This window comes from uncultured Methanobrevibacter sp., from assembly GCF_905235195.1.
GTDB lineage: Archaea > Methanobacteriota > Methanobacteria > Methanobacteriales > Methanobacteriaceae > Methanarmilla.
This window is the reverse complement of sequence record NZ_CAJOKH010000027.1, coordinates 1-54605: the sequence shown is the minus strand read 5'-3', so window position 1 is coordinate 54605 and position 54605 is coordinate 1. Positions and strand designations below refer to the sequence as shown.

Annotated in this window: 51 protein-coding genes, 6 tRNA genes and 1 pseudogene; 40 read left to right on the top strand and 18 right to left on the bottom strand. The window is 26.1% G+C overall.

Features of this window, described 5'->3' with window-relative positions:
* The 3 genes from dnaJ to grpE form a co-directional block, all read right to left on the bottom strand.
* A partial coding sequence (gene dnaJ / locus QZ146_RS04360; RefSeq protein ID WP_295722431.1) for a molecular chaperone DnaJ occupies positions 1 to 1095 on the bottom strand: 1095 nt, incomplete at its 3' end.
* 99 nt (positions 1096 to 1194) lie between these two features.
* Positions 1195 to 3072, bottom strand: a complete 1878-nt coding sequence (gene dnaK / locus QZ146_RS04355; RefSeq protein ID WP_295722430.1) for a molecular chaperone DnaK — start codon at positions 3070 to 3072, stop codon at positions 1195 to 1197.
* Positions 3073 to 3287: 215 nt separating this feature from the next.
* Positions 3288 to 3860 carry a nucleotide exchange factor GrpE gene (gene grpE, locus QZ146_RS04350; RefSeq protein ID WP_295722429.1) on the bottom strand — a complete coding sequence of 191 codons (573 nt, stop codon included), beginning with the start codon at positions 3858 to 3860 and terminating at the stop codon, positions 3288 to 3290.
* Between the two features lie 298 nt (positions 3861 to 4158).
* On the opposite strand from grpE, the gene QZ146_RS04345 reads away from it, so the two are divergent.
* Positions 4159 to 4698 (top strand): ArsR family transcriptional regulator, encoded by a 540-nt coding sequence (locus tag QZ146_RS04345; RefSeq protein ID WP_295722436.1) that lies wholly within the window; start codon positions 4159 to 4161, stop codon positions 4696 to 4698.
* A gap of 240 nt (positions 4699 to 4938) precedes the next feature.
* Here QZ146_RS04345 and hypF read toward each other — a convergent pair whose 3' ends face one another.
* On the bottom strand, positions 4939 to 7299 hold the full coding sequence (gene hypF, locus QZ146_RS04340; RefSeq protein WP_295722428.1) for a carbamoyltransferase HypF: 2361 nt from the start codon (positions 7297 to 7299) through the stop codon (positions 4939 to 4941).
* A gap of 348 nt (positions 7300 to 7647) precedes the next feature.
* Here hypF and larB point away from each other — a divergent pair, with 348 nt between their 5' ends.
* The gene (gene larB, locus QZ146_RS04335; protein ID WP_295722427.1) at positions 7648 to 8439 is read left to right on the top strand and encodes a nickel pincer cofactor biosynthesis protein LarB; all 792 of its coding nucleotides are present in this window, start codon (positions 7648 to 7650) and stop codon (positions 8437 to 8439) included.
* 454 nt (positions 8440 to 8893) lie between these two features.
* The gene (locus tag QZ146_RS04330; RefSeq protein WP_295722426.1) at positions 8894 to 9511 is read left to right on the top strand and encodes an N-acetyltransferase; all 618 of its coding nucleotides are present in this window, start codon (positions 8894 to 8896) and stop codon (positions 9509 to 9511) included.
* 61 nt (positions 9512 to 9572) lie between these two features.
* Here QZ146_RS04330 and hisE read toward each other — a convergent pair whose 3' ends face one another.
* From hisE to QZ146_RS04310, 4 genes are all read right to left on the bottom strand, one after another.
* Complete coding sequence (gene hisE / locus QZ146_RS04325) at positions 9573 to 9863, bottom strand: phosphoribosyl-ATP diphosphatase (protein WP_295722425.1); 291 nt, start codon at positions 9861 to 9863, stop codon at positions 9573 to 9575.
* A 9-nt stretch (positions 9864 to 9872) separates the two neighbouring features.
* Positions 9873 to 10694, bottom strand: a complete 822-nt coding sequence (locus QZ146_RS04320; protein WP_295722424.1) for a CBS domain-containing protein — start codon at positions 10692 to 10694, stop codon at positions 9873 to 9875.
* Positions 10695 to 10709: 15 nt separating this feature from the next.
* Positions 10710 to 12065 carry an Asp-tRNA(Asn)/Glu-tRNA(Gln) amidotransferase subunit GatB gene (gatB, locus tag QZ146_RS04315; protein ID WP_295722423.1) on the bottom strand — a complete coding sequence of 452 codons (1356 nt, stop codon included), beginning with the start codon at positions 12063 to 12065 and terminating at the stop codon, positions 10710 to 10712.
* Between the two features lie 342 nt (positions 12066 to 12407).
* Positions 12408 to 13409 carry a radical SAM protein gene (locus tag QZ146_RS04310; protein WP_295722422.1) on the bottom strand — a complete coding sequence of 334 codons (1002 nt, stop codon included), beginning with the start codon at positions 13407 to 13409 and terminating at the stop codon, positions 12408 to 12410.
* Between the two features lie 551 nt (positions 13410 to 13960).
* On the opposite strand from QZ146_RS04310, the gene QZ146_RS04305 reads away from it, so the two are divergent.
* The 7 genes from QZ146_RS04305 to QZ146_RS04275 all read left to right on the top strand — a co-directional run bounded on the left by QZ146_RS04305 (position 13961) and on the right by QZ146_RS04275 (position 15606).
* Positions 13961 to 14033: transfer RNA gene (locus QZ146_RS04305), tRNA-Asn, on the top strand.
* 4 nt (positions 14034 to 14037) lie between these two features.
* Positions 14038 to 14111 (top strand) — tRNA-Ile (locus tag QZ146_RS04300).
* 32 nt (positions 14112 to 14143) lie between these two features.
* Positions 14144 to 14218: transfer RNA gene (locus tag QZ146_RS04295), tRNA-Glu, on the top strand.
* Positions 14219 to 14266: 48 nt separating this feature from the next.
* Positions 14267 to 14349: transfer RNA gene (locus tag QZ146_RS04290), tRNA-Leu, on the top strand.
* Between the two features lie 32 nt (positions 14350 to 14381).
* Positions 14382 to 14457: transfer RNA gene (locus tag QZ146_RS04285), tRNA-His, on the top strand.
* A 407-nt stretch (positions 14458 to 14864) separates the two neighbouring features.
* Entirely contained in the window at positions 14865 to 15275 is a 411-nt protein-coding gene (hjc, locus tag QZ146_RS04280) for a Holliday junction resolvase Hjc (RefSeq protein WP_295722421.1), read from the top strand.
* A gap of 175 nt (positions 15276 to 15450) precedes the next feature.
* Positions 15451 to 15606 (top strand) — tRNA-Trp (locus QZ146_RS04275).
* 422 nt (positions 15607 to 16028) lie between these two features.
* On the opposite strand, the gene QZ146_RS04270 is transcribed toward QZ146_RS04275, so the two are convergent.
* Together QZ146_RS04270 and QZ146_RS04265 are read right to left on the bottom strand one after the other, a co-directional pair.
* A complete protein-coding gene (locus tag QZ146_RS04270) occupies positions 16029 to 16676 on the bottom strand; it encodes a TrkA family potassium uptake protein (protein ID WP_295722420.1) in 648 nt (215 codons plus the stop codon).
* A 188-nt stretch (positions 16677 to 16864) separates the two neighbouring features.
* Entirely contained in the window at positions 16865 to 18319 is a 1455-nt protein-coding gene (locus tag QZ146_RS04265) for a TrkH family potassium uptake protein (protein ID WP_295722419.1), read from the bottom strand.
* A 459-nt stretch (positions 18320 to 18778) separates the two neighbouring features.
* Here QZ146_RS04265 and QZ146_RS04260 point away from each other — a divergent pair, with 459 nt between their 5' ends.
* Together QZ146_RS04260 and fhcD are read left to right on the top strand one after the other, a co-directional pair.
* Positions 18779 to 19879 (top strand): UPF0104 family protein, encoded by a 1101-nt coding sequence (locus QZ146_RS04260; protein WP_295722418.1) that lies wholly within the window; start codon positions 18779 to 18781, stop codon positions 19877 to 19879.
* Between the two features lie 274 nt (positions 19880 to 20153).
* A complete protein-coding gene (gene fhcD, locus QZ146_RS04255; protein WP_295722417.1) occupies positions 20154 to 21035 on the top strand; it encodes a formylmethanofuran--tetrahydromethanopterin N-formyltransferase in 882 nt (293 codons plus the stop codon).
* Between the two features lie 134 nt (positions 21036 to 21169).
* On the opposite strand, the gene QZ146_RS04250 is transcribed toward fhcD, so the two are convergent.
* The gene (locus tag QZ146_RS04250; RefSeq protein WP_295722416.1) at positions 21170 to 21334 is read right to left on the bottom strand and encodes a hypothetical protein; all 165 of its coding nucleotides are present in this window, start codon (positions 21332 to 21334) and stop codon (positions 21170 to 21172) included.
* 374 nt (positions 21335 to 21708) lie between these two features.
* Positions 21709 to 21921: a potassium channel family protein gene (locus QZ146_RS04245; RefSeq protein ID WP_365316577.1), complete on the bottom strand. Its 213-nt coding sequence runs from the start codon at positions 21919 to 21921 to the stop codon at positions 21709 to 21711.
* A gap of 465 nt (positions 21922 to 22386) precedes the next feature.
* Here QZ146_RS04245 and QZ146_RS04240 point away from each other — a divergent pair, with 465 nt between their 5' ends.
* The gene (locus QZ146_RS04240; protein ID WP_295722415.1) at positions 22387 to 23946 is read left to right on the top strand and encodes an NAD(P)H-hydrate dehydratase; all 1560 of its coding nucleotides are present in this window, start codon (positions 22387 to 22389) and stop codon (positions 23944 to 23946) included.
* Positions 23947 to 23962: 16 nt separating this feature from the next.
* On the top strand, positions 23963 to 24667 hold the full coding sequence (gene sfsA / locus QZ146_RS04235; RefSeq protein ID WP_295722414.1) for a DNA/RNA nuclease SfsA: 705 nt from the start codon (positions 23963 to 23965) through the stop codon (positions 24665 to 24667).
* Positions 24668 to 24670: 3 nt separating this feature from the next.
* Here sfsA and QZ146_RS04230 read toward each other — a convergent pair whose 3' ends face one another.
* On the bottom strand, positions 24671 to 25408 hold the full coding sequence (locus QZ146_RS04230; protein WP_295722413.1) for an NAD-dependent protein deacylase: 738 nt from the start codon (positions 25406 to 25408) through the stop codon (positions 24671 to 24673).
* 155 nt (positions 25409 to 25563) lie between these two features.
* Complete coding sequence (locus QZ146_RS04225) at positions 25564 to 26739, bottom strand: argininosuccinate synthase (RefSeq protein WP_295722412.1); 1176 nt, start codon at positions 26737 to 26739, stop codon at positions 25564 to 25566.
* Positions 26740 to 27131: 392 nt separating this feature from the next.
* Here QZ146_RS04225 and QZ146_RS04220 point away from each other — a divergent pair, with 392 nt between their 5' ends.
* Together QZ146_RS04220 and QZ146_RS04215 are read left to right on the top strand one after the other, a co-directional pair.
* Positions 27132 to 27908: a succinylglutamate desuccinylase/aspartoacylase family protein gene (locus QZ146_RS04220; protein WP_295722411.1), complete on the top strand. Its 777-nt coding sequence runs from the start codon at positions 27132 to 27134 to the stop codon at positions 27906 to 27908.
* Between the two features lie 343 nt (positions 27909 to 28251).
* Entirely contained in the window at positions 28252 to 28968 is a 717-nt protein-coding gene (locus tag QZ146_RS04215; protein ID WP_295722410.1) for a metal-dependent hydrolase, read from the top strand.
* A 42-nt stretch (positions 28969 to 29010) separates the two neighbouring features.
* Here the strand turns inward: QZ146_RS04215 and QZ146_RS04210 are convergent, their stop codons facing one another.
* On the bottom strand, positions 29011 to 30813 hold the full coding sequence (locus QZ146_RS04210) for an MATE family efflux transporter (protein WP_295722409.1): 1803 nt from the start codon (positions 30811 to 30813) through the stop codon (positions 29011 to 29013).
* 707 nt (positions 30814 to 31520) lie between these two features.
* Between QZ146_RS04210 and QZ146_RS04205 the strand changes: the two genes are divergently transcribed.
* The 18 genes from QZ146_RS04205 to QZ146_RS04120 all read left to right on the top strand — a co-directional run bounded on the left by QZ146_RS04205 (position 31521) and on the right by QZ146_RS04120 (position 42749).
* Positions 31521 to 32162 (top strand): class I SAM-dependent methyltransferase, encoded by a 642-nt coding sequence (locus QZ146_RS04205; protein ID WP_295722408.1) that lies wholly within the window; start codon positions 31521 to 31523, stop codon positions 32160 to 32162.
* A gap of 584 nt (positions 32163 to 32746) precedes the next feature.
* Positions 32747 to 33061 carry a Na+/H+ antiporter subunit E gene (locus tag QZ146_RS04200; protein ID WP_295722407.1) on the top strand — a complete coding sequence of 105 codons (315 nt, stop codon included), beginning with the start codon at positions 32747 to 32749 and terminating at the stop codon, positions 33059 to 33061.
* Positions 33062 to 33097: 36 nt separating this feature from the next.
* Positions 33098 to 33358: a hypothetical protein gene (locus QZ146_RS04195; protein WP_295722406.1), complete on the top strand. Its 261-nt coding sequence runs from the start codon at positions 33098 to 33100 to the stop codon at positions 33356 to 33358.
* 1 nt (position 33359) lies between these two features.
* The gene (locus QZ146_RS04190; RefSeq protein WP_295722405.1) at positions 33360 to 33659 is read left to right on the top strand and encodes a cation:proton antiporter; all 300 of its coding nucleotides are present in this window, start codon (positions 33360 to 33362) and stop codon (positions 33657 to 33659) included.
* The gene (locus tag QZ146_RS04185) at positions 33643 to 33900 is read left to right on the top strand and encodes a hydrogenase subunit MbhD domain-containing protein (protein WP_295722434.1); all 258 of its coding nucleotides are present in this window, start codon (positions 33643 to 33645) and stop codon (positions 33898 to 33900) included. The genes QZ146_RS04190 and QZ146_RS04185 overlap by 17 nt, the downstream gene beginning before the upstream one ends.
* Positions 33897 to 34286: a cation:proton antiporter subunit C gene (locus tag QZ146_RS04180; protein ID WP_295722403.1), complete on the top strand. Its 390-nt coding sequence runs from the start codon at positions 33897 to 33899 to the stop codon at positions 34284 to 34286. Before QZ146_RS04185 ends, QZ146_RS04180 begins: the two co-directional genes overlap by 4 nt.
* Positions 34283 to 35773, top strand: coding sequence for an energy conserving hydrogenase EhbF (ehbF, locus tag QZ146_RS04175; RefSeq protein WP_295722402.1), 1491 nt, complete (start codon positions 34283 to 34285; stop codon positions 35771 to 35773). The genes QZ146_RS04180 and ehbF overlap by 4 nt, the downstream gene beginning before the upstream one ends.
* The gene (locus QZ146_RS04170; RefSeq protein WP_295722401.1) at positions 35770 to 36090 is read left to right on the top strand and encodes an energy-converting hydrogenase B subunit G EhbG; all 321 of its coding nucleotides are present in this window, start codon (positions 35770 to 35772) and stop codon (positions 36088 to 36090) included. Before ehbF ends, QZ146_RS04170 begins: the two co-directional genes overlap by 4 nt.
* Positions 36090 to 36374, top strand: coding sequence for an EhbH (locus QZ146_RS04165; protein WP_295722400.1), 285 nt, complete (start codon positions 36090 to 36092; stop codon positions 36372 to 36374). Before QZ146_RS04170 ends, QZ146_RS04165 begins: the two co-directional genes overlap by 1 nt.
* Complete coding sequence (locus QZ146_RS04160) at positions 36364 to 36855, top strand: MnhB domain-containing protein (RefSeq protein ID WP_295722399.1); 492 nt, start codon at positions 36364 to 36366, stop codon at positions 36853 to 36855. The genes QZ146_RS04165 and QZ146_RS04160 overlap by 11 nt, the downstream gene beginning before the upstream one ends.
* On the top strand, positions 36848 to 37105 hold the full coding sequence (locus tag QZ146_RS04155) for an energy-converting hydrogenase B subunit J (protein WP_295722398.1): 258 nt from the start codon (positions 36848 to 36850) through the stop codon (positions 37103 to 37105). Before QZ146_RS04160 ends, QZ146_RS04155 begins: the two co-directional genes overlap by 8 nt.
* Positions 37106 to 37122: 17 nt before the next feature.
* Complete coding sequence (locus QZ146_RS04150; protein WP_295722397.1) at positions 37123 to 38541, top strand: 4Fe-4S binding protein; 1419 nt, start codon at positions 37123 to 37125, stop codon at positions 38539 to 38541.
* The gene (locus tag QZ146_RS04145) at positions 38525 to 39010 is read left to right on the top strand and encodes a 4Fe-4S binding protein (protein ID WP_295722396.1); all 486 of its coding nucleotides are present in this window, start codon (positions 38525 to 38527) and stop codon (positions 39008 to 39010) included. Before QZ146_RS04150 ends, QZ146_RS04145 begins: the two co-directional genes overlap by 17 nt.
* A gap of 54 nt (positions 39011 to 39064) precedes the next feature.
* Positions 39065 to 39511, top strand: coding sequence for an NADH-quinone oxidoreductase subunit B family protein (locus tag QZ146_RS04140; protein WP_295722395.1), 447 nt, complete (start codon positions 39065 to 39067; stop codon positions 39509 to 39511).
* A 38-nt stretch (positions 39512 to 39549) separates the two neighbouring features.
* Positions 39550 to 40683 (top strand): nickel-dependent hydrogenase large subunit, encoded by a 1134-nt coding sequence (locus tag QZ146_RS04135; RefSeq protein ID WP_295722433.1) that lies wholly within the window; start codon positions 39550 to 39552, stop codon positions 40681 to 40683.
* Between the two features lie 17 nt (positions 40684 to 40700).
* Positions 40701 to 41702, top strand: a complete 1002-nt coding sequence (locus QZ146_RS04130; RefSeq protein WP_295722394.1) for a respiratory chain complex I subunit 1 family protein — start codon at positions 40701 to 40703, stop codon at positions 41700 to 41702.
* 10 nt (positions 41703 to 41712) lie between these two features.
* Positions 41713 to 41973 carry an energy-converting hydrogenase B subunit P gene (locus QZ146_RS04125; protein WP_295722393.1) on the top strand — a complete coding sequence of 87 codons (261 nt, stop codon included), beginning with the start codon at positions 41713 to 41715 and terminating at the stop codon, positions 41971 to 41973.
* Positions 41974 to 42086: 113 nt separating this feature from the next.
* Positions 42087 to 42749, top strand: coding sequence for a DUF5612 domain-containing protein (locus tag QZ146_RS04120; protein ID WP_295722392.1), 663 nt, complete (start codon positions 42087 to 42089; stop codon positions 42747 to 42749).
* Positions 42750 to 42773: 24 nt separating this feature from the next.
* Here QZ146_RS04120 and QZ146_RS04115 read toward each other — a convergent pair whose 3' ends face one another.
* The 3 genes and pseudogenes from QZ146_RS04115 to QZ146_RS04105 all read right to left on the bottom strand — a co-directional run bounded on the left by QZ146_RS04115 (position 42774) and on the right by QZ146_RS04105 (position 47941).
* On the bottom strand, positions 42774 to 43580 hold the full coding sequence (locus tag QZ146_RS04115; RefSeq protein WP_295722391.1) for a Dna2/Cas4 domain-containing protein: 807 nt from the start codon (positions 43578 to 43580) through the stop codon (positions 42774 to 42776).
* A gap of 580 nt (positions 43581 to 44160) precedes the next feature.
* A pseudogene (locus QZ146_RS04110) lies at positions 44161 to 45224 on the bottom strand (DNA polymerase subunit beta).
* Positions 45225 to 45595: 371 nt separating this feature from the next.
* Entirely contained in the window at positions 45596 to 47941 is a 2346-nt protein-coding gene (locus QZ146_RS04105) for an Ig-like domain-containing protein (RefSeq protein WP_295722390.1), read from the bottom strand.
* A gap of 1052 nt (positions 47942 to 48993) precedes the next feature.
* Here QZ146_RS04105 and QZ146_RS04100 point away from each other — a divergent pair.
* The 6 genes from QZ146_RS04100 (at position 48994) to pheA (ending at position 54168) form a co-directional block, all read left to right on the top strand.
* A complete protein-coding gene (locus QZ146_RS04100; protein WP_295722389.1) occupies positions 48994 to 49593 on the top strand; it encodes a DUF366 family protein in 600 nt (199 codons plus the stop codon).
* Between the two features lie 198 nt (positions 49594 to 49791).
* Positions 49792 to 50304, top strand: a complete 513-nt coding sequence (locus QZ146_RS04095; RefSeq protein WP_295722388.1) for a 6-carboxytetrahydropterin synthase — start codon at positions 49792 to 49794, stop codon at positions 50302 to 50304.
* 55 nt (positions 50305 to 50359) lie between these two features.
* A complete protein-coding gene (locus QZ146_RS04090; protein WP_295722387.1) occupies positions 50360 to 51061 on the top strand; it encodes a 7-carboxy-7-deazaguanine synthase QueE in 702 nt (233 codons plus the stop codon).
* Positions 51062 to 51393: 332 nt separating this feature from the next.
* Positions 51394 to 52341 carry a CBS domain-containing protein gene (locus QZ146_RS04085; protein ID WP_295722386.1) on the top strand — a complete coding sequence of 316 codons (948 nt, stop codon included), beginning with the start codon at positions 51394 to 51396 and terminating at the stop codon, positions 52339 to 52341.
* A 113-nt stretch (positions 52342 to 52454) separates the two neighbouring features.
* Positions 52455 to 53273, top strand: a complete 819-nt coding sequence (locus QZ146_RS04080; protein ID WP_295722385.1) for a CBS domain-containing protein — start codon at positions 52455 to 52457, stop codon at positions 53271 to 53273.
* 58 nt (positions 53274 to 53331) lie between these two features.
* Positions 53332 to 54168 (top strand): prephenate dehydratase, encoded by an 837-nt coding sequence (gene pheA, locus QZ146_RS04075; RefSeq protein ID WP_295722432.1) that lies wholly within the window; start codon positions 53332 to 53334, stop codon positions 54166 to 54168.
* The last annotated feature ends 437 nt before the right edge of the window (positions 54169 to 54605 follow it).

Genomic DNA, 54605 nt, shown 5'->3' with positions numbered 1-54605 from the left:
AATGTCTTCACCACTAACTTCAGCAAATTTTCTAAGTAATTTTTTTTGCTCTTTATTAAGATTTTGTGGTATTACAACAGTTATTTTCACAAACATATGACCTTTCATGTCACGGCCTCTTAAAGGCATACCCTGATTACGTACTTTAAATGTTGTTCCACCTTGAGTTCCAGGAGGTATGGTAAGAGAAATTTCATTTCCATAAATTGTTGGTATATCAATTTTGTCTCCTAAACTTGCTTGAACAATACTTACTTCTTGATTATAGTAAAGACTAGATCCTTCTCTTTCAAACTCTTTGTTTTTTCTTATATTTATTGAAATTAAAAGATCTCCTGAAGGAGCATTTCTATCTCCAGCATTACCTGCACCTGCGACTCTTAAACGGTCTCCATCATCAATACCTGGGGGAACATCAATTGTTATTGTTTGTTGTTCTCTTACAGTACCTTTTCCATGACATTTAGTACATGGGTCTGTAATAAGTTGACCAGTTCCTCCACATCTTCTACATGGTCTTACACTCATCATTTGACCAAGTAATGTATTAGTTACTTCTTTTACTTGCCCGGTTCCATTACATTCTGGACAAGTTTCAGGTTCAACTCCAGGTTTTGTTTTTTTACCATTACATTCGGGACAGGTTTCATCGTGGCGAATAGTCACGTCTTTTTTAATTCCAACTGCTGCTTCTTCAAGTGTAATCTCAATTTGGGTGTAAATATCTGAACCTCTTTGCGGACCTCTTTGTTGGGATCTATTTCTTCTTCCTCCACCAAATCCAAACATATCAAATATATTTCCTAAATCAAAGTCTTCAAAAATATCTTCAAAGTTTGCATTTTGGTATATGTCTTCAGCAGAAAATCCTTCCATGCCTGCATGTCCGAAACGATCATATTTGCTACGTTTTTCTGAATCAGATAGTACAGCATAAGCTTCACTTATTTCCTTGAATTTTTCAGTAGCATCTTCGCTATCACTTACATCTGGGTGGTATTTCATTGCTAATTTACGGTATGCTTTTTTAATTTCCTTCTCATCAGCATTCTTATCTACACCTAGAATATCATAATAATCTCGCTTATCTGCCATTTATTCACCTTAAATTCAAATAATTCTAAAAAAAAGTTGATTATAAATTAAATAGAAAAAATTGTTTTTTTTTTAAAAACAATTTTTCTAATAATTTAACTAATCTTTTACTTCATAATTTGCATCGATGGTATCATCGTCATCTGCAGAATCTGCACCAGCATCTTTTGCTTCGCCATTAGCTTTTTGTTGAGCTTGCTCTTGTGCAGCTGCTTCTTGATAGATTTTTGCACCAATTTCTTGAATTTCTTTAGTTAATTCATCGCTTTTTTCTTTAATAGCAGAAATGTCATCACCAGTTATTAATTCTCTTAGTTCTGCTACTAAACCTTCGATTTTCTCTTTAGCTTCAGCATCAATTTGGTCTTTTAAATCTTCAACAGTCTTTTCAGCTGTATAGATTATTGAGTCAGCATTGTTTCTAACTTCAATTTCCTCTTGTTTTTTCTGATCTTCTTCAGCATTCATTTCTGCTTCTTTGACTTTTCTTTCAATTTCTTCATCAGATAATTTTGTACTTGAAGTAATGGTTATGGATTGTTCTTTGCCAGTACCTTTATCTTTTGCAGATACATTAATTATACCATTTGCATCAATATCGAATGTAACTTCGATTTGAGGGACTCCTCTTGGTGCAGGTGGAATTCCAACTAATTGGAATCTACCAAGTGTAGTGTTATCATTTGCCATAGGTCTTTCACCTTGAACAACGTGAATATCTACAGAAGGTTGGTTGTCTGCTGCAGTAGAGAAGATTTGTGATTTTTTAGCAGGAATTGTCGTATTTCTATCAATAAGTTTAGTAGATACTCCTCCTAAAGTTTCAATACCTAATGATAATGGAGTAACATCAAGTAAAACTAAATCTTTAATTTCACCAGCTAATACTCCTCCTTGTATTGCTGCTCCCATAGATACACATTCCATAGGATCAATTCCTCTTTCTACTTTTTTACCTATGTATTTTTCAACAAATTCTTGTACACATGGCATTCTGGTAGGTCCACCAACAAGAATAATTTTATTAATGTCAGATTTTGACATTTTAGCATCTGATAATGCTTGTTCCATTGGTTTAGAACATTTTTTTACAATAGGATCAACTAATTGTTCAAGTTTTGCTCTGGAAATATCTTTAATTAAGTTTTTAGCTTCCCCATCTTTCATAGTAATGAATGGTAAGTTTACTTGACTGGTTAAGGTGGTTGAAAGTTCGATTTTTGCTTTTTCTGCAGCTTCTCTAAGTCTTTGCACTGCTTGATCATCTTCCATTAAGTCGATACCATTTTCATTTTTGAATTCGTCTGCAAGGAATTTCATAATTGCATTATCCATATCAGTTCCACCTAATTTGGTGTCTCCACTAGTGGATTTTACTTCAAATACTCCTCCTCCAAATTCCATAATGGTTACATCTAAGGTACCTCCACCTAAATCGAATACCATAATGTTTACTTCATCATCACTTTGTTTGTCAATACCATATGCTAAACTTGCTGCAGTAGGTTCATTTACAAGTCTTACTACATCTAATCCTGCAATGGTTCCTGCATCTTTAGTTGCAGTTCTTTGGTTATCATCAAAGTATGCTGGTACAGTAATAACTGCTTTTTCAATAGGTTCTCCTAAGAATGTTTCAGCATCTTTTTTAATTTTTTGTAAAATGAAAGCAGAGATTTCTTGTGGGCTGTATTCTTTTCCTTGAATATTTACTTTCCTATCAGTACCCATACTTCTTTTAATTGCACTAATAGTATTTTCAGGGTTAGTAATTGCTTGTCTTCTTGCCGGTTCACCGACTAATCTTTGTCCATCTTCAGTAAATGCTACATAACTTGGAAAAGCTTTACCGTATTGGCTTGCACCTTCTGCTGAAGGAATTACAGTTGGTTTTCCTCCAATAAGAACAGATGCTGCTGAGTTACTTGTACCTAAATCAATACCAATAATTTTTTCTTTTTTACTATCGTCTGCCATAGTATCACCTATTTTATTTTTTCATTAGTTTATTTTTATATATTAAATATTTAATTTATTAAAGAATTTTCAAGATTATATTTTAATTTTCTTTAGTTAAGTTAAGTAAGTTTTATTTTAATCTGATAATTTGAAAATTTTAATAAATTTAAATCTTATTTTTAATTATAAAGTATAAATGTAAATTTTAAATTAATTTTATATATGTTAATTAGCTATTTTTTACAAACTTTTACTTTTGAGTATCTAATAACATTATTTTTAAGGGTGTATCCTTTCATAAGTTCTTCAATTATATATCCATTTTCAACATCAGGATCATTTTCAACAATTAATGCCTCATGTTTAAATGGGTCGAATTTTTCCCCTTCTGTCGGAATTTTTTCTAGACCTTCTTTTTTAAGAACATCGGTAAGTTTCTGATAAATTAAGTCTAATCCTTCCTTCAATTCTTTTTCGCTATTAGATTTTGTAAGTGCTCTTTCAATATCTTCATAACTGTCTAAAATTTGTTTTATTAAATTTTCATTTGCAAATTTTATGATTTTTTGATTTTGTTTTTCACTTTGTTTTTTGAAATTTTCAAAATCTGCTTGAAGTCTTTGTGTGTGAGCAACATATTCACGAAGTTCTTCATCTTTCTTGTTAAGTTCTTCTTCCATTTTAGCTAATTTATTTTCACAATCTTCTTCATCTTGAATGGTTTCTTCTTCCTCAATTTCTTGTGGCTCTGGAGAGGAATTATTTGTTTCTTCTTCAAGATTTTTATCTTCTTTTTTATTAGCCATATGGTCACCTTTTTTATTTAATTATAAATTAACAATTATTATCTTGTTAAAATAATTATATTTTTCATATTTTTATTATTTCCTCAATACAATAGTTAATTATTAAAAGATAATTTCTATTTGCACTTTATTATTTTAGTTTTTAAAAATATGAATATATAGGACATTAGTTTACAAATAACTATTGTATTAAAGAAATTTACAAACTAAAATATTAAAGTAACCAAAAGTTATCTTTCTCAATATATCTTTTAGTAACCAAAAGTTATATAAACCTTTCGATATATACTATATTTTGATGAGACAAATAGATGAAAATCAAAATATTGAAAATAATAATCACTCTGATGATGTTGATATGGAAGATATTTTGGATATTATGGGCTCACGTACAAGGCGTGAAATCATTAATTTACTAAGGGAAGAACCTATGTTCGTTAGTGAAATAACTAATCAATTAAATATAGGTCAAAAAGCTGTTATCGAACATTTAAGAGCAATGGAAGAAGCAGGACTTTTAACTTCCTCTTATAAAAAAATAACTCGGGGTAGACCCCGTAAATACTATGATATGCCTAATGACATTACAGTTAATATAACTATTACTCATAATGTCTTTAATGTTAATGTCTCAGAGGATAGATTAAACCAAAAACAATTACCTTCTGGAGATGAATGGTCTAAATTATTAAATTTAGAGAAAAAAATAGATCAAGGGCATTATGAAGCAGTTGAAGAGTTAAAAAGTCAAATTCGTTTATATAATAACCTACTTGAAAGAGCAGAGTATATTTTAGAACGTACTTACAATCAAACAAATAAATTTAATCATAAATAATTTATTTATAAACGCTAAATTAATCTAAATATTAATAAAAAATTTAGATTATTCATTTTCTTTTTTTTTAAAATTAGATTTCTAGTTGCTTTACAATTTTTATTATAAATAATTTATAAACAAATATAAAAAAGTTTAGTAATTTACTATAAAGTTTTAATTTTTTCTAAATATAATTAATATATATTATATATAGTATTATTTAAGAGCTATTTTTTAACTTAAAAAACAGTATTTTTTTTATAGGTATTGGCTTGCTACAATTGATTGACCTAAGGATACAGATCCATCTCCACAACAAGAGCCTTTGTGTTGTATAAAATTATAACCTGATTTTTCAAGGATATTTTTACAAGTTAAGGTAATCTCTTCGTTGTATAATGTTCCTCCTGTGGCACCAATGTTTAAAATATTTTTATCTTCTGCTGATTTAATCGCCATAACAGATAGACCTTCTGCTATAGTTCTTTGTGCTGCTGATGCTATTTCTTTTATATTTTCTCCTTTAAATCTTAAATCAATAACTTCTTTTAAAATGTCTGTAGTATTAAGTCTATATATACCATCAATTTTTTCAATATTATATGGTATTTCAATGTTTTTAGATGAGCCATAAGCTGCAGCTTCAAGTTTCATTGCAGCTTCACCTTCATATGTTCTACTCCCACATATTCCAAGGGCAGCAGATACTGAATCAAGAACTCTACCGGTACTTGATGAAAGACCAACATTTAAATTGGAGCTTAACTGTTTTAACACCATGTCGATTTCACTTTCACCATATTTAAAGTAATGAGAATAGTTTTCTTTCATTAATTTAATAATTTCCATATCACTATATTTTTTACCATAACTGTCCTCATTTAATAATATTGACATTAACATACGTGAAGGGTATTTTGTACATAAATCTCCTCCAGGCATTCTTTGGGCAAGAAGAGATCCTAGCCTTTCAAAGTTTTTAACATCACTATATAATATTTCTCCTCCCCATGCAGTTTTGTCACTACCATAACCCACACCATCAGATGCAATAAATACAAGCTCATTTAAGTCATTATCATTTAAAAGATTAATACCATGGGCATGATGATGTTGAACTTTAATCAAGTCTACATCATAATACTGGCTATATTCCTCTGCAAGTTTTGTTGTAAAAAACTGAGGATGCATATCACATGCAATTAAATCAAAAGTTTTAGTTTTAGTAATTTCCATCATATGCTTGATTGCATCTTTTAAAAATTCATAAGTTTTATACTTATTAGTATTTCCAATATGTTGTGACAAATAAGCCATACCATGATTTAATATTGTAAATGTTACATCAAGTTCAGGTCCAAGGGCCAAAATATTAGCATCTTTAATTTTTTCATTTAAGTCTATTATTGATTTAGAGATAGCATATGGTTTAGGAGTATATCCTCTTGAACGACGAATAAATGAAAGTTTATTATTTCTATATTTTACAACAGAATCATCACATCTATTGATAATTCGTCTATTATGAACTAATGCATAATCGTAAATTCCTTCTAAATCATTTAGAATACTTTCATTATTAATCATCATAGGTTCTCCAGGTACATTAGCAGAAGTCATAATGTATGCAGGATCTCCATTAATCAATTCATTTTCAATAAAAAGTAAATGATGTAAAGGTGTATAAGGGAGCATAACACCAATAGTGTGTAACATAGGCGCAACTGAATCTGCAAAGAAATATTCATTATTTTTTTTCAAAACAACAATAGGTTTTTCGCTTGATTTAAGAGTTTCCTCTTCAAGTGGGCTAATTTGAGCATATTTTTTTACAGTTTCTATATTTGGACTCATTACTGCAAATGCTTGAGCTGGTCTATTTAAACGCTTTCTCAAATTCAAAACAACATTCTCATCTGTAACTTTACATACAAGATGTGTTCCACCGATCCCTTTAAGTGCAATAATATTACCTTCTTCAAGAAGTTTTGCAGTTTCACGTAAAATATCATCACAATCAAGGGGATTTTTATTCTTATCATATAATTTAAGTGAAGGTCCACATTCCTCACAGCACATGGCCTCTGCATGATAACGTCTATCTAGAGGATTTTTATATTCTCTTTCACATTCATCACATAATGGAAAGTCATCCATACTTGTTTTATCTCTGTCATAGGGTACTGATTCAATTACAGTAAATCTAGCTCCACAATCACAGCATGCATTAAATGGATATTTGTATCGTCTGTTTGTAGGGTCTGTAATTTCATCAAGACAATTATCACATATTCCAACATCAGGGGGAATGACACTGGTACCGTCATATGCATCTTCACTTTCAAGTATTATAAATTCATTATAGTTTTTACGGTTTAAATTACCTGTAATATTTTGTTCATTGTAAGTATCGATTTTAGCTATTGGGGGAAGATCTTTAAATAATGTATCTTTAAATTTAGAAAGATTATATTCTTCTCCTTCTAATATTATTTCTACAATATTTCCAAGGTTTCTAATAGTTCCATTTAAATTTAATTTTTTAGCTATTCTATAGACTGTAGGTCTAAAACCTACTCCTTGAACTATTCCAGAAACTAAAATCTTTTTTTGAATCATTTTACCCCATATTACTACTAATATTTTTAAACTTTTTTTTATTAAGAATTAAGTTAATTATTAAGAATTATTTTAATTTATTATTAAATTAATTATAAGCCCTTAATATAAATTAGATTAAATAATAATATTAATTATAATATTTTTGAAAATATTTATAAATTTTTATAAATTATTAAATTATAAGTTCTAAATATATAATAAATATAAATATAATTATATTAGTATTAATAGATAAATTAGATAATTTATTTATAAATTAATAATTTCTTAATAAATTTAGTTAATATTATAGATTTAATATTTCAACATTGAATATTATTTAAATTTTCAAATATGGATGTTAGTATGAAAAAGGTGTTAAATGATCTTGTAAGTGGAAAAATCACTATTGAAGAATGTGAAAAAAAGATTAAGGTAGATACAATTCTTGAAGTCAGTGGTCTTGCTAAATTAGATGTTAACCGTAATACTCGAACAGGTTTTCCAGAAGCTATACTTGCAGATACTAAAGACTATGATGATTTGCTTGAAATATTAAAAACTTATTATAAAGACTGTGATATTAAAGAAAATCTATTAATTACTCGTCTTAACAATGAAACTTATATTAGATTAGCTGATGATTTATCATTTTTAAGGGAAAATTATAATTTCACATATAATAAAAAAGCTAGAATACTAATTATTTCAAATAAGACTTATTTGGAAGATAAAAAGAAATTTAGCTCTAAAGTAGGAATTATTACAGCGGGCACATCTGATATATCTGTTGCAGAGGAAGCAAAAGTTATATTGGAAGAATGTGGAGTAGATGTTTTAAACTCTTATGATGTTGGAATTGCAGGTATTCATAGGTTATTTCCTCAAATTGCACATATGATAGAAGAGGATGTTAAAATTTTAATTATATGTGCGGGTATGGAAGGAGCATTACCTTCAGTAATTGCTGGTTTAGTTAATATTCCAATCATAGCAGTTCCTACTTCTATTGGTTATGGTGTAGGTGAAGGAGGAAAAACAGCTTTAAATTCTATGTTACAGTCATGTGCACCAGGAATATCTGTTGTAAATATTGATAATGGGTTTGGAGCAGCTGTATATGCAGTAACAATATTAAAAACATTTTGCAAAAAATAATATTTTTTTTAATTTAGAGGATGGGTCATGAATAGGTTTTAGAAAAATCTAATTAAACAATTATATCTGTTTTAATATTAAATATTTTTTAATTTTTAAATATATTTTTATACAAAACTATAATGATTTTTGACCAAATATAATCGTGTCCCGCCCTCATTTATTACAAATTTTTTAAATATTTTTTTATATCAGCTTGATGATAATTTTTTTATTAAATTATTTTTATTTAGAATATTACCTTTTATCAGTTATTGCTTATTTATTTTATTATTAGTTTTTACCCCTTTAAAGGTTTTATTTTTTATAAATTAAATCATAAGTATTTTTTTATAGAAAATTAATCTTCTAATTTCAATTTCATAAATAAATTCATATGGTAATATTTAAGTATAAGTTAAAATATTATTTATATTATACTTTTTTTCAAATTCGTATTTTAATGAGGGTACATATGATATTCGAGGATTTTGATCCAAATGTCCATGATACACGTCAAGTTGCAGAATTAGTATTTGATGTTGATTTAAGGATTTTTAGACGCGTATTTAAATCTAAAGAAAATGCTATTTCAGCTATTGAGAAAAAATTATTCGCTGAATATCCATTATTTAAAAATAGTTCTGATTTTCCTTTATATGTAATTTTCAATAAAGAAGACCCTTCCAAATTACTCGGAATAATTCTTGTTTCCTGTGGAAAAAACTTTAATTTTTTAAAAGAAGTATACTATTTATTTAAAAATCTTGATTTTGTTAGCGCTACACGTTTTACAATGGTAAAATATATTGATAAAAAAACCTTATCTAAAGTAAACGAAGAAGATTTATATATTGCAGAAATTGCAACAACAAAATCTGATAGATGTAAAGGTGTAGGTCGTGCAATCCTTCAACATGTTTTAGATAAAGCAAAAGAGTTAGGATATAAACGTGTTGTTTTAGATGTTGATTTAAAAAACAATAAAGCATTAAAATTATATGAATCTTTGGGTTTTAAAGTATTCGATAAAAAGAAATTTCAATATGGTTCCCATATGAAAAAAACATATAATATGGAATATGTATTTTAATTCTTTTTTTTAAATTCTTTAAATTCATTTATTAAAATGAATTAAATTAAGGTAAAAAGTTTTAGTGTCTACGTTTTTCAAATTCTTCTAAAATTTCATCGAATTTTACATTTTTATAGACAAGTAAAAGTAAAGTGTGGAATATTAAATCACTTGCTTCCCAAACAATCTCTTCATTATTTTTAGAAGCAATTATAAATTCACCACATTCTTCAGCAACTTTTTCTAAAATTTTATCTTCAGCTTTTTTAGAACTGTCTTGCATAATATTGGAAGTATAGGAATCAATAGGATTATCTCTTCTTGATTCAAGTGTTTCATATACTTCTCTTAAGATTTTATCATCAGTCATTTAAGGCCTCTAGTTAATTTTTTTACCTACAATTTTTTTATCTTTACTTTTTTTAATACTTTCAGTAATGGCAATTAATGGGTGTTGGTCATCATCTATAATGTGTATGTCATTAAGTGTTTTGATTCCACTTTTATCTGCAGTTCTTTCAACACCTAACTTAATTTCCTTATTAAGTTCTATTACATAGGAGTCAATAGTTTCACATCCAATTTTAACAGATGCCACTGCTCTGTGATGCCCATCAATTAAAATCCAACGTTCTCCTGTATGCACTACAATTGCAGGTTCTGCTAATCCTCTTTTAAGTTCATATGTCCTTCCATCTAACTCATCAGCATAGATTCTATCTTGTGTCGGTCTGATTTTTTCAACTGGGACTTTCATTTGCTTTATTTTTGCATCAACATCATACAATTGTTCTAATGTATCTTTAAAAGAACTGACTTTATTTGGTGTGGATCTTTCAATATGTGATCTTACAATATCTGTATTGGTTAAAAATCCAGTTAATTTTCCATCTTTATCAGTTACTGGCATACGAGAGATTCCTTGTCTAAACATTACTCTAGATGCATCATTTAATGCCATATCTTCTCTTGCAATAACTACGTCTACAGACATAATTTCATTAATAGTTTCGCTCCAGTCTTTAAGAAGTAAATCAAATGTTGTAACAATTCCAACAATAAATCCATCGTCATCAACAACTGGAAAACCATCGTGTCCAGTATCTTTCATAGTTTGTATAACATCTGAACATTTAGTATTTTTTTTTATACTTATAACCTTACTTGTCATGTAATCTTTAACCAATGCTTTTTTTGACATTAAACAAACCTCCTTTTATTCATCTATTAAGCTTTTTAAGATTTTTACAGTTTCACTAGGATCAGCTTTACCTTTTGTAAGTCTCATCACCTGTCCAACTAAAAAGTTAATTGAATTTTTCTGACCTTCTTTATAATCAGTAACTGCTTTTGGATTTTCATCAATTGCTTGTTTTGCAGCTTCTAAAACCGCATCTTCTTGAACAATACCGATTAAACCTAATTCTTCACCAATTTCTTTAGGTGATTTTTCATTATTAGGCATTTTTTCTACAATTCTTTGACCAGCTTTTGTTGTAATTTCATTATTTTTAAGCAGGTTTATAATTTCAATTATATCGTCAGTTGAAATTCCACTGTTTGAAAAATCAAATTTATTATAGGTTAAAACTCTTTTAAGTTCATCTTTCATCCAGTAACCTGCAAATACAGGATCAACTTTAATTGCAACTTCTTCAAATGCATCAGCTAAATCAAGTTCTGAAGTTAAGGTTGTTGCAGTTTCCTCATCAAGATTATAATCTGCTATAAATCTTTTTGCTTTATTATGAGGAGCTTCTGGCATGGTTTTTGAAATTTCAACAACTTGTTCATCATATATTTCCATAGGTGGTAAATCGGGGTCTGGTATAAACCTATAATCATCAGCATTTTCTTTTGATCTCATGGATACGGTAATCATTTGTGATTCAAGGTAAGCTCTGGTTTCTTGTTTAATTTCCATACCTCTTTTCATAAGATTTTTTTGTCTTATTACTTCGAATTTTAATGCTTTGAATGCACCTTTAATAGAGTTGATGTTTTTCATTTCCACTCTGTTTCCTCCTTCAATGGAAACATTTACATCAGCTCTCATAGTACCTTCACCACGAGCTCCTCCACTATATTCTAAAACTCTGATTAATTGATTTAAGAAGTTACGAGCTTCTTCTGGAGAGTGAATATCTGGTTCTGTAACAATCTCAATTAATGGAATTCCTGAACGATTAAAATCCACAATACCTTTATCAGGTTTGAATTGACCTGGATCTTCTTCCATATGTATTTCTCTTATTCTTATACCATTTAATTCTCCTTCATATCCAATTGGAATAGAAGTTCTCTGATAACCTGAAGGTAAATCTGGATAATCATAATGTTTCCTCATAAAATAAGCTATATCTTTTTCAATATTACAGTTTAACATTAATGAAATCATTAAGGCATTTTCTAAAGCCTTTTCATTGGTTGGAAATGGTTTAGCTCCAGGTTGATTTAAGCATACTGGGCAAATATTAGTATTTGCCGGTGCTTCTTTATAATTAGTTGGACAATTACAGAATAACTTTGATTCAGTTTCAAGTTGTACGTGAATTTCAAGTCCACATTTCATATTAATAATAGTAATTCCTCCAAAACTTTTTTGGATATTTTAATAATCTTTTTATAAATTTGAATTTAGAAGATTTTAATTCTTATATTATAGTTAACTTTTATTTTATTTTATTAATAAATATTTCTTAAGATATTTTAAAATAAATTATATTAATATAGAAACCTTAGTAATATTGAAATTTTAAATTAAAAGTTCTTTATTTTCAAAACAAAGTATTTTTAATTGGTTTTTAGATTATATGTTTTGATTTTATCATATATTTTATATTTAAAAAAATTAGGATTATAATTTTAAAAATTAAATAGTAATCATTTTTTTTACTAATATTATCTTTTTTTTTTAATCATATTTATTTTTTAATGATTCATTAATATATCTTTTAATATATTTATCTAATTTCACGTCATATTGGCTTTTTTCAGGTCCTAATTTGTCTTTATCTGTAAATGTACCTTTGATATTTCTTCCACTCCATTTTATCTCTTCTTCGACTCGTTTACCATATTTAGTTCCAAACATTTTAAAAAGAGGAAATTTAGTTATACCATTAGCTCCACTTAATATTAAAATACCAATATTTGCTAAATTATCAGTCCATGTTCCACATATTATTTCAATTTTTGGAAATTGTATTCTAATTGTTGAGACAACTTCAGCATAATAAAGGGATGCCGGTTGTGTGGAATTTGAAAAAATAGTATCTTTATGAGGATTAAGAGAATAAAATATTACTCTATCAATTTTATGATCTTTAATATATTGGATTAAATAGTCTAAATCATCAAGGGTTTCACCAAGACCTAATATGATGGTAATTGCATTTTTAAAATTTAAGCTTTTAGACTTATCTAACATTTCACTAATATCTTCTAAAGGTTTACTTGGACATAATTTATCATGTAATAAGGGGGTTGCTGTTTCAACAGCACCAGTAATTCCATTAATTTCATTACCAAAAATATCTAATTCATTTGTAATTCCTGTATTAAGCCAGACCTTTTGACCAGTAATATCTTTAATATTAGAAGCAATGTCTCTAATTTCATCATTTTTAAAGCTTTCATACCCTCCAGATAAAAATTCTATATTCCAATCTAACCTTTTACACATTTCAGCTTCAGCTAATATATTTGGAATTCTTCTTTTTGCTTTAGTAGGGTCCTGAATTTTTTCTTTTTGTGTGCTCATATAGCAAAATGCACAATCTCCCTTATCACAATACCAAGATAGAAATATTGCTCTTTCAAGACTAATTGTGTTTGAATGATTTTTAAGACTTATTTCATTTGCTTTTTTAATTAAATCTAACACATTTGAACTATCTATTTTCTTATTATTCATATTATCTTAATTTTTTTATTTTCATTTTCTTTAATTATTATTTTTATTTTAATTATTTTATCTTTTAATTTTTTTTATTAATTAAATTTAATAAATTGTAATTATTTCCTTTTAATTTTTTATAATATTTTTTTAATATTTTTTTTCAATATTTTTTTATTTTTATATTTTTTAAAATTATAAATTTCCAATAAAAATCCATAAAAAAATATTTTCTTTTTTTAGCAAAATTAATTCTAAAAATTTATATTTTTGTTTAATATTCATTATAATGAATTAAATTTTAATTTAATTCAATATTTATCTTTATTTAAGATTTTTATGATTTATTTTTATTTTAAAATTTCAATTTCTAAATCTTTATATATGATAATATTCTAAGTTATTATAGTTATTAAATATTGTATTAACACGAGTTTTTTATTAAATTTTGTTGTTTAACAAAACCTTTATATACTATGCAATCATAAATCATTATGTCTTTGAAGTTTTGTAATTGACATCTTTGGATGTGCGGTTATGTTACTTGGTTGAGATGGGTTTTTTCCTATGCCATCGTAGCTCAGTAGGTAGAGCGTTCGGCTGTTAACCGATTGGTCACAGGTTCGAGCCCTGTCGATGGCGCTTTGGGCCCATAGCTTAGCCAGGTAGAGCGTCCGGCTCATAACCGGAAGGTCATGGGTTCGAACCCCATTGGGCCCATTACAAAATTTTAATAAGTTCTTTTTTCACATGCTCCGTTGGTGTAGTCCGGCCAATCATTCTGGCCTTTCGAGCCGGAGACTCGGGTTCGAATCCCGAACGGAGCATTTTTATTTTATGTTGATTTTTAAGGGGATTGTCTCTTTTTTTCCGATGCGGGGGTGCCCGAGCGGCCAAAGGGGACAGGCTTAGGACCTGTTGACGCAGGTCTACCAGGGTTCGAATCCCTGCTCCCGCATAATCTGCTTAAAATATTAATATTTTTCACTTGCCGGGGTAGGGTAGGCGGTCATCCTACGGGACTGTGGATCCTGTGACTCGGGTTCGAATCTCGGCCCCGGCCCCATGATTAAACTTATTTTTGTAATTTTTTCAGTTTTTATATTTTATTACTATTTAATTTTTTATGATATTTTCTCTTAACTTTGTTTAATTTTAGTTTAGTTTAATTTTAGTTTTGTTTTGTTTTGTTTAGTTTTATTAGTTTTATTTAGTTTAGTTTAATTTCAATGGTATTTTTTAGATTTTATCATGTTTAAATTTTTTATTTTTTTAAAAAACTTATAATATTATGATTTATAATATTTTATGCTTTTATCTTTTTTTAATAATTCAGAAAACATAATCTATTTTTTTTATTTTAGCTATTTTAATAAATAGATTTATAATATTTAAAAAATTAAATTAATATTAATTACTTATTTACTAGATTACTTTAAATTAATTGAATAATAAAATTAAAATGGTAATATTATGCCTAAGAAAGGTTCAGCTGAAGAAAGGGATTTAGTACATAAATTATGGGATAGAAATTTTGCTGCTATGAGGGCTCCTGCTTCTGGTGGTGCAACAAAAAGGCCACTTCCAGATGTTGTTGCAGGAAATGGTCAATTATATCTTGCAATTGAAGTTAAAACCACTATAAAAGATAAACTTTATATTGACTATCCTCAAATCGATGCTCTTGTGGAATTTTGTGAAATTTTTGGTGCATCCCCTTATTTAGGAGTTAAGTTCAAATACACTAAATGGTTATTTTTACCTCCAGATAAAATTGAAAGAACTAAGAAAAATAATTATAAAGTTGAAAAAAACTATGCATTAGAACATGGTTTTGAAATTGATGAAATTACTGGTTTAGATAAACAAGTTAAATTCCAATAATTTTCTTTATAATCATTGTTTTTATCTTAATTTCATCTATTTTTAATATAAATTCCTTATTTTAAAAATAATTTATTTAGCTTTATTCAAAATTTATTTATTTTATACAAACATTTAAATATTATTTATAATATAATATTTCATGTTGTCAGATATATTGGCAATTTAATTGTATGGGGTTATAGTGTAACCTGGCATCATCTGGGACTCCAGTTGTCTTTGAAGAAAATTAACGCGTAGTCTGACAGTATAAATTGATACTAGTGATGATCAATTGGAGTACTGAGACAAGAGAAATCCCAGGATCGGGGTTCAAATCCCTGTGACCCCACTTTTTTATAAACTTTTTTATTATTATTATTATTATTTAAAGTGTTTAATAACTATTTTTTTATTATAACTTTATTTAATTAAAATAAATTTGTAATAGATTTGATTAATAAAATTCTGATTTTTATTAAAATTCATATATTCAAATCAATAATTAAGCTAAAAAATATATAATTAAAAACTTTAATGTTTTATTAGTAAAAATAAGTAAGTTATTATAAAGTTTAAAGTTTTATTTCGTAAAAATAGTTAGTAAAAGGTTTAAAATTTCATTATTTAAAATAACTAAGTTTTAAGAACTTTAAAATTTTATTATAAAAAAATTTAAAAAGTCATTAAAAAATTTTAACTAAATTATTAATGGCTTTATGATTTAAATAATATAAAATAAATAATTTAATAAATAAAAGTACTAAGTAAATATTATTCAAATTTCCTTTCTGTTCGTTTTATTGCGTCTCTTTTTACAAGAATTGAAATTTTTTCACCTTTTGTTAAAAGGTCATCTTGTTTTGGAATTTCTAATTTTCCATCTTCATATGTTGCAATAATAATATAATCGTCATCAGGTGAAACTTCATATATTTGTTTACCAATTACTTTGTTATTTGTAATAATCATATCTAGAATTTCAGCGTCACCTTGGCCAAAAGCAGTTAAATCTGCAACATTTGGTCTTGTAATAATTTTTTCTAAATATCCTGCTGCAGTTCGCTCTGGGTTAATAACTTCGTCAATTCCTATTTTTTTAAATGCCTCTTCGTAATCTGGATTACTTACACGTGAAATAATTTTTGGAATTCCGTATTCTCTTACAAGAATACAACTAAGTAAATTTGTCTCATCATTACCTGTTGTTGCAACAAAGAAATCTGCTTCTTGAATATTTGCTTCTTCTAAAATTTTAATATCAGTACCACTACCACATATTACTAATGCATCTAACTCTGTTGATGCATTACTAGCTAATACTTCATTATTTTCTAAAAGTGTAATATCATATCCGTCATCTATAAGCAAAGATGCTAGTGAAAGACCTACACGCCCTCCACCCACAATAATTACATACATAATAACACCTATTACAAAATTAAATTTATTTTTTAATTATTATAATTTATATTATAAATATATTATAATTTTACATATAATAGTTTGTATAAAATTTTATTCACATCTTTTTTTAAAACTTTCTTTTTTTTAAAATAGTAATATTAAAAGAATTTAGGCTTTTTCAGTATTGTTAATATTTATTTGTTTTAAACATTCTTTTTGTGTTTTCTATTTATTTTTATTAAATCGTAAAGACCGTAAATACTTACTAATATTGGTATTATTTCAAGTCTTCCAACCCACATATCAAAAATTAATACAAGTTTAACTAATACTGGTAATCCTGGATTTGTCAAACCTGAACTTAAACCACTGTTACCTATTGCAGATGTAATCTCAAATAATGCGTTGAAATCATTGTAACCATATCCCATTAAAACAATCCAACTTAAAAGTATGATTATTAAATATAAGATAATGTAAGAACTTGCTTCTTTTGTATCTTTATCTGTAATTGATTTTCCTTGGATTTTAACCGGGAATTTTCGTCCTTCTGGAGATAAAATTCCTATGACAGTTTGACCCAATGATTTTATTACAGTTATAACACGGATAATTTTTACTCCACCTACAGTAGATCCACTTGAAGCTCCAATAATCATAAGCAATAATACAATTAAAAGGTTTATTCTTGCCCAGTTCATCATAATATTTGATGGAACGGTATTTGCTCCTGTACTGGTGATAGCAGATATTATTGTAAATAAAATATCAATATTCATTATTCTGGTTAATCCGTAAATTATAATTAAACTTACTAATATTAAAAAAATCATAGTTTTAAATTGTATATCTCTAATTAAGGATTTTCCTTTTGTAAAATATATTTTGTAATGGACTGGGAAACTTATAGCACCTATTATCATTATAAGCATGCTAATAATGTAGATTATATTGTTATGGTAAAAACCAATATTTTGATTTTTAATACTCATTCCTCCAGTACATATCATGGAGAAACACAGGTTTACAGAATCAAATAAGGGCATTCCTGCAAGTACATACAAAAAAATTCCAAATAATGTATAAATTAAATAGATTTCAATTGTTTTGTTCATGGTATTTACAATACTTGGTTTTATACGCTCTTCTCTTGCTTCAGACTTGTAAAGTTTGCTTGCTGCATTACCTGATCTTATAAGTATTCCAATTGCAATAATTACAATTCCAAGACCTCCTAACCATCCTTCAAAACTTCTTAAAAATAGTATTGATTTTGGCAGAGCCTCAATATTTGTAAAAACAGTTAATCCAGTACCGGTCCACATTGACATATTTTCAAAGATTCCATCAATCAATGGGAGTTTTAATATTATAAACATTAAAAGACTACCTAAAATACTTGCCCATAACCATGCAAGTGAAGAAATTATCATTGCGTGTTTCAATCTCATTTTTGATGATACAATCGGAATCTTATTAAAAATAGTTCCAAGTATTAAAGAAAAGATACTGACTAATATAAATCCAAAAATGCAATTAAACTCTCTATAAAGGATTGCAATTATTATTGGTATTAAAAAAGCAACTCCTACTGCTTGCATTACTTTTCCAAGGTAATGGAAAATGATTTTACAGTCATTAAAATTTATATATTTCATTTTTATCTATTTTAAAATTATATATGATAATATTTAAATCTTATCTATTTTTTTATAAATTATATATATAAATGTTTTAAATAATCTAATATTCTTTATTTATTTCCAATTTGGATATTATTTAAGTTTAATCTATTATAAAACATTTTTATTATAGATACCTTTTGCAGTGCCTTAAAAATTATATTTAATAATCTATTCTCACATAATTTTTTTAAAGACTTAGATAATTTTAAATAAATATATATATAAATTGAGAGTATAAATAATTATTAATTAATTTTAAACTTTTATAAATTAACATAATTTATTTTTAAAGTTTTTAATTTTACTATTAAAATTTATTTAATAGTATTTGAAGAGATGGTTTTAAATTATTTATTTATTTATTCATTTTAAAAATTTTGATTTTAAAACATTTTAATTTAATATTTGAAGCTTTGATAATAGGGTTTTATAATGAAATATAAGTCTTTAATCTTTTTAGTCTTTGGATTATTAATATTGCTTGTAATGATATACTTTGTAGGTGTAGATAAAGTTATGTACGCCTTTCAATATGCTAATGTTTATTATGTTTTACTTGCAGTATTAATTCAATTTCTTGTTTATGGTTTATTTACACTAAGATGGCAATTAATCAATAAATCTGTTAATATTAATCTAAGTTTTCAAAAAACTTTTCCAATGCTCATGTTAAGTTTAGCAGTTAACAATATTACTCCTAGTGGTCGTGGTGGGGGAGAACCTGTTAGAGCATATGTCTTAACAAAAGAAACAGGTATTCCATTTGAATCATCATTTGCAACTGTTATTGTTGATAGAGCAATGGATACATTGCCTTTTATTTTACTTGCACTTTTAACAATTGTAGGTTTAATAATCCACGATACTCTTAGTTTAACAGTTGTCATATTCTTAACTATAGCTGTTATAATTGTTGTTGCAGTTGTTTTTGCTATTGTTTACATGTCTATTAATGATAGATTTGGGGCTAAAGTTACAAAATGGCTTGTTTGGTTACTTCACAAGTTTTCCAAGAAAAATACAGAAACTCGAGAAAAAAGATTAGTTGAAGCTATTGTTGGTTTTCAGGATTCAATGCGTTTAATGGTAAAAGATAAAAACTTATTATACAAAGCTTTTCCAATATCATTTTTAATATGGATTTTGGAAATTACAAGGGTATGTTTAATATTTATGGCATTTGGTTATCCAGTATCACCTATAATGATTGGTGAGGTATTTATTTTATCTGTACTTATAGGATTTATTCCAATATTGCCTGGGGGTGTAGGTATTATTGATGGAACTATGATTGTATTCTTTGCATCTACAGGTATACCATCTAATATTGGCGCTGCTGCAACATTAGTTGAAAGATTAATTTCTTTTTGGATGACAACATTTATTGGTGCCCTTACAATACCTTATTACGGCGTGAATGTATTAGATGGAAATGCTGAGAAAGAAGAGGAAACTCCTAATGTATCCACATTAGAAGATCAAAATGAGGCTATAAAGAATATTAAATCATTAAATAAGAATTTGAAAAAATAAAATCACACTTTTTTTATTTTTTATTTTTACTTTTTTTATTAAACTTATAATCGGCTGATTTATTTTATATGCTTCGTCATTAAAATTTTAATCTAAATAGGTTATATCTTTATTTTATTTATTAATTTTTTAATTTTTATCACTGAATTTTAATTTTAAGTAATTTTTTTAAAAATAAATAATCATAAATAAATAGAAAACTTTATTTTATTATTAAAATATATTTAAAATTATAAGATTATATTCTATAATCTAATTTAAATTAGGTGAAATAATGGAAAATAATGGTGTAGAAATTGAAGATACCTTTGCTGAAGGTTTTGGAATAAAAGTCTCAAGAATTATTATAACTGCTGCTACTAAACATTTAGCAGAAATTACAGCTACTGAAGCTACAGGATATGCTTGTTCTGTAATTGGATGTCCTGCAGAAGCAGGTATTGATACTTATGTACCTCCAACTAAATCTCCTGATGGAAGACCAGGTTTTGCTATTATGATTTGTCATATGTCTAAAAAAGCTTTAGATGAAGAAATCATGAATAGGATTGGTCAATGTGTTTTAACTGCTCCTACTGCAGCAGCTTTTAATGCTCTTGATGGGGAAGACTCATTTGCTACTGGAAGCAAACTTAAGTTCTTTGGTGACGGATACCAATCTGAAAAAGAAATGGATGGAAGAAAAATGCATGTTATTCCTATTATGTCCGGTGAATTCTTAGTAGAAGATACTATGGGATTCAAAGATGGTGTTGCTGGAGGAAACTTCTTTATCATGGCAGATAGTCAACTTTCAGCTGTAGTAGCTGCTGAAATTGCTGCTGATGCTATTAAAGCTGTTCCAGGTGTAATAACTCCTTTCCCTGGTGGAATGGTTGCTTCTGGTTCTAAAGTTGGTTCTAAATATAAATTTTTAAGTGCTTCTACCAATGAAAAAGAATGTGTAACTTTAAAAGATGTTGTTGACACTGAATTACCTGATGATGTTTTTGGTATGGTTGAAATCGTTATTGATGGTGTCGATGAAGAATCTGTTAGAGCTGCAATGAAAGCAGGTATTGAAGCTGCTTGTACTGCACATGGTGTTTTAAAAATTGGTGCAGGAAACTATGGTGGGGATTTAGGTCCTTACCAAATCAAATTAAAAGAATTATAATAGTTGTATAAATCTATAACTATTTTTCTTACTTTTTTTTACTTTTTAGATTATATTATTATTTCTAATTAATGTTTGATTTTTTTTATTCGGATATTTTTTTATTTAGTATTACTTATTTTTATTAATATTTATTATTCTTCCGTATACTCTATTTGATTTATTCTTTTGTTATTTATATTTAATATTTCTTTATCAGTAAGGTTTACTCCATAAATCAAATTATTTGCTTTTAATTCTTTTATAGCTTCTTCTAATGCTTTAAAATTAGCCCACTTATTAATTGTGAAGTTATTCAATTTGATAATTTTTCTATACTGTTTAAGGCATTTTGAAGTTTTATTTTTTAATTTGTTTTAAGATATTCAATTAAATCTTCTTTAGTTTTAAACCCTACATCAATAGTAAAAGGTTTTTAAATTCCTGGAAAGTGATATTCAATCATTTCAATTGCACAGTCATGTTTTAAATGAATATAAATTCCTTCTTCAAATTGTCCCCTTTTTCTTGAATCTGTAATCCTTATTAGATTAGGTTTTACAGCGGATAAAAATATTTCTGTTTCCCCACTTGTTTCTGGAGATATGACTTTATTTGCACCTGCATTATATAATCTTTCAATGTTTTCTTTTTTACTTGCTCTTGAAACAATCCATATTATCCCTTTTTCTATTCATCTCACTTGCCTTCTTTTTATTTCATTAGAAACATTTTCAAAAATAGTACTAAATATATAAGTAATAATTTCTATCCCTAATAATGATAAAGTTAAAGTAAATATTTTTGCCATATATGTTGTAGGGTGTTTATCTCCATATCCTACGGTTTCAACAGTAATAACCGTATAATAAATGGAATCAATACTATTTAGTTTTAGAATAATCATAGAACAATAATTCCATAAATAAATACAATTAAACTAAATACTAATCCTATTATTATAAAACTATGATTTTTCAGTATAAATTTTAAATTATCTTTTTTTAAAGGCAATTTACACCTTTTTAATCAATTTTTTTTATAGAATTAATGTCATTTATAAATTAACTTAAAAAATTATTAATTTAAGTGTATATATTGTTTAATAGTTTATACTTATTTATTTTTATAATAATAATAAATAATATATTTAATTAATATTTCATTTAAAAAAATATTCAATAATATTTTATTTCAAATAAACATTTTTAAATAATTTTTTTTAAAAATTCTTTAATTTTAATATTATAAATATTATATAAGTACTATAATGAGTATTATAATAAATATTATAATAAATATTATAATAAGTATTGTTTATATGGTATGATATTTAGTTTTAAAGGTCTAAATATATTATAATGGTGAGATAATGAATCCGATAGATATGGAAGCAACAGATTTAAATTGTGAATATTTAGGTATTAATAGGATTTGTTTAATGGAATCAGCAGGAAAATCCTTAGCAGATGAGATTGCTAAAATTGTAACCTATAATTATTCCTATCCAATTAAAATTTTACTATTTGCAGGTTCTGGAGGTAATGGTGGAGATTGTTTTGTAGCATCAAGATATTTGTTAAATAGGGGATTTGAAGTTGAAATATATTCATTAAATACTCTTGATAATATTAAATCAAAAGATGCAAAGGCAAATTTAGAAGTACTTTTAAATATGCAACCTAGAATTTCCTCACTTAAAATTCATTATATAAATGATTTAGCTGATTTTGATAATATTGATTTAGAGGGTGAGGCAGTACTTGTTGACGGAATACTTGGAACGGGTATTAAAGGCAAATTAAGAGATAAAGCGCGTAGGGCAATAGAAACAATAAACAATGCAAAAGGAATTAAAATTGCTGTTGATGTTCCTTCAGGCCTGGATCCATTAACAGGTGAGGTATATGATTTGTCAATCAAAGCCGATTATACTATAACATTCCATAGAATAAAAACAGGTGTTAAAATAGCAAATGAGGATATTGTAGGAGGCATTGTTACTTGTGATATTGGTATCCCATTAGAGGCTGAAATATTTGTTGGATATGGAGACTTGGTTAAAATTCAAAACAGATTGCCTTCTTCTTATAAAGGAGTTCATGGTAAAATATTAATTATTGGAGGAAGTAATGATTATTCAGGGGCTCCAGCTATTTCAGGAATGTCTGCAATATCTTCTGGTACTGATTTAGTCTATGTGGCTTGTCCAAATTCTGCAAGTTTACCGATTAAATCCTTATCTCCTGATTTAATCGTTAAAGGTTTAAGTGGAGATTACCTGTCAAGTGAACATTTAGATGATATTCTAGAACTTGTAGATGGTGTTGATGCAGTTTTAATTGGTCCCGGTTCATCAATTAATGATGAAACTGCTAAATTATTTAATATACTTGTACATAAAATTAAGAAACCAATTGTTTTAGATGCTGATGCTTTAAAACTTGTCGATATAAAATTAATCAAGGATAGAGAGGATATTATTCTTACTCCTCATTTATTTGAATTTAAAACATTCTTTAATAGTGTAATTAATAATAAGGGTATTGATTTAGATTCTATTAATAATTTGTCTCAGGATTTAGACTATGTATCTATCAATAATCAAATTGAATCTATACAAAATATTACAAAATCTGTTAAGTCAACTGTTGTTTTAAAAGGTAAATATGATTTAGTTTTAAAGGGTAATCAATTTAGAATCAATAAAACAGGTAATCCTGGTATGACTGTTGGAGGTACGGGTGATGCATTATCTGGTATTGCTGTAAGTTTACTTTCACAGGGATTAAATACTTTTGATGCAGCAGCTCTTGCACTTTACTTAAATGGTAGGGCAGGAGATTTAGCATTTAATAAACAAGGGTATGGATTTTCAGCAAGTGATATTACTGAGTATCTTGGTGCATTAATGGCAAATATAATTAAATAGTGTAATTAGGGGTAAAATGTCAAAATATTTAAAAGCTATTTTTAAAAGTAGACCTAACCGTTTTATAGCTATTTGTGAACTTGAAGGTGTAGAAGTTAAAGCTCATGTTCCAAATACTGGCCGATGTAAGGAGCTGTTAATTGAGGGAGTTGAAGTTTTTCTTCGTGTAAGTGACAATCCTAAACGTAAGACAAAATACTCTCTAATTTTTGTTGTAAACAAGGGTGAGCTAGTTTCTTTACACTCTCAAGATGCAAATAGGGTCGTTTTTGAAGCAATCAATGAAGGTAAAATAAAAGAGCTTCAAGGTTACAGTGAAATTTCATCTGAAAAAACTTTCCATAATTCTAGAATAGATATTTATCTTAAAAAAACATTAAATGATGGATCTCTAGAGGATTGTTATTGTGAGGTAAAAGGGGTAACCTTAATTAAAGATGGTATTGCACAGTTTCCAGATGCACCTACTGAAAGAGGTTCTAAACATTTAAGGGAACTTTTAAAACTTAAAAAAGAAGGTCATAGAGCTGTTGTATTCTTTTTAATACAACATCCTGCAGGAGACTACTTTAGACCTAATTGGGAAAATGATCCTCAATTTGCCGAAACATTAAAAAGAGTTAATAGTGAAGGTGTTGAAATATTAGTTTATAAATCTATTAATACTTTAGATGAGGTTAAAATTGATGATAAGTCTTTAGACTTTAGTTTAGATAAATAGATTTTATAAATCAAGAATTTGGGAAAATACTTCTCCTATAGGCTGATTTATTACAAGATTTGCCATATAATCATATGGGGTTTCACTTTTATTAATTAAAATTAGATTTTTTCCATTAAAATATTGTATTAGGCTACTTGCAGGATTCACCACAAGTGATGTTCCTCCAATTATTAGAGTATCACAATGGCTTATATGGTCAATTGAAATGTTCATAATGGTTCTATTTAATGGTTCTTCATAAAGAACCACATCAGGTTTAATTATTCCTCCACATTCGCATCTAGGAATTCCTTCATTTTCTATAATCGTTTCAATCCCATAACTTTTATTACAACCTGTACAAAAATTTCTATAAACACTTCCATGAAGTTCGAAGACATTTTCACTTCCAGCCTTCTGGTGTAGACCATCAATATTTTGTGTAATAATTGCCTTTAATTTACCCATATCTTCTAATTTTTTTAGTCCTATATGACAATTATTAGGTTTGGCATCTTTAAAGATAAGATTTTCTCTATAAAAATTGTAAAATTCTTCTGTATGGTTTATAAAATATGTATGTGAGACTATTTCTTCTGGAGAAAGTAAATTTTTAGTCTTTTGATTATAGATTCCATTTGCACTTCTAAAATCCGGTATTCCACTTTCAGTTGAAACTCCTGCACCACCAAAAAATACAATTTTTTTGGAATTTTCAATTATTTTAGCCAAATTATTTATTCTTTCATTTGAATCCATAATTTTACCTTTTTTATTATTTTTTATTATAAATAATAATTTTATTGATTTATAATAATATATAAAAATATTTAAATCAATAGTAGTCCTTAAAAATAATTTATTGGATGTAAATCATTAAAAATAAAAATAAAAAAAGAAATAAAGTTTAAAAATTATAAATTAAGTTTTTGATAGTTTAGACCTTGTAAGTTATGGTATTTAATCATACCTTCAACTTCTTTTTGATCAGTCTCTTTGTCTTCAAAGGTAATTTGTTCAACACTATGTATGCTGAAAGGTGATTTTCTAGTTAATGGTTGGATGGAACCTTTGAATAATTTCATAACAACTTTTCCAGATACTCTTCTTTGCATTTGGTCAATTGCCTGATCAAGATCATCCCTTAATGGTTCTTGCCACATTGCTTTGTATACTAAATCTGCATATAATGTACTCATATATTCTGCAAATCTTAGCTCATCTACAGTTAAAACTAATTCTTCTAAAGCTTTATGAGCAGAAATTAGTAATTTTGCTCCAGGAACTTCATAATTTTCTCTAGATTTAAAACCTACAATTCTGTTTTCAATAATGTCAACTCTACCAATTCCATTATCTCCAGCTATTTTATTAGCTTTCCAGATTAAATCTACTAAGGACATCATTTCTCCATTTATTGCAATTGGAATTCCTTCTTCAAATTCAATTGTAACTTTTTGAGGTGTATCATTTGCATCTTCAAGAGATTTGGTCCATTCGTATATTTCTTCAGGTGGTTCATTACAGGGATCTTCTAATATATCTCCTTCAATACTTCTTCCCCAAATATTTATATCAATACTATAAATTTTATCACTTGGAAGTGGAAGATTATGTTCTTTTGCATATGCAATTTCCTCAGTTCTTGTTAAGTTCAATTCTCTAATTGGAGCAATAACTTTAAGGTCACTCATTGAATTAATTATAGCTTCAAATCTAAATTGGTCATTACCTTTTCCAGTACAACCATGTGCAATTGCAGTTGCTCCTTCTTTTTCAGCTATTTCAATAATTTTCATTGCAATTAATGGTCTTGCAAGTGCAGTACTTAATGGGTAACCTTCATATTCCGCATTAGCTTTTATTCCTTTTGAAATGTATTCATTTGCAAATTCTTCTTTTGCATCAATAACATAATGTTTTCCATGATTTAAATTATCTGCAGAATTTTGAGATTTATTAATTTCTTCTTCAGGTTGACCAACATCAACACATGCGGTAATAACTTCATAATTATATTCCTCTTCTAATAATTTTACACAAACAGTAGTGTCTAAACCTCCACTGAATGCAAGAACTACTTTCTCCATCTAATCACCTATGTAAATTTATTATGGTATTTTTAAGTATTTAAAAACTGATTATATAAAAATAAGTTTTATATTATTTATATTTTATTTATTATATAAAAATATAAGTTAGAATGATTTCTTAATATTATTCAATTTATTTATTAAATTATAATTCTCTTCTTTTTCGATTTTTAAACTTAAATATTTTTATATATTTTTTTAAATAGTATTATAAAAAATCATTTAGATTAATTTAAATAGGATACTTTCAAAATTTATAATAGAAAAGAATTTTTTCTAAAAAGAGTTTCAATGTATTTTAAATTTTATTGTAAATTAATTATTTTTTTAAAATTTAAGATGTAACTATCTATAATGTAAATTTTTTATTAATTTTTGGAGTTTTTATAATGGATGCAGATAAATTATTAATTCAAAAGTTTAATAATCAAACTTTGGTTAATGATTTTGATATTAAGTTATTAAAGTCTTCAGATTTTTATGGAGGTTATATTTCTGCAAATAAAAGATTATATAAGGAAATTCCAAATAATGCTTTTTTTAAAAATATTTTAAAAGAATCAATTAAGGGTGTACCACTAGTAAAAATAGGTAGTACTGGTGAAAAGCTTATGGTGGTAAGTGGAGTACATGGTAATGAACTACCTCCACAACTTGCAAGTTTATATTTAATAAATTATTTATTGTCTCAAGAACTAAATGGGACTATTTATGTAATTCCTTTTGTTGCACCTAATGCAACAATGCATAATTCCAGATCTTTTAAGAGCATGGATTTAAATAGGTCAACTCTTGTTGAAGGTTCTTTAACCAATATTATATTTAAATTGATTAAATCTCAAAATATTAAAGCAGTTGGTGATTTTCATTCTACTGGTGTTAATAGTACTCCCGGTATTGAAGCTGTTTTCTCATCATTAAATCCAACAGCTGAAAGTTATAATATTGGCCAGTTTATCTCAAAAAATATTGGATGTAAATTATTAAATTATCCTAAAGCAGGAGACAATTATAACGGTGCACTTGAAGATGAATGTAATTTGGCGAGTATTCCTTCTGTTACCTGTGAAGTTTTATCTCCTTTTGGCTATCTAAAAAAAGGAGCATATCAACGTTCATTACTCCAGATGTATAGTTTCTTATCATATTTTGATGTTTTTAAATAAGTGATTTATATTAATTAATTTTATATTTCATAGAGTTATACTTATTAAACTTATATTTCAAGAGTTATACTTATTAAACTTATATTTCATAGAGTTATACTTATTAAACTTATATTTCATAGAGTTATACTTATTAAACTTATATTTCATAGAGTTATATTTATCAAATTTATATTTAATAGATATTTTTCATGAAATTTTATTATTAATCTGTTTTTATCAAATATTAGATTTCATAAGCTCTAGGCTAATAATATTTAAATACTAATTTAAAACCTAATTAATGAAAGTTTAAAATAATATTTTTTTTTAAAATATAGTTTATTGGTATTTAAGTGATTTCATGTCTGATTATAAGATTCACAGTATTGTTGCATTAGTATTAGCTTTATTATTTTTCCAAAATCCTATAGCTATTGCTTTAACATTAATTGGTGGAAATATTCCAGATAATGATCATAAAATAAAAATGGATAATGTTTATAGACTTATTATAATAGGCCTTTTAATTTTTATAGCTTTCTATATTCTTAAATTACCTTATTCTTTGGGAATTTTAATATGCCTTCTAGGTTTAATATTTTATTTTTCTTCTCATCGAGGATTTACCCATTCCATTTTTGGGATTTCACTTATTACAATTATCTTATTTTTTATAATAAAATTAGGATATAATATTATTTTAAAATTAAATATACTAAATTCCTTTTCTTATGTTAATTTAGTTTCAATTAGTATATGTATAATTTTTATTTCTTTATTTTCCATTAATAAAAAATTATTACCTCTATTTATTATATTATTTTTATTAGCTGTATTTTTATATCCTGCTAGTTTTAATGAACTTTTAATTTTTTCATCAATTTTTTTAGGTTTATTATCTCATAGTATTGTTGATTTATTTTCACCTGCAGGTGTTAAGCTTTTCTTACCATTATATAATAAAAAATTTCATAAAAAAATGGCAACAGTACTTTTAATAATTCTAATTTTAACCGCCATTGTAAAGTATGGGGTATATTTCCATTATTTTAATATTGGTTTTTTACACAGAATTTAAATAAGAAATAAAAAAAATATTAAGTAAAATATTCCGTTCTTCCTATTTAATCTCAGAATTATCTATATTAATATATGAGAAATTCAATTCGAAAAGTCTGTAGTAATCAAATGAATATTTGAAGGTTTTTAAATTTTTAATATACTCAAATTGTGATAGTTTTTCATTTTCAAATGGATTATATGCATTTCCTTCATGAATTAATCGGATTATTGTTTGATCTTTATTATTTATAATTGAAATATCAATTTTATTTATGTTTTTTTCTTCATTGAAAATATTTTTAGCTATGCATTCTAGTGATTTTGTAATAATTAAATAATCACGGCTAAATATTGATTCAATGCTTTTTATAATCTCTTTATTTGATTTTTGCATAGAAGCATCTAGTTCTTCAAAAGTTCCTCTTGTAATTGTCCAGTAGATTGATTCTGAATCTTGAACCATTAACAAGGTATTTACAAAGCTGTCTTTATCTTTTCTTTTATACTTTCTTACTAAAAGAGGATATATGGATGTTGTAACTATTTCAGATAATGTAATGGCAATCCAAATACCAATTCCTGCATATTGGCTAATACATAGAGGTAGAAAAATTAGAGGACACGCAAATTCCTCCATAAAATTCATAATCGCTGAAATGTTAAATTTGGATATTGATTGAGTATAGTTTATAAGTATTAAACAGAGGTTTTTGCCAATTAATCCAATACTTGTGAGGATTATTGTTGTTGTAACAATTTTTTGTTGATTTAATGAAGTTATACTGAATAATTTAAGTAGTATTTCTGGATAAATAATGAGTATACTGCTTATTACAAGAGTTACTATTAAAACATACCCAACACTTTTTTTCATGATAAATTTTACAGCAGGGTAATCATTTTCATTGTAAAATAGAGTTATTATTGGATTAGCAGCATTCATTATTCCTGTTATTGTTAAATAAAAAATTGTTGCAACATTATCATATACCAGATATGCTAAAAGACCAGATGTACCTAAAAACGTAGCACATAAATAAAGAATAACGGATGTTTTAACAGTGAGGAATATTCTTCCGATTAATTCAGGAGTGGAATGTAAAGCGCTTATTGTAAATTGTATGAAATCCTTAAATGAAATTTTACTTAAGGATACTAACTTAAAACTTGCATCTTTTTTGAAATAATATCTTGAAATGTAAATTGCACTTATTAAATATCCTATAACTAATGCAAGTGCAATGCTTGTAATTGTTGGTTCAAGCAGTTTGTATAATACGAAATCTAAAATTATGTTTAAAATATTTGCAATAAGTATTGCCCGTAATGTTAATTTTGCTTCTCCGTCAGATTTTATAAAAAATGAAAGAACTTTAATATATGTATTTAATATGAAAAAACCTGTTATTATTAACAGATAGGTTTTACTTATAATGAATATTTCTTTAGGAGTATTTAGGGCATGTAAAAGGAAATCTGCAAAAATGAATATAAAAATAGAATATACAAAACTGACAAGCACGCTTCCAATTATTGATAATGTAAAATATTTATTTGTTTTCTCATAATCAAATTCATTTTTAGCTTTTAAACTTAGTATGCTTCCTCCATTTCCATATAATGTGTATATACATCCTATTAAAAAAAGAAAAGGAGTAACAATATTTATTGCTGGTAGGTATAAACTTCCTAAAAGAAATCCAATTATTATGGTGTCTAATACTGTACCTATTTTATCTGATAGTTGTACTAAAATAGTAGATACTAAAATACTTTTATATTTATTATTTAAAAATTTATATTCTCTATACATATTTTTATACAATATTCTTATTTCATTAATATTAACTTTAAATGCCATCTTATTTATTTTTTTCTACTATCTGTGATGTGAAAAATTTAACTGATAAAATTTTATTTAAATATTAAAACACTATTTTCCATCAATTTAGATTATTTGATTTTATTTATCTTTTAGCATCGGTTGATTTTTGAATATTAATTTCATTTTTCTAGGAAATTAGTCTATAAATTAATCCTAATTTTGAATTCATCTTTTTTTTCGATTAGTTAATAAAATTTTAATATTAAAATAATGTAAATTTTGTTGATAGTTTATAAAATTTATGAATAATACTTTTTTGTCTAAAAAAAATTGTATAAAAACTAAAATAGAAATATAAAATTTATCGTTGATTACTATATACAAAAAATATGTAAATAACTAAAATAAACAAAATATAATAAAAAATAGCTAAATTAAATAAAAATGAACACTTATTAAAACTCAATTATCGCTAAAAATCCCAATATTTATAAATATTTTGTCCAACAATCTAAATTATGTAATTTTTAGTATAAGTTAATCATAGTAAGATGTTAAATCACTAAATCCCTTGTTTTTATTTACATTTAAATTTATTTTTAAATTAAAGTCATTTTTTAATTTAACAAATTTATTATTAGTGTGCTTAGAATTTGACAAAAAATATATAAAAAATAATATTAAAATAGTTGCTTACAATACAAAAACTTAACACCTTATTTAATTATTAAGGAGGTTATATAGTGGTCTTAGAAATAGAAAAAACATACGAGTTAATTGGTGATATTCCATTTATGAAATTATATGAAGCAAAAATTATTGATAATTTAGTTAAAACATTTAATCTTACAAATTTATTGGAATTGGGATTTTATCATGGTGTTTCTTCATGTTACATGGCTTCTACATTAAAAGAAATCGGCAAAGGTCATTTAACTACTATTGATTTACATTGTGCTAAAGATCAATATTCTCCAAATATCGAACAATTACTTGAAAAATGTGACTTAAGAGAATATGTTACAATTTATTATGAAAATTCTTATAATTGGAGATTAATGAAATTTATACAAGAAAACCCCGATCCTATTTTTGATTTTTGTTTTATTGATGGAGCTCATGATTGGTATACTGACGCATTAGCATTTTCATTAGTTGATAAGTTATTAAAACCTGGTGGTTGGATAATCTTTGATGATATTAATTGGACATTCGCAGAATGTAATGAGATGAAACATTTTGACTATGTTAAAAATATGCCATTTGAAGAAAAAACTATTCCTCATATTAAATTAATATTTGAATTGTTGGTTCAAAGAAATCCTAATTATTGTAACTTTGCTGTATTTAATAATGGATGGGGTATTGCTCAAAAAAAGCCTTAATAGAATTTAATTCTTTTAATTTTTGATTTTTTCATTAAAGATAATATAAATTCTAGAATTTCCAATTATTTTAACAATATAACTGTTTTTTGTTTAATCTTTTATAATTTTGCATTTCTGGGGCTTAGGAGACATAATAAAAATCAGATATTTTTATCAAAGGAGTATATTATTTAATTGATATATTGGTATCCTTATCTTTTTTTTATTAATTTTATGATGATTTAAAGATATTATGGCAATTCTAATATCAATTAATCAATGATAATTATTGACTATCCTTATAAATTTCATAATGATTTTTAATAATTTATCATATTTCATCATGCTTTACTTTTTTTAAACAAAGTAGTAAAAATTTTAATAATATCTTGATATTTATTAGTTTATTTATTTATTTTTAACATTTTTTGTAATTTTTTTCAATATTTCTAAAATTTATTACTTAAAAAATAACAATTAAATCAAAAGATTTATAATTAATAATCATGATATATTATTTTATATTCATGAAAATTTATTGTATAACTCATTGAATTTTTTCATGATAATTAAAAATTATAAGAAATTTGGGGCTTTTTAAAATGTTTTTGAAAAGAGTTGTTTATGGAATACTCTACATTTTGGTATTAATAGTTGAAATTATTAAAGCAACTATCGATGTAGCTTTAAGAGTTTTTAAAAAAGACAGTATTAATCCTGTTATAGTGGATATTCATACAGATTTAAAACGTACTGTTTCTCAGACTATTTTAGCAAATAGTATTACATTAACTCCAGGTACCTTATCTGTAGATTTGGATTCAGAAAATCAAATTATAAAAGTAGCAATTATAGCTCCAAGGGATACTAAAGATATTATTCCATTTGAACCGTATATTAAAAAAATGTTAGAATAATTCTTTTTTAAAAATCATTATTGATATGTGATAGTAATGAATATACTAATAATTTCACAATATATTTTAGTTTTAGCACTCTTATTTATGATGATTGTAGCTTTAAGATTAGCTGCTAGGGAAGGTATTTCTAATGCGCTTATAGGTTGTTCTGTTATTAATTTAGTTTTAGCTATGCTACTAATTGTTATGGGAAATATATTTTCTATTGAATTTTGTAAAGACATTGCATTCCCATTAATATTTATAGGAGTTGTTGGTACTATAGCTTATGCAATTGTTTTAAGGAGGACATAAAATGTCTTTTATAGTTGAGGTAATACAAGCTATTTTAATAATTATTGCAGCTATTTTAATTTTTATAGCAGCAATAGGTATAATTAGATTAGATAGTAATATGGACAATGTGTTCTATGTTAGATTACATTTATTCGGTGTTTTGGATGTTGCTTGTATTCTTGCATCTATTGGTCTAGGCCAATATTTAATAGCACTTTTATATTTAATAATAACACCATTTGTTGCTCATACTATCTCTAATGCATATTTATATAGTGAAGATAAAATCAATAAAAGTGAGGATAAGGAAAATGTATGAGATTATAATTCTTATAATAATTATTATTTTTACTTTAGTTAGTGCTATATTAGCACTTGTTAAAACTGATTTATTGGAAGTAGCAATTTTATCTGGTATTACAGGTGTTGGAGTTGCATTATTATTCCAATTATTACTTGCTCCAGATGTAGCTTTAACTCAAGTTATTGTTGGAGGGGCAATTATCCCAGTATTTGCGGCTTTAGCTATTAAAAAAACTACAAGAGTTGATGATGGATGATATTATTAGATATGCAATTATTAACTTTGTTTACTGCTGGAGCATTAATAATTATAGGAATTTTCGCAGCTATTTATATTGACAATATAATTAAAAAGATTATTGGACTTTCTTTTATTGAGGAAGGTGTAAATCTATTTATTATATCTTTAGGTTTTAATAAAGGAGGAGTTGTTCCTATTTTAATGCCTGGGATGAACACAAATTGGTTTGTAACAAATTCTGCTTATCCATTACCTCAAGCATTAGTTTTAACAAGTATTGTTATTGGTGCAAGTACTTTTGCTATTATGTTGGCTATAGTTATGGTGTTATATAAGAAATATGGTAGCTTAAGTACTCGTGAAATTTTAAAACATAAATCTGATATGGGGGATGAACAATGAATGAATTGATCCCTTTAATTGTTATAATTCCGATTATTGCAGCATTACTTTTAAACTTATTTGCAGGAAAAAATAAAATAATTAAAGCTATTGCTTTTATTGTTGGAATTGGAATGCCAATACTTACTTTGATAACCGGTTATGGATTACATTACTTTGGCGGTCATCAACCATTAGCTTCATCAAATATTGCTGGTCTTCCATCATATATAACAAATTCAACATTATATAATTTACATCCTGCAATTACATATTCATATACGCCACTTGCAAAAGTATTTATTTTTGCTTTGGGAATAGTTGTATTTTTATCTCTATTAACATATTTAAATTCTGAGAATAAATCATCTGGTCCATTTTTATTTATGGTATTTATGGGAACGGCATCTGTTTCTGCATTAATATTGTCTGATGATTTATTTAATATGTATGTTTTCTTTGAAATTGCAGCTTTAATACAAACAGGTATAATTATAGCATCTAGTGCAAAGGATAATTATGAAACCGCATTAAAGTATATGATTTTAAGTTCTATTGGTGGACCAATTTTACTTTTAGGAATTACAATATTACTTGCAATTTGTGGTAGTGTAAATATTACCGATATTAGTTTGGCTGTTAGTACTTTGGTTCAAACTCCTATTTCTAGAGGAGTTTTATTATTTGCATTTAGTTTAATATTCTTCGGATGGCTATATGCATCAGGTTTACCTCCGTTCCATGTAATTAAATCTTCTGTATATAGTAAAGCTGAACCATATGGGGCTTGTATTCTCCAAGCTATGAGTTTAATTAGTTTAATTGCATTTGTCATTGTTATCTTTAGAATATTTGGAGATTTTGATTTATTTAAAGGAGCAATGATTTTAATATCTATAATTGCAATGGTATTAGGAGTATCTATGGCTGTAGTACAAACAGACTTTAGACGAATGATAGCTTATTTATCTGTTGGCGAATTAGGTTTTGTAGGACTTGGTTTTGGCCTTGGTGGTAAATTTGCCATTACTGCAGGTTTATTCCAAGGAGTAAATGAAATGTTAGTTACTACATTATTATTTATAGGCCTTGGGTCTGTTGTTTATTTAACTAATACTTCAGATACTAGAAAATTAGGAGGGCTCATTGGTAAAAACACTATGATGGCAATAATGATTTTATTAGGTGGTTTTGCAATGGCAGGGGTACCTCCATTTAATGGATTTAGAAGTAAACTTATGATTGTTGAGGCTGCTTTAACTTCTGGTTATCCAGAATTAGCAGTAATAATCGTACTTATAAGTATTGCAACATTTATTGTATTTGTTAAATCATTCTATACAATATTCTTAAAACCCCAACCAAATGATTTAAAATTCGTTAAAGAATCAATTCCTAAATCTATGATTTTCGCTGTTGCAGTTTTACTTATAATTTGTTTAATATTAGGTTTATATCCAGGAATTGTTACTAATCCTATTTCACAATGTATAGGAGGATTATTATGAGTTTTTATGATGATTTCTTAAATTATTTTAAGGATAAATTTTCAAAAAATCAAATAACTAATGAAAATGTCTCAGGTTCCATTGCAGCTGAGTTAATTATAATTTCATCAACTTTAATTACAGCACTACTTCTAAGACATATTAGTATAGTTTTAACAGCTGTTGTTATATTAGTTCTCCTTGTTTTAATTTTATCTAATTTACCAATTAGTATTAAATTATTCCAAGAGCAGGATGATTCAATTGAAAAGATGTTGTTTTATGCTGTTGTTTCTCTTGGAGTCATTGTTAGTATATTTTATTGGGGGGGATTATAATGTCTAGTTCAGTTCGTAATATAATTGCCACTATTGCAGTAATTTTATTTACTGTAAGTTTATTCGATGCATTTTATGATTTAAGGCAAATAATTGATCCAGGTATTAGTAAAGTTTATACATATTTAGGAACTCAAATAGAGCCAAATATGGTAACCCTTGTTGTATTTGATTGGAGGGGTTATGATACTTTAGGAGAAGCTTTAATATTAGTTAGTGCAGTAGTTATTGTCCTTTTAATATTTGGTTATGGAAGAATTAAGGAGGGTAAAAATGACCAATGATGACATTAGTCCTATATTAAAGATTTTTGCAATGCCTGTAGCTTTTATTTTCATTGCTTTAGGAATATTAACTGTTCTTGGTGGACATATTACTCCTGGTGGAGGTTTCCAAGGTGGAGCTATGATTGCATCAGGAATAATATTAGTTATTTTGATATTTGGATTGAATGACTCTCCTATAGAACTTTCACATAAATATATATCTATTATTGAAACTTTAGGTGCATTAGGCTTTATTTTCATAGGCCTTGTTGGATTAGTATATGGAGGATCATTTTTATATAATGTAGGTACTGATTTCTATTCAGTTGTACCAAATTTCATTGTCAATATATTCCATTATCCTGATGTAACAAATGCGGGAGCTGTACCTTATTTCAATATTTTAGTTGGTCTTAAGGTATTCGTTGGATTAAGTGCAGTTGTAATTGCATTTTTAGGTTTTAAATCTTTAACTGAGGAGGCAGAAGAAGATGATTAGTTGGGGTCCAATTATCGTAGGTTTAATTTTTGGATTGGTTGTAGGATTTTCATTTAGGAAAAATGAATATTTTAATTATTCTTCACTTTTGTTCATGTTTATATTCTTATTAATCATATCTTGTCTTGAAGGTGAATTTCCATTTTACGAAAATCTTCCAATATCATTAGGTTTTTTCTCTGCATCTTTGGGGCTTGTTATTGGGAAATTATTATTTGGAAGAAAAGAGAATTCAAATAAGAATTCATAGATTAGGAAGTTAATATCATGTTTTTATCTACAAATAAATGCCAAGGTTTAGGAGAATGTATTAAACAATGTCCTACAGAAGCAATACGATTAATAAATAATAAAGCATTTAGTTGTATTACTTGTGGAATTTGTTATCAAAGATGTCCTAATAATGCTATTTTTAAAAATGAGTATGGGGGATATGTGGTTGATAGAGTTAAATGTAATGGATGTGGGGTTTGTAAATTTAATTGTCCTATAAGTAATATTAAAATTGATGATGGTATTGTCAAAGGAATCTGTTCACGTTGTGGCAGATGTGTTGATGCTTGTGGTATTAATGCTAGAGTAGATGGATTTGATTTAATTAAAGATAAACAATTAAATTATCTTAAATCTTTAGATTCTATTATTCCAAGTTATAATACACATAGGACTTCACATTCAAAAGAAGTATCAAGATTATCTCTTGTTACTAATTATGAGGATTGTACCTTATGTGGAAGATGTGAATATTATTGCCCTACAAATGCTATTAAATTAAGAGTCGATAAGGAAAGGGGTATTTGTAATAATTGTAATGTTTGTGAGGATGTATGTCCTACAGGAGCTATGAAAGATACAATTATTAATCATGATTACTGCTCATTATGTTTAAATTGTTTAAAATCATGTCCTAATGAGGCTATTTTAGTTAATGATTATAAAATAAGTATTATTAAATTAAATCAAAAAAATGATGGAAGTATTGTTTCATGTATAAATTGTGGTTTATGTGATGATGTATCAGACACTGAATCTTTTAAAAGAATTAATGGTAAATTAAGATATGATCCATCTTGTGATGTTGATACATTAGAAAATTTTAACCAAGCAATAGATTTATGTCCAACTTCAAGTTTACACATAAATAGTAATGGATTAATAATGAATAATACTCAAAAAGAATATTTCCTTGAAGGTTACTGTACTATGTGTGGAAATTGTGTAAAAGTATGTGAAAATAAGGCGAGGATATACAAAACCATTACTTGGGATGGTAAAGCTAATAATAATTGTATTTCATGTGGAACATGTGCAGAGCTATGTCCTAAAAACGCAATAATACTAAAAAAGGAGGGTATTGAAGTAAATCTTGATGATTGTATACTTTGTGAAACTTGTGGAATATATTGTCCTACAGATGCTATTGAAAAATCTACACTGGCTAAAAAAATAGTAATTGATGGATTTAATAATGTTGATTCTAAATTATGTATTTATTGTAAATTATGTTATGATATTTGTAAGCAAGACGCTATTATTGATAATGGTGATAGCGTAAGTGTAGATGATGAAAAATGTATTAAGTGTGGAGCATGTAAAAATATTTGTCCATCAAATGCATTTATATTTGACAGAAATTTCGTAAATAAAAATAAAACGGTTGGGTGTTTAAATGGAAAATCTAATTAGAATCATATTGGCTGGAGCTTACACTAACTTTAAAAGGATTTTTTTCGCTACAGATAGAGTAACAGATATGAATTTAAGACATGATGTTTTAAATGGTAATATTCAACCTGAAAAAAAAGTTGATGCTGATGCTTGTATAGGATGTGGAGGTTGTGCAAATGTATGTCCTACTGGGGCAGTTAGTATGAAAAAATTAAATCAATCAGAATGGTTAGCAGATGGATGGGCTAAAACTGAAGTTCCAGAATTAGATAGTACTAAATGTGTTGTATGTTATTGGTGTCATGATTTTTGCCCAATATACTCTTTATATGCTTATCAAGGAACTATACATCCAAATGCAGTTGGTGAAGTAGATATTTCTCCTAGTGAATTACTTGAAAAACCATTTAAAATACATCAGGATAAACTTGAATTTATTTCACAATACTTATCAGATAAAACTATAATAAAAAATCAGAAGAAATAATCAAAATTAATTTAAATAAAAATTATTTATTCATAATTATTTAAGGAGGATTTTATGAGTCTTAAATCATATTCAAGGCAAAGGGCCATACATGTAATGTTAGTGTATACTGGTGGATGTAATGGCTGTGATATTGAAATAGTTAATGCAGTTCTTTCACCTAAAATTGATATAGAACAGTATAAGGTATTTTTAACTTGGAATCCTCGTGAAGCAGATATATTGGTTGTAACAGGCCCTGTAACTTATCATAATAAAGAACCATTACTTAAAATTTATAATGACATACCTGATCCTAAATTAGTTATAGCTGCAGGCTCATGTGCATTAATGGGCGGTGTCTATAAAAATATTCATGGGGATATTCCTTCTGAAGAAATTGAAGGTCCTGTGGATAATATTATTCCAGTGGATGCAAAAGTCCCAGGATGTGCAGTAAGGCCTCAAGATATCTTGGCAGGTCTTGTAAGTGTTTTACCAAAATTATTAAATGCTGATTAAAATTATTATTAAAAATTATAAATTGGGAGTTTAAAATGATTGAAGAGAAAATACCTAATCCAAATGGAGAACTTATTGAAACTGAAATTTCAATGGGTACAGTTCATCCAGCTGCTTTAGAGCCTTATAGGGTTCGTTTTTTTGTAGAAGATGAAATCATTCAAGAAGCAGAAATTACTATTGGTGTTAACCATAGAGGTGTAGAGAGGATTATGGAAGGACTTCCGGTAGAAAAAGCAAATGCTTTAACTGAAAAAATATGTGGTATTTGTTCTAATTCACATACTTGGAATTCAGTTTTAACTGCTGAGAAAGGTTTAAATATTGATATTCCTAATAGAGCTAATTACATTAGGGTTATTATGGGTGAACTTGAAAGATTACATAGTCATTTACTTTATCTTGCTCATGGAAGTGAGGTTTTAGGTCATGAAACTTTTTCAATGAGAATATTTTATATTAGAGAAACTGTTATGGATTTACTTGATATGATTGGAGGTAATAGGGTTCAATATGGTGTTTCTATTATTGGAGGAGTCAGACCTAGATGTGAACTTAATGAAATGAGAATCCTAAAAATTGAAACTGGTTTGGACCAGTTAGAAAGTGATATTACTAAATTTGCTGAAAGATTTAAAGCTGACCCTATTGTTAACTCAAGAATTGATGGTGTTGGATATTTACCTCCAAAACAAGCTAGAAAATTGGCTGTTACAGGTCCATCACTTAGGGCTTGTGGTTTTGACTATGATATAAGAACTGAAATGCCTCAATATGATGATTTTGATTTTGAGGTAATTAGTTTGGATACTTGTGATGTTAAGGCAAATCTTTTGATGAGGGTTCTTGAATCATTTGAATCTATTAAAATCATTAGACAAGCAATTAAAAATCTTCCAAAAGGCCCTATTGCTGATAGAACTTGGGAGATGATAGATTGTGATATTATACAAAGTTATATTGAAGTTCCAAGAGGAATTTGTTATCATTCATATGCATTAGAAAATGGTAGAATTAGAGGGTCTGTTATTAGAACTCCCTCTATGTCCAATATTGCAGCTATGCAATATGCAGCTATTGGAAATCATATTACTGATGGACAGTTATGTATTGTACAATGTGATCCTTGTTTTACATGTACAGATAGAGCTTTTGAAATCATTGAATTATAAAATCATGAGGGATTATTATGGCAGATATTACAATTTTATATTCAATTATTGGTGCAATTGTAACCCTATTTGTATGTTTTATTATTGGAACATTCCTACCGGGTGTTGAAAAGAAATATGTTCATGCTAGAATTCAACAACGGATTGGTCCTCCAGTAAGCTCTGTAGGTATTATGGCTCCTATTAAATTTGCGTTTAAAGATAATTTAGAGCCACATTCACCTGCACCTGGATTATATAAAGCATTACCAATTTTAAGTTTCCTTTGTGTATTATTGGTTTTATTATTTATAACTCCTCAAATGTATTCAGTTGCATTACTTTCTAGTGTAATTGCTATTATAGGATTATTAAAAGTGGAAGAAATAGCATATGTCCTTATGGGTTCATTATCTAAATCTATTATGTCACTTTCAATGAGATTTCCTGATTTAGTTAAAGGTGCCGTCCATAGTGATGTAGTTAGATCACATATTGAAGATATTAGTTCAAAAAGGTCTCTTAGAATGATTTCATATGGTTCTTTTCCATTATATTTATCATTATTTGTACCTGTAGTTTGTTCTGGAAGTTTGTATATTGGAGGTATTATTAAATATCAGCAAATTCATGGTCCATTTATTTTTACAACTCAAGGGATACTTGCGGCTTTTATATTTTTCATAGGTTATGTTATTTTATTAAACGAATCTCCATTTAATATAATTGAAGCTGAATCTGATGTTATTCAAGGACCATATATGGAATATATTTCAAAATATAGGTCTGTAATATACCTCACAAAAGGTTTATTAATGTTTACACTTGCTGCATTGTTCACAATATTTTTCCTTGGAATCCCTTTAAATCTCTTTTCATGGAATATATTAGTATATATAATCGTAGCATTATTATTTACTTTGTTTATGGGTATTTTAAGTGCATTTACACCAGTATTTACAAACAGACAATTTTTACCAGTTGTTATTGTTTCAACTTTAATAGGTGTACTTGCAATTGTTATAGGAATTTTAATTTAAAGGTGAAACTATGAAATTTGTTGTAAGAAGTTATCATATCATTAGTTTAGGTGGATATATTGTAGAATGGGATTTTCCATATAGAAACCTAATTGTTGTAAATAAAACAAATGAACCTATTAAAATCGAAATTCCTGTTTTTAATGAAGAATGGATTAAAGAAACTAGAAAATTAGGATTAGATGTTATACCAGTCAAATATGATGATAATTACCTTTTGATGTATAAAAAAGCTCATGCAGAGTTAGATAAGATAAAAGCTAATTTATAGTTTTTTTAAATCATTTTAATTATTTTTTTATTAATTCTTTACTTTTTTTTTAAAAATTTTTATATTAGTAAATCCAATCTTTATATGAAATTAAAATATAAACAGTGATTAAGATGTCTAATTATGCAATAAGTATTAAATCTGTAGAGAAAAAAGGAGTTTTAGATGAAATAACTGAAATTATCACTGCTCATAATATTAATATTGCTTATCTTAATCTTTTCATTGAAAATGATTTTAAAGGTTCTATTAATATTGAACTAGAAGATGTGGATGATATAAATTTATTAATTCAGGATTTAAACAATTTAAATAGTGTTTATAATGTAAAAATTTATCCCTCACAAGAGGATGTCTTCGGTAAACGTGTAATTATTTATGGTGGGGGAGCTCAAGTATCTCAGGTTGCTTTAGGTGCAATCACAGAAGCCGATAGACATAATATTCGTGGTGAAAGAATCAGTGTTGATACTTTACCTGTTGTAGGAGAAAAACCTATTGCTGAGGCGGTTAATGCTTTAACAAGGCTTCCAAGAGTTAGTGTACTTGTACTTGCAGGTTCAATTATGGGTGGAGAAATTATTGAAGAGATAAAAAAGGTAAAAAGCATTTATGATTTAACTGTTTTCAGTTTAAATATGCCTGGTGGAGTTACTGAAGTTTCAGATTTAATTGTTACAGATCCAATTCAAGCAGGAGTTATGGCGGTAATGCAAGCAGCCGATACTGCAGTTTTTGATTATCGTAAGTTAGATAAAGATAATAGAAAATTTTAATTAAAAAAATTAGATTGAAATTTATTATTCTTCAAGACAAATGCCTTTAAACTCACATCTTTCACATTTATTTTCATCGTATTTTACACAAGGTATCTCTTTATTGATAATGATTTGGCGCACATGGTCAAGGATTCTAAATAAGCTTTTTCTAAGATTTACATCAATAATAACCGGTCGTCTTTCACATAAATTTACATATTCTACAAATCCTACATATACTTCCGTATCAAATTCTTCTTCAATAAGAATGGAATTAAATGCAAGTTCTATAGAATCGTTTTCCCATACTCCTTTAATTGGGGGTGTTGAAGCTTTTAAAATAATGGGGAAATATTTCCCATTTATAATTTCAATTTTATCGGCTAAACCACTAATGTTTAATTGCCGATCTTTAAGTATATAATTATACATACTTGTAGGATATAAGATTTCTAAAATTTTATTTCCCTCTTTATTGGTTAGATTCATATATCTTTTAGCTTTAAGTGCAAGAATTTTAATATTATAACGGGTTTCATTACTTAAATCGTTTTTATACTTTTCTAAATCATCACTATCATATTTTTCAGGATCATATAGCTCATTGATTCGATTATTAATATAATAATTTACATTTTTAAATAGTTCTTTTTCAATATCTGCAACGCTCATATTCCTATTTGTCCTTTTTAAATTCCTTTGAATTATATCCTGAATTTCTAGTCTAATTTCTTTGATGCTTCTACCTATTTCATAATTTTTATTTTCTATATCCCCATGAATGTTATATTGATAATATAGCTGCATAGGGCAGTACATATATGTTTTGATTTTTCTTAAACTAATCATATCATCAACTCAAATTTTTTTTAAATTTTATATTTACGTATAATGATATTAACTATTTAATATTTAAATATATAAGTTATAAACGTTTATTATTTTTTTAAATTAAAAATGAATTGTAATTAGTTTGTTTAGATATAATTTAACCAATATTTTTCATAGTTAAAATACTTTCAAAGATTTTAATTATTTTAAATTCATGAATATTTTTAAAATAAAATTTTTTATTATTTGGATTTCAATATGCATATTCAAAAACAAATTATTACTTTATTTACTCTATTTAAAGTAAATTGATTAATTAAATTATAATTATATATAATAATAGAAAAAGTAGTTAAATTATCAATGATTATTTTAATAATTTTATGCTTAATTTATGTATGAAAAAAGAAAAATTTACTATAATAAAACCTACTCTTAAATACAATATTAGTTTTTTTTGTCTGATTATTAATTACAGTATATAAAACATTTTGTAATGGTCTTTATATTTAAATTTCTAATTTAAAATATTGTTGACCATTAATTTGTATTAATATTTATATATGAAAATTATAAAACCGTGTAATAGGGTTGAGTCTTAAACAGGTTTTTCTTTAAGTTTTATATACTCTCCAATAGATTCTCTTGTTGAACCTACAAGTATTCTATAACTTGGATTTTTACCTTCAGTTATAACTTTTTCAACTTTACCTCTTGCTATAACTCTTTCTCCATCTAGAACTTCTCCTGCATAAGTGTGGGTTAGTGATGCAAGGTGAGTTATTTCCTCTTCAATCCCGTCTAAATGTTTAACATCTGTAATTTCATATACTGCAGGATTATCCATAGATTTAAGATCATTTGTAATAGTACATTCTATTTTAGCAATACCTAATGGGATATATTTAGTATCTCCGTATTTTCCTTCAACTTCATCCATATTCCTTGTACATAGGATGTCAAATAAAGTGCCTCTTATAACTCCTCTATTGAATTTTCTAGCTTCATACCAGCAGAATTCTTCTTTTTTAAGACTATCATCTTTAATCCTTTTTTCATATAAATGTTGCCAAAATTCATTTTGGATTGGATTTAATACTATATTTCTTTTATTTTCATCTTCTCCAACTTCTACTTCTTGATCATGATATTTTTTAAAGGCGTTTATAGCTTTTTTATGGTTTTCAAGACCATATATAACAAAATCTAAATCGGATATTTCTGCTTTTTGTAGACCTGGACAGGTAGAACCTGAAATACCTAAGTAATCATAGTCAATTCCTGCAATATAATGGAAAAAGTCAGACAGATCTATTAATTTTTCTCTAACATCTTTTGAAACCTTTTCATCAAGTCCTTTTCTTATAGTTTTTAGTCTATCTTCAGGTTTTATAATTTTATCAACCTTATCTAATGGCACTCCCATCATATCAACATTAGCGAATGGTATAAATATTCAGGATGGTTTTCTCTTAAATATGCAAATGCCTCATCGGAACCTACTTTAGAATATCTTTTCCCATTTTTTTCCCGATCTCCATTTTCATCCGGTATGTATCTTAAAAATGAGATAATTCTATCTTTAGGATGTAGGTAGTTTGTAGATGCAAAGTACAAATCGTCTTTTGAATGTATAAAATCTCTTGTTCTAACTTCCATCATATCACATAACTTTAAATAATTAGAAAAATTCTTTTAAAATTTAATTAATTTTTAATAATAGTATTATTTTTATAATTTATTAAATATTTGATACATAGAATTATTAATTATATAAGATAACACTAATCAATGGTCAATATTCATTAAAGATTAACCTTTTTAAAATGAATCCTATCATATTTAAATAAAAAATTTAGTTGATTTAATGAAAATAAGTTAATTAAGTTTTAAATTATATATAATAAAAAAATACTTAATTGAAAATAATATTAAAATAATAAATAAAAAATAAATAAATGAAATAAATGAAATAAAAGAAAATTTAAGACAAAATTAAAATAAAAAATAATAAAAAAATAAAATATTATGGATTAACCTTCGACGACTTTAATTAATTGTGCACGTAACTTAACAGTTTTATCATAACCACATACTCCACAAAAGTCTGCGTCACAGCCTCCTCCATAATGATCTTTACTTGTACCACTTCCACATGTAAGTTCTCCTTCATATACATGTTTAGGGTTCCATGTTAATTTACCTATTTTTTTACAGAATGGACACCAATTAACAAAAGTCATTGTATAATTTTTATATTCAAGTCTTCCAGCTTCCATCTCATAATGACAATGTAAACAGGAAGGCATAGCATTTACTGTAATTGTTGGAAGATCTAATGCTTTAACCTCGCTTAATTTTAAAGTAATTCCAGATTTAAGTTCAATGATTTTAACAAAGCTTTTTCCTTTAGAATTCCGATATCCAGATTCATTAAAAACTGTATCCTTAAATTCATAGCTTATATTATGTATTCCTGTAGTAGAACCATTAACTAACAATTTAACTATTCCATCGCCATCAGTAGTTCTTGTAAAAGTTCTACTTTTAAAAGTTATGGTAATGTTTTTATTTGCGATTCCTACATTATTTTTAGCATTAACAAGTTTAATATTAAAGTATCCAGTTTTACCTTTAAGTAAATATAATGGGCCTCCAGTTATATTAGTTTTCATTCTAGGATCAGTATTTACCGTCAAATTACTTCTACCTTCACTAGGATTACAATAAGTATCTCCTTTAAACTCATAGCTTATGGTGTAGTTACCTGGATATGTATTAACTTGAACTCGTGCTATTCCTTTAGAATCAGTTTTTCCAGTTAAAGTTAATGTACTTTCAGAATTATAAATATCGAAAGTAATGGTTTTTCCAGATAAGGGGTTGTCATTTTTATCTTTTAAACTTACTTTATAGTAATCATCGTTATATTCAAGAATGGTTTCAGATTTACCATTAATTAATGTATTCATTTTATGGACTTTTACAGTTATAGTTTTAGAGCTAGATTGGAAGTTTTTACTTCCTCCATAGCTAAGAACTGTTTTGTAAGTTCCAGGAATTAAATTTATTTTAAAGCAAAGCTCTCCAGTATTATTAGTTGTTCCTTTATATGTTTTTTTATTAATTTTAACACTAATTTCTCTATTTTTTAAAGCATTACCATTAGCATTATGGAATTTAAGTGTTATTGGAGCTTTTGACGGATAGGTTGTATTAACATCAGAAGATTTGATATAAGTTTTACCTTTTAAAACGGTAATAGTTGTTTTTTTGCTTGAAGCGTAGTAGGTATTTGTATTGTAAGAACTTATTTGTGCAGTATATTTTCCAACACTTTCTGTAATTTTAAAGTATGCTATTCCATTTTTACTGGTTTTTGATTTAAGGGTTTTTCCATTGATTTTCAATACAATGGTTTTTGATGAAATGGGACTTCCACTTTCATTTTTTAATTTTACTGTGTAATTTTGTCCAAGACCATATCTGAAGCTTTCACTTTTTGCAACTATCTTTGTCTTAATTTTATAAATATAAACATTAAGACTTTTTTTTGCAGGATGGTAATTTTTTCCACCTTTATAGTTTATTACTGTAGGATATTTTCCAAGTGCAAATCCACTAATACTTAAATAAGCATATCCTTTTGCATTTGTGGTTTTTGTATACATTCTATTTTTTAGTTTAATGTATACTTTTTGTTTAGCTAAAGCCTTTCCATATTTATCTTTAAGTAGTATTTTAAATTTATTTCCAGATTTATAAAGTATTTTACGATTAGATACATAAAGCTGGCTTTCGGATTTTACAACATTAATGGTAGATTTGCCTGAACTACTAGTATAATTTTCACATCCTAAAAATTGGTAGCTAATTAGGTATTTATTTACAGATAAGTTAATTAATAGTTTAGCTATTCCATTTTTATCAGTGGTTTTATTAATTGTTTTACCATTAATGGTAAAAACTATGGATTTATTAAATAATGGATTATTAGCTTTATCGGTTAATTTAACGTTATAATAAGTCCCACTACCATATTTTATGGTTTTATTAGTTCCATTAATTATTGTAGCTTTTCCTATAATATTATAATTAGATTTTTCTTCAAGTGAAGAATCTTCCTCGTTTGTTTGCTTTTTATTATTTGATAAGGTATTTACATTATCCTTTTCTCCAGCATTAACTTCTTTATTTAAAGCACTGGATTTATTCTCACTAACAGGAGTATTGTCATAATTATCGGATTCACTTTGGTAAGTGGGTTTTAAGCTATTTTCAACACTTAAACTATTGTCCTCACTATTTACAAGATTTGTATTTGTATTATTATCATTTGATGCATTAATTGTAGTTAAACTAAAACAAAGAATAAACATTGTAAATATTATTAAAAGCAAAGCTTTTTTATTAATATTAATATTTACACCTCAATTTTTTTCAAATAAATGCAACATATCTTTGATTTTAAAATCACATAAGCTAATATATAATTTTAAAATCACTAATAATTTGCATTTTTGAATTTTTTAATTATAAAATTTGTTAATATTTTTTTTTAAAAAAATTTCTATTTTTTTTAAAATTTTTCAATCATTTCTACATGTTTATAATAATTTAATATTTAATTTTATATAAATGTTTTTAAATTCAAAATAATGGATAAATAGGTCTTTTTTAATCATAAATGTTCAAATTTATTATTTTTTTTAAAATTTAGTTAGAAATTATTAAATTTTAATATAATTTTTCTTAAATTAATTATATAAGGTGTGATTTTTATTTTTATCTTATTTTTAATAAATTTTCCAAATATTCCTATGATTTTTAATTTAAAAATTTTTAATTAATATCAATCTTTTTTGAATAGAATAATTGTATTTTTATATCTTTTTATCGTTATTAAATTTGAATCTATAAATTTAATGAATTATAAGCAGGTCAAATTTTTTTAGTTAAAAATTTTATTTTTTATAAATTATTATTTTAAAAATCAACATTATTTCTATATGTAAAATTAAAAAATATTATTACTAAAATTTTTATAGGGTTTATACAAAACTAATTTTTGAATTGTTTTTTTAAATTAAAATTTAAAAATTAAATTAAAATTCATTATTATGAATTATTTATAAATACGAATATAATTTTTATAATCCTTAAAAATTATAATTTACAAATTAATAATTAATATTATAATATAGTAATTATAATTATATTATGTATTATTTTATTTGACAATTCATTTAGTATTATAATAAAAATTTTTTAAAAATTAAAGTTTATAGTTAAAAATGATTTATTATTAATAATTATAGTTTCTAGTTAATAGATTAATTATTAATAATTTGAATTTATAATTATTGATTATATCTTTTAATTAGATTTTATAAGATTTATTTATCTAAATATTATAGAAATCGTGATATTTATGTCAATTTTACATAAACATATTAATGAGAAATTTCCATATGATGGTAGTCAAATAGATCCATTATGGGCTTTTAGAGAATTTAATATTAAGGGCTCTTCAATAATTTCATGGAGAGGTCCAATGAATATTATTCCAGAAAATATTAAAGATTTTGCTGATATTGGTACGGAGATAAAATCGGATGAAATGTTTCATGTAATAGCCGAATTTTTTGATTGTCAACCTGCTAATATGGAAATTGCATATTTACGTCAAAGATTATTAATTTTAATATTTTATGAAAAATTATCTAAATTAGGAGTGTTTCTTAATCGTAATGGGGATGATATTTATATTGATGGGAGAAAATTAAGTGTTTGTATAGCATCATCTTCTATAAGTTCAATGAAAATTCATTTTGCATTAAATATTCGTGATAGTGGAACTCCTGTTGATGTTGAAACCATAGGTTTATTTGAGATTAAAGATAATGAAGGAAATATTGTCTTTGATGAAGATAATATATTAGATTTTATCTCTGATGTAATTGTATCTTATATTGAGGAATTAGAAAATATTTATTTAGATATTAGTAAAACAAAATTATTAGGATTTTAATTTTTTAATTATATAAATCAACTTATAGGTTTTTTTTAATTAAATATTTAATTATTTGAATTCATATTATAGGTTTTAATTAAATATTATTTATTTATTCAAATCAACTTATAGGTTTTTTTAATTAAATCTTATTAATTATTTTAGTAATGATTAAATTTTTATATTGATTATTTAATAATAGAAAGGTGTATAATTATGAAAATATTAATTAATGGGATTAATGCAAATTTAAGATTTTCAGCAGCACATTTAATCCCCACTCATGAAACATGTGGTTGTATTCATGGCCATTCCTATTTTGTAGATATTGAAATTGAAGGAGAAAAAGAAGGGAAATTTGATTTTGTTGTTGATTTTAAAGATATTAAACCTATTGTAAATGAATTATGTAACAGTTTGGATCATAAATTTTTAATACCAATTTTTAATGATAATATGGACTTTAAGGATTTGGATAAAAAGAATTTATCTATGGAAAGTTTTGATAAATTTGGTTCTGTACAATTTAAAATTGATTCTAAAGGATATACTATACCTAAAGAAGATTGTGTATTGCTTCCTTTAAAATATACTTCTGCAGAATCATTATCCGAATATTTTGTTCAAAAATTGTCTGATGCACTTAAAGACAAAACTAATATTAAATCAATTTCAGCTTGTGTAAATGAAGGTATTGGTCAAGGTGCAATGTTTACAAAAGAATTATAAAATAAATTTGCTTTTTATAATTTTAATAAATTATTAAATAAATTAAGGAATTATTATGTTAGAAGCTCCTATTGTAGAAATATTCTCTAGTATTCAAGGGGAAGGCCTTTTAGTTGGTAGAAGGCAAATATTTGTCAGATTTGCAGGTTGTAATTTAGACTGTAATTATTGTGATACTGCTATTAGTAAATCAAGTGAAAATGGCACATTAAAAACAGTGGATTATGTTGTTTCTAGGATAAATGAATTAAAAACAGATGACTTACATTCAGTATCTTTTACAGGTGGGGAACCTTTACTTTATGCAGATTTTATAAATGATGTTATAAATAAAATTGATATTCCTTCTTTTCTTGAAACAAATGGTACCTTACCTAATGAGATTGACAAATTAGACAATTTAGATTATGTTTCTTTGGATATTAAATTAGAAGAACATTTTAATAACAATTACGCTGAAAAGATTTTATTTAATGAAATCAAATCAGTAAATATATTAATGGATAAATCCATAAAAGTATATTGTAAGCTAGTTGTACTTCCAGATTCAAAATTAAGTACAATTGAAAAATTAGCTAAGAAATTGAAAAATGATATTAATAAAAATCAGAGTATGTCAATTGTTATTCAACCTGTAAGTCCAATTGAATTATGGAATGAGGATAAAAAACTCATATTTGAAATTTCACAACTTATAGGTAAATATATGGATGTTTTAACAATTCCTCAATTACATAAATTTATGAATATCGAGTAGTAATAATTATAATTTAATTAATAGTATTATTTTTAAATGATATAAAAAAATTTATATGCATTTACTTCTATAACTCTAAACTCAATAGGAAATTTTATTTAAAATAATATTGTATATTTAAAAAGATGATTAAAAAAATTAATACTATTTTTATTTAAATAATATTGTTAATTATTCATATTCTCTGATTTTTAAATAATTTAATTCATATAATGATTGGATTTATGGGTTTTATTTTAAAAAGTTAAGCTTTATAATTTAACTAAAAATTAGATTTTAATTATTAATCAGAATAATAATTTTAAAGTTTTAAAAAATATGAGGTGTGTTCTATGAAAAATGTAAACGCAAAAAACTTAAAAAGGTCTGGAGATAAAGGATCTGTTGAACGTGAAACAAATCTATCTGAACATGATGGGGACATTATGACTTTGGCTAAAAAAGAAGTTATATCAGTTCCTCCTACTAAATCTATTAGTGGTACTGCAAAAATAATGATAGAACACGAATTTAGAAGAATACCTGTTACTGATCCAGGTTCTGGAAAACTTTTAGGAATTGTAACAAGTATGGATATTTTAAATTTCTTAGGTGGTGGAGATAAATACAATATCATTAAATACAAATGTGATGATAATTATCTCTCTGCAATTAATGAACCTGTTAAAGAGATTATGACTCGTGGTCCAATTACTATGAATCATAAATCCAATATCCGTGAAACTGTTAAAGCTATGGTAGATAACCATGTTGGTGCAATGCCTATCGTCGATAAAGATGAAAAATTGGTAGGTATTGTGACTGAAAGAGATTTTGCATTAGCATTAGCAGGAGTTTTAACTGATGAATTGGTTCAAGACTTTATGACTACTGATGTTATTACTGTAACACCGGGTACATCTATTGATTATGTTACTAAATTCATGGTAAGAAATAGTTTCAGAAGATTACCTATTGTAAGTGAAGATGAAGATATTCCGGATAGAACTCCTGAAAAATTAAGAGGAATTGTAACAAGTAATGATATCTTAAAATTCTTTGTTGATAAAAAATTATTCTCCCAAATGACTTCAATCAATGCTAGTGAAATATTAGAAGATTTCAAAATTAGTGAAATTATGTCTAAAGGTGCAAAAACTGTTGAACCATTAACTAGGCTAGGAGAATTTTCTGAATTATTGAAAAACTTTAATATTGGTGGTGTTCCAGTAGTTAAAAATGAACAAGTTGTTGGAATTATCACTGAAAGAGATATTTTAAAAGCAATTAATTCAAGTTAAATTTTTATTTATTATTATTTAATAATTAATTTTAATTTTTTTATAATTATTGGGAAATTTTATTGATTGTTTTTTCGATTTAAATTTTATCCATAAAATAGGGAGATGTTAATATGCAAATTAAAAATATTATGTCTGAAGATTTAATAACTATTGATAAAGATCAAAATCTTTTAGATGGTTTAAAATTACTTAGAAAAAACAAAATATCCCGATTACCAGTAGTCAATACTAATCAAAACAATGAAAAAGAATTAGTAGGTATTGTTTCTGAAAGGGATATTGCAAATAAATTAGGTTCTTCTAAAGTTGATAAATTATCTCCATCTAAACTACACATATCCTCTGTTATGGTAAAAGATATTATATCTGTAGATAAAACAATGGATTTAGTTGATGTGGCAAATATTATGCTTGAAAATGGTATTGGTTCTGTTCCTGTTCAAGATGAGGATATGATGATAGGTATTGTCTCTAAAGCAGATTTTGTTAGTTTATGTGTTGGTAGGCCTTATGAAAGGGTTACTGTTGGGGAAGTAATGTCTAAAAACATTATTTCTGTTTCAGCTGAAGACAGATTAATCCATGCAAGGCGTGTAATTATTGATAATAAAATTGGTAGGTTACTCGTAACTGGGGACAAGGGTGAACTTGTTGGAATAATTACTTCTAAGGATATTATTAGAGCTTTAATGGACTTTAAAAAACACACTCCTGAAAAATATCAAAAAACACAAATTAAAAATTTATATGTTGATGATATTATGTCAGGAAATGTTTCAGCTGTTTCTAGTGAGGATACTATTGCGGATGTTGCAGGTAAAATGATGGAAACAGGATTTAATGGATATCCTGTTGTAAATGATAATAAGGAAGTAATTGGTATTATTACACAAACCGATTTACTTGCTCTTGTTGCAGAAATAGAATAATTTTGCTACTATTACTTTAAGTAATATTAGCTACTTTTTTTATTTTTTTGGAGGATTTATTATTTTTAATATTGCTTTTTTAGGTCCTAAAGGTACATTTACCTATGAGGCTACATGTAAATTTGTATCAACTTTAGGTGAAGACATTGATGAAATTTGCTTAAAGGATTTTGATACAATCGTTGAGGTTATGGATGCAATTGAGTGTGGAGATTGTATTAAAGGTGTTGTTCCACTTGAAAATTCTCTTGGAGGGTCTATTAATATTACATATGATTCACTTCTGCATGATTATGATTTAATGATTTCATTGGAAATTATAGTGGATGTTAATCATAATCTACTTGCTCCTAAAGGTGTAAAACTTGAAGAGATTGCAGATGTTTATTCTCACTCACAAGCTTTAGTTCAATGTCATAATTATCTTGATAAAATGGATTTTAATATTCATCCTACTTTCAGTACTGCTCATGCTGCCAAAAATATTAAAAAATTTAAAAATGCATCTGCAATAGGTACTTTAAAAGCTGCAGAATTATATGGTTTGGATGTTTTAGAGAAAAATATTCAAGATGCTAATAATAATCAAACAAGGTTTATTGTTTTATCAAAAGATGATGGTGATAAAACAGATAGGGATAAAACATCTATAGCTTTTTCACTTTGTGATGATAAGCCTGGTGGGTTATATGGTATTTTGGGAATATTTGCAGAATTTAATATTAATTTAACAAAAATTGAATCTTGGCCTTCTAAAAAAGCTTTGGGGGATTATATTTTCTTTATAGATTTTGAAGGAAATAGGGAAGATGAAGATATTTCTAAAATTATTAATCTAATTGAAGCTAACACTTCATTTTTTAAAATATTAGGTTCTTATCATTTAATTGAATAAATCATTTAGCTCTATTACAGTCTTTCTAAGTTTTCTTATAAATCATTTATTTCTATTACAGTCTTTTTTCTTATAAATCATTTATAATTTAATGAGAGTTTTTTTAAATAAATATAATCTATATTACTTTTTTTAAAATTTACCATATATTTTTTTCATTTTTTTTAAAATTATGATATTAATATAAAATTATATAATTTTTCACTGCTAGAAACTTAAGATTTTTTCGAATTTTTTTTCATTTTCACTACTTTTTTTCAACTCGTTTTTCTTCAATTTAGTTAATTTTATTTATTTTTATTTTAATTCTTTATATATTAATTTTAATATATTTATAACTTATTTTAATTATTTTTAATACTTATTTTTAAATATTAGTTTATATATAATATTATTATAGTTATTGAATTGATTATAGTTTGAATTTTGGAAATTTA

Bases quoted from the DNA above. Each gene is read 5' to 3' on its own strand.
- dnaK (WP_295722430.1), bottom strand. From the start codon at position 3,072: ATGGCAGACGATAGTAAAAAAGAAAAAATTATTGGTATTGATTTAGGT.
- grpE (WP_295722429.1), bottom strand. From the start codon at position 3,860: ATGGCTAATAAAAAAGAAGATAAAAATCTTGAAGAAGAAACAAATAAT.
- QZ146_RS04345 (WP_295722436.1), top strand. From the start codon at position 4,159: ATGAGACAAATAGATGAAAATCAAAATATTGAAAATAATAATCACTCT.
- hypF (WP_295722428.1), bottom strand. From the start codon at position 7,299: ATGATTCAAAAAAAGATTTTAGTTTCTGGAATAGTTCAAGGAGTAGGT.
- larB (WP_295722427.1), top strand. From the start codon at position 7,648: ATGAAAAAGGTGTTAAATGATCTTGTAAGTGGAAAAATCACTATTGAA.
- QZ146_RS04330 (WP_295722426.1), top strand. From the start codon at position 8,894: ATGATATTCGAGGATTTTGATCCAAATGTCCATGATACACGTCAAGTT.
- hisE (WP_295722425.1), bottom strand. From the start codon at position 9,863: ATGACTGATGATAAAATCTTAAGAGAAGTATATGAAACACTTGAATCA.
- QZ146_RS04320 (WP_295722424.1), bottom strand. From the start codon at position 10,694: ATGTCAAAAAAAGCATTGGTTAAAGATTACATGACAAGTAAGGTTATA.
- gatB (WP_295722423.1), bottom strand. From the start codon at position 12,065: ATGAAATGTGGACTTGAAATTCACGTACAACTTGAAACTGAATCAAAG.
- QZ146_RS04310 (WP_295722422.1), bottom strand. From the start codon at position 13,409: ATGAATAATAAGAAAATAGATAGTTCAAATGTGTTAGATTTAATTAAA.
- hjc (WP_295722421.1), top strand. From the start codon at position 14,865: ATGCCTAAGAAAGGTTCAGCTGAAGAAAGGGATTTAGTACATAAATTA.
- QZ146_RS04270 (WP_295722420.1), bottom strand. From the start codon at position 16,676: ATGTATGTAATTATTGTGGGTGGAGGGCGTGTAGGTCTTTCACTAGCA.
- QZ146_RS04265 (WP_295722419.1), bottom strand. From the start codon at position 18,319: ATGAAATATATAAATTTTAATGACTGTAAAATCATTTTCCATTACCTT.
- QZ146_RS04260 (WP_295722418.1), top strand. From the start codon at position 18,779: ATGAAATATAAGTCTTTAATCTTTTTAGTCTTTGGATTATTAATATTG.
- fhcD (WP_295722417.1), top strand. From the start codon at position 20,154: ATGGAAAATAATGGTGTAGAAATTGAAGATACCTTTGCTGAAGGTTTT.
- QZ146_RS04245 (WP_365316577.1), bottom strand. From the start codon at position 21,921: ATGATTATTCTAAAACTAAATAGTATTGATTCCATTTATTATACGGTT.
- QZ146_RS04240 (WP_295722415.1), top strand. From the start codon at position 22,387: ATGAATCCGATAGATATGGAAGCAACAGATTTAAATTGTGAATATTTA.
- sfsA (WP_295722414.1), top strand. From the start codon at position 23,963: ATGTCAAAATATTTAAAAGCTATTTTTAAAAGTAGACCTAACCGTTTT.
- QZ146_RS04230 (WP_295722413.1), bottom strand. From the start codon at position 25,408: ATGGATTCAAATGAAAGAATAAATAATTTGGCTAAAATAATTGAAAAT.
- QZ146_RS04225 (WP_295722412.1), bottom strand. From the start codon at position 26,739: ATGGAGAAAGTAGTTCTTGCATTCAGTGGAGGTTTAGACACTACTGTT.
- QZ146_RS04220 (WP_295722411.1), top strand. From the start codon at position 27,132: ATGGATGCAGATAAATTATTAATTCAAAAGTTTAATAATCAAACTTTG.
- QZ146_RS04215 (WP_295722410.1), top strand. From the start codon at position 28,252: ATGTCTGATTATAAGATTCACAGTATTGTTGCATTAGTATTAGCTTTA.
- QZ146_RS04210 (WP_295722409.1), bottom strand. From the start codon at position 30,813: ATGGCATTTAAAGTTAATATTAATGAAATAAGAATATTGTATAAAAAT.
- QZ146_RS04200 (WP_295722407.1), top strand. From the start codon at position 32,747: ATGTTTTTGAAAAGAGTTGTTTATGGAATACTCTACATTTTGGTATTA.
- QZ146_RS04195 (WP_295722406.1), top strand. From the start codon at position 33,098: ATGAATATACTAATAATTTCACAATATATTTTAGTTTTAGCACTCTTA.
- QZ146_RS04190 (WP_295722405.1), top strand. From the start codon at position 33,360: ATGTCTTTTATAGTTGAGGTAATACAAGCTATTTTAATAATTATTGCA.
- QZ146_RS04180 (WP_295722403.1), top strand. From the start codon at position 33,897: ATGATATTATTAGATATGCAATTATTAACTTTGTTTACTGCTGGAGCA.
- ehbF (WP_295722402.1), top strand. From the start codon at position 34,283: ATGAATGAATTGATCCCTTTAATTGTTATAATTCCGATTATTGCAGCA.
- QZ146_RS04170 (WP_295722401.1), top strand. From the start codon at position 35,770: ATGAGTTTTTATGATGATTTCTTAAATTATTTTAAGGATAAATTTTCA.
- QZ146_RS04165 (WP_295722400.1), top strand. From the start codon at position 36,090: ATGTCTAGTTCAGTTCGTAATATAATTGCCACTATTGCAGTAATTTTA.
- QZ146_RS04160 (WP_295722399.1), top strand. From the start codon at position 36,364: ATGACCAATGATGACATTAGTCCTATATTAAAGATTTTTGCAATGCCT.
- QZ146_RS04155 (WP_295722398.1), top strand. From the start codon at position 36,848: ATGATTAGTTGGGGTCCAATTATCGTAGGTTTAATTTTTGGATTGGTT.
- QZ146_RS04150 (WP_295722397.1), top strand. From the start codon at position 37,123: ATGTTTTTATCTACAAATAAATGCCAAGGTTTAGGAGAATGTATTAAA.
- QZ146_RS04145 (WP_295722396.1), top strand. From the start codon at position 38,525: ATGGAAAATCTAATTAGAATCATATTGGCTGGAGCTTACACTAACTTT.
- QZ146_RS04140 (WP_295722395.1), top strand. From the start codon at position 39,065: ATGAGTCTTAAATCATATTCAAGGCAAAGGGCCATACATGTAATGTTA.
- QZ146_RS04130 (WP_295722394.1), top strand. From the start codon at position 40,701: ATGGCAGATATTACAATTTTATATTCAATTATTGGTGCAATTGTAACC.
- QZ146_RS04125 (WP_295722393.1), top strand. From the start codon at position 41,713: ATGAAATTTGTTGTAAGAAGTTATCATATCATTAGTTTAGGTGGATAT.
- QZ146_RS04120 (WP_295722392.1), top strand. From the start codon at position 42,087: ATGTCTAATTATGCAATAAGTATTAAATCTGTAGAGAAAAAAGGAGTT.
- QZ146_RS04115 (WP_295722391.1), bottom strand. From the start codon at position 43,580: ATGATTAGTTTAAGAAAAATCAAAACATATATGTACTGCCCTATGCAG.
- QZ146_RS04105 (WP_295722390.1), bottom strand. From the start codon at position 47,941: ATGTTTATTCTTTGTTTTAGTTTAACTACAATTAATGCATCAAATGAT.
- QZ146_RS04100 (WP_295722389.1), top strand. From the start codon at position 48,994: ATGTCAATTTTACATAAACATATTAATGAGAAATTTCCATATGATGGT.
- QZ146_RS04095 (WP_295722388.1), top strand. From the start codon at position 49,792: ATGAAAATATTAATTAATGGGATTAATGCAAATTTAAGATTTTCAGCA.
- QZ146_RS04090 (WP_295722387.1), top strand. From the start codon at position 50,360: ATGTTAGAAGCTCCTATTGTAGAAATATTCTCTAGTATTCAAGGGGAA.
- QZ146_RS04085 (WP_295722386.1), top strand. From the start codon at position 51,394: ATGAAAAATGTAAACGCAAAAAACTTAAAAAGGTCTGGAGATAAAGGA.
- QZ146_RS04080 (WP_295722385.1), top strand. From the start codon at position 52,455: ATGCAAATTAAAAATATTATGTCTGAAGATTTAATAACTATTGATAAA.